This is a genomic window from Nonomuraea monospora (assembly GCF_039531895.1).
Taxonomy (GTDB): Bacteria; Actinomycetota; Actinomycetes; order Streptosporangiales; family Streptosporangiaceae; genus Nonomuraea; species Nonomuraea monospora.
In genome coordinates, this window is record NZ_BAAAQX010000006.1 from 57,672 (window position 1) to 115,342 (window position 57,671).

Consider the following 57,671-nt stretch of genomic DNA (forward strand, 5'->3'; position numbering starts at 1 on the left):
GCCGGCGCGGTCACCCAGTTCGTGACCGTGCCCAAGAAGGCCGGGCGATACAACTCGATGAAGACCCTCGATCACCGCGTCTCCATGGCCTGGGACGACGGCCTGCGACAGCTCGGCATCCGGGTGCACCCCGAGCATGGCCTCGGCGATAAACTGCCTGCCGGGCTGCGGTACGCCGCTGTCTGGCTCGTCAGGAAGAATCGCACGGCACGCAATAGGTGGGCGGCGTACGTCCCGGTCGCCGTACTCGTGACTCCGCGGAAAACGGGCAGTGGCATCGCCTGTGTCCAGGGCTGGGATCCCGAGTCGAACGCGTGGATCCCGTACCCCGCATTGCTGCTGAAGCTGACGCGGCTCGCGGAGGTCGCCGTACCCGGCACCGGGAACGGCGCGCCGGGCGGCTACTACCGCGCCATGGACGAGCAGCGGCGCGACATGGAGGAGTGGCTGCAGAAGATGCTGCGCTCACTGCGCGGCGCTCCCACGCTGCTTCTCGCCCACGGGCAGAACGCCCGCTCGCACTGGACATGGCTGCAGGACGGCCACGTGGAACCGGACCGCATCCGCGACGGCCACGCACCGCCTCGGCGGCTGCACCCGGACCTGCGGCTCGTCCGCGTGCGGACCGTGCAGGGCCGGGAGACCCCTCAGTGGTGGGGCGTCAATCCGAGGGACGAGGCGAACGGACTGCCTTCCCATCTGTGGGTGCCGCAGTGCGACGGGACGAGCCGCGTCTTCTACAGCACCACCCCCAAGCCCGTCCAGTTTCAGACCTCGGCCATCACGGCTGACAAGCTGGCCCCTCGCCGTGGCGGCGAGCACAAAAGTGACACCAGAATCGATACCAACATCCCCGGCTGGAATCCCGGGCTGGTGGAGATCGCCGTTCTCGGATGCCATCAGGACGACGGTGACGATCCGGAATCGCTGGCACTCGCCGTTCATCAGCTGCGTCAGCCGCCCGACTACCCGCAGTCCCTTGCCCTGCCCCTGCCGCTACATCTTGCGGGGCTTGGCCAGGAATACGTTCTGCCGACGCTTGCGGAGGAGGCCGAGGATGAGGTTCTCGCTGTCGAGGACCCACAACCCGCAGATGCCGACGTGACCCCAGATGATGACAGCGCCCCGAGTCCGGACATGGCAGCGGGACTCTTCACGGAGCCGGATCCTGAGGAGGATCGGCAAGCGTCACCTGACGCGTGAGGTACAGGCTGGAAACCTGATCATCGGCGACTTACTTCGGCTGTTTCGCTCACTCGGCGAGGGTCCTTGCCGAGTGAGCTTGCCCACTACCCGCGCGTGGCCGCAGGGCCCTCGAATGAGCTAGGGCCGGTGCCTTACCGTCCCACGAGTGGACCACGGAGCCGTTCACCCTTCCGATGCGGTCGCTGTGGCCCTGAACCAGTCGAGAACCGCAACGACCACGTCAAATACCGCAACGCTCGCCAGCTGGCTGTTCTTAATGGAGGGATGCAGCTCCAGCTTGGCAACGGGGATGTCCACGCCGGGTGCGTCGTTGAGCCGCTGCCGAAGCTCCTCTCGCAGCGCTAAATCGTTGAACGGCTTGCGGTTGCGCAGCAGTCCGAAGGGGATCTCGGCGCTCTTGGCGTAGAAGCGGATGGGGTACAGGGACTGTCCGCCTACCTTGACGATCGGCGCGCAGGAGGCATTGGCGGAGGTGCCGTACTGAAGCTCGCCACCCCGCGAGCGCCAGTGCTCCAGCAGCCGCTGAACCGCGCCGGCCGCCTGCGGCCCGCTCTGATCGTTGAGCTGACGCAGAAAACGCTGTTCCAGTGCCGTCAGCCCCTGCGGCGAGAGGGACTCATCGCCGATGGCCTCGGTCTCGGCAAGATCGGCGGCGATCGGCAGGCCAAGTAGCTCGGCGATGTCACGCACGCTCAGGTGCTGGTCCGCGGAGGCGCGTCCGGCTTCGTCGAAGACAAGTCCTTCCGCGCGCAACACCTCGCGCACGTCTCGATCGTCGTCGGGATCGATCCAGCGAAAACCGTCGGACACCTGTCCCGACCTGGTAAGTACCCGATGCGCGTTGAGGACCGGGACGCTTGCCAGATGCACTCCGACGGGCACCGGATGCGAGCCGATCAGTTCGGCGAGATCTGAGTACGAGGTCCAGGTGGCGGTCGGCAGAGCGGCCAAGGCGCTGTGCAGTTGTGTCCAGTCGCGAGAGGCGGCGTTGCCCCGGCCTGACTCCTCCGGCCCGGGCCAGATGGCTATCGCCCGGTTCGCCAGGCGATCGGCACGAGCCAGAATCTCGGCCTTCCCCCAGCGCTCGCAGGCGGCGATCTCCTGGTTCATCACCAGCCCGCTCTGGCCAAGCTGTTTGCGTTTGGCGGCGAAGGAGTTATTGCTCAGCTCGGAGTTGTAGCCGCTGAGTGTGAGGTTGCCCAGAGTGTGTACGAGCTGGCGATGCAGGAGATCGGCGTCGTCTCCCCCGTCGGAGAGTTCACCCAGCCAATCAGCGGTCAAGGACTGCGGCAGGACGTGCTCGATGGTGATGCGCTTGTCGGCGAGGTCCACCCGTTCCTTGCTGCCCAGCGACTCCTCGATGCGCCGTAGGACGAGTTTCTGCTGCACCGTACGTCCCTGCCAGTAGAAGGCGCGGCTGCGGACCTCCTCCCCCAGCTGCTCATCCGAGGGCCAGTACAGTCGGGCGGGCGACAGCGCGATGCGAACCGCCTGTGGCACCTCCTCTTCAGCCACCAGCTGGACGGCGAGCCGCTGAAAGATGCGGTTGAGGTTGCCTGTGGTGACTCCGGCGATCAGGCGCCGAACGAGGAAGCTCTCGACATAGGCCAGCGCTTCATCCACCTCCTCGTCGCCGATGTAGTCGTCCTCCCGCAACTCCAGCAGGCGCATCACCAGCGGGTAGACGGTCGAGGCCTGCCACTCCTTGAGGAAACGCAGACGCCCGGCGAAAGGCAGGTCGTCGGCGGGGAAGAGGATCTGCTTGAGATGCCGGGCACGCCGGTACAGGTCGCGGGCATACTCCTCGATGCGGTGCTCGTCCCCGGAGAGCGCCAGGAGCAGCTGCTGGTGGCCGCGGTAGACGGCGTTGTACTGGGCGTCGTCGCCTTCCTTCAGCACCAGCACCAGATACATCAGCTGTTCCATGGCCTTGGCGTCCAGCAGGTCCTGGATCGGCTTCCAGTACTCGTCGTAGACGTGCTGACCCCGGGTCGGCAGGCACATGAAGACGTAGTTGCGAATCAGGTCCACCTGGCTGAGCCGCATGCCCGTATTGTTGATCGACTCGAAGATGCGGAACGCGTTGTCGTCCTTCTCCACCAGGATCTGCACGAGGTTGAGCCGGTTCAGCAGCACCGACTCCACGCGCGCGATGTCGTGTGGGTCAGCCGGATCGTCGAACTCCTTCAACATCCCGCGGAAGAACTGGTAGGCGTTTCCGATCAGGCTGTCGGACTTGCCCTCCAACTTGCCGTCCACGCAAGCCTTGAAGGCCGTTCGGTCCGCTTGGGTGGGCAGGAGCCGGTAACGCAGCTCTCCCTGCTCGAACTTGTTGATCAGGTGCAGCTCGTTGATGCGTTCCAGAGCTGTTGGATCCTCGGCCACCAGGTGGTCCCGGATCGCGCAGAGCGCGAGCATCAGGGTGGTGAGGCGTTGTTGTCCATCCACGATGATCCATTGGGATCGACTCGGCGCCAGCTCTGGCCCCGGAGCGAGGACCACCGATCCCAGGAAGTGGCTGGGTGCATCTTGCCGCTGCTCGGCCAGCACGTCGACCTGAGCCGTGATATCGGACCACAGTTGGGTGAGCTGCGGACGTTCCCAGGTGTATTGACGCTGATAGAGGGGAACCAGTAATTGCTGGTCGCCCTGGATGAGCTTGCGAAGGGTGGTTTCGTGTGCCTTCATGCCGTCCCATCATCATTGTCCGAGCAATCGGTGAATTCAAAGACACACAACTTACGACGCGCTGCTTCTGGCCGCAAACCGTAGAGGACCCTTCATAATCTTTGAGGCAGTCGACCCTGCGCAGTAGCTGCTCATTCCATTCGCTATCCATCGCGCCTGACGTGGCGCAGTGGCGGCACTGCGTGAGAAAAATACGCATACTACGCATATCGACACTTGGTAAGGCAATGCGATTGCTCGCATGAACGCGATACCGCGCGGCGAACGGCGGTGTGGGATCAAATCTCACCCGCCACGAGGGGCCGCGGCGTCGTCCGCGCGGCCCCTCGTGCGGTGCGATGGTCAGGCGACGTCGGCCGCCGTCGGGAACCGCTCCCAGACGCGGTGCGCCGCCATCAGCCCCACCACGTCACGCAGAACCTGCTCACCGTCCCCGCCGACGACCACGCCGGGAGCCTGTTCGACCACACCCGCCTGCGCGAGCACCTGCCCCGCCGTGCCCCAGCCGCCGATCGCCTTGGCGTGCCGGTAGACCTCCTGCACCATGAGGGTCACGCGCGGGTCCACGGGCTCGTCCGGCAGGCGGTTGCCGGCCTTGGCGTCGCGCGCCCCGTAGGCGTCCTTGCCCGGCATCGGCGCTCCGGCCAGCAGCAGGGCGTCGAACTCGACCGAGCGGGCGGTGAGGAACGTGCGCTGCACCGGCATCGTGCCGAGCATGCCGCCCTTGGGGGCGATGATCAGCGGCACCATGCCGGCGGACAGCACGGCCTGCCGCACCGCGCCCACCACGCCGAGGTCGCACGACTCGTCGGCGACGATGCCGATGATCCGCCCGTCGGCGGGCCACTCGTGGCCCACCTGCGACAGTGCGGGGCTGGGCGCGGGGTCGGCCAGCGGCTCGGACGGGGCGGGCTCGGGCAGCCCCAGCCCCTGCGCGACCTCACGGCACAACACCGGGTCGATGTTGGCCAGCACCCGGAGCTGCCGCTCCTTGATCGCCTGCTCGTAGCACTTGCCCAGCTCGAAGGTGTAGGCGTCGATGATGTGCTCCCGCTCCGGGGCGGACATGCTCAGCCAGAACAGCCGCGCCTGGCTGAAGTGGTCGGCGTACGAGGCCGGCGCCTCGCGTACCTTCCGTCCCGAGACCTCCAGCGGCACCTCCACGTACGCGCCCTCGCTCGCGCCCGCGTGGAACGGGCAGCCGCCGTCCAGCGAGTTCGGCTTGTACGGCGCCACGCCCCGGTGCACCGCGTCCTGGTGCCAGCCGTCCCGCAGCATGTCGTTGATCGGGGCGTGCGGCCGGTTGATCGGGATCTGCGCGAAGTTCGGCCCGGCCAGCCGGGTGATCTGCGTGTCGAGGTAGGAGAACAGCCGGGCGGCCAGCAGCGGGTCGTCGGTGATGTCGATGCCGGGCACCAGGTGGCCGGTGTGGAAGGCGACCTGCTCGGTCTCGGCGAAGTAGTTGGACGGGTTGCGGTTGAGCTCCATCAGGCCGACCGGCTGGACCGGCGCCAGCTCCTCGGGCACGATCTTCGTCGGGTCCAGCAGGTCGATGCCCTCGAACATCTGCTCAGGGGTGTCAGGGAAGACCTGGATGCCCAGCTCCCACTGCGGGTACGCGCCCGCCTCGATCGCGTCCGCGAGGTCGCGGCGGTGGAAGTCGGGGTCCACGCCGCTGATCATCTGCGCCTCCTCCCACGTGAGGGAGTGGACGCCGAGCTTCGGCTTCCAGTGGAACTTCACCAGCGTCGTCGCGCCCTCGGCGTTGACCAGCCGGAAGGTGTGGACGCCGAAGCCCTCCATCATCCGGAAGGAGCGGGGGATGCCGCGGTCGGACATGTTCCACAGCGTGTGGTGGGTGGCCTCGGTGTGCAGCGAGACGAAGTCCCAGAAGGTGTCGTGGGCGCTCTGCGCCTGCGGGATCTCCCGGTCGGGGTGCGGCTTGCCGGCGTGGATGACGTCGGGGAACTTGATGCCGTCCTGGATGAAGAACACCGGGATGTTGTTGCCGACCAGGTCGTACACGCCTTCCGTGGTGTAGAACTTGGTCGCGAAGCCCCGCGTGTCGCGTACCGTGTCGGCCGAGCCGCGCGAGCCGAGCACGGTGGAGAAGCGCACGAAGACCGGCGTCTCGGCGCCTTCCGCGAGGAAGGCGGCCCTGGTGACGTTCGAGGCGGTGCCGTAGGAGCGGAACACGCCGTGCGCGGCCGCGCCGCGGGCGTGCACCACGCGCTCGGGGATGCGCTCGTGGTCGAAGTGCATCACCTTCTCGCGCAGGTGGAAGTCCTGCAACAGCACCGGGCCGCGCGGGCCGGCCTTGAGCGAGTGGTCGGTGTCGCGCAGCCGTACGCCCTGAGCGCTCGTGAGGAACGCACCCGTCTGCGCCATCGCCGCCTGCGGCGCGCCGGTCGGCTCGCCGGTCGGGGAGCCGGTGTCCGGGCCCGTCTGGTCAGGCTTCGGGGGCAACGGCTCACGCGGCTCGGTCGGCTGCTCCAGCGAGGCCGGCTCGCTGTTCGGCACGCCGGGGATCTCGGCCTTCGGCGCCGGGCCGCCATCGGATACGGCGTCCACGACCTTTCCGACGGCGGACTTGATCGGGTTCGACTCGGTCATTCTCTATCTCCTCAGCACACGCCATGACATCTGCGGTTTCCGTCAGGCGTCGCCCGCTACCCAGGTCATGGGACGCCATTCCGCCGGGTTCTGCCCATTCGAGTGATCTCGTCACTCGACCTTGCGTGATCTTTGCTCGTGGATCGGCGGCTGCTGAACGGCGTGTAAGATGCCCAGCTCGCGGCGGCCCGTCCGGGCAGGTCCGTATCTCAGGAGGTTGCCGATGCGTCTGCATCCGGGCGAGACCATGGCCGTGGGGTGGCGGGTGGTGACCCTGCTCGACGCCGTCCGGCAACTGTGCGACGCGTCACCAGGCGTGGCCGGACGGCCGAGGGTGATCGCGATCGACGGCCGGGGCGGCGCCGGCAAGACAACCCTGGCCGGACGGCTGTGCGAGGTGGTGGCCGGTTCCGCCGTCGTGCACACCGACGACGTCGCCTGGAACCACGCCTACTTCGACTGGGGCGCCCTGCTCGCCGAGAACGTCCTGCGGCCCCTGCACCGGGGGGAGGCGGTGGACTTCCGTCCCGCTGCCTGGATCAGCCACGATCGGCCCGGATCGATCACCGTGCCCGCCGGCGTCGGCTTCGTCTGGGTCGAGGGCACCGGCGTCATCCGCGAGGAACTCGCCCCGTGGCTGGACGCGTCGGTGTGGATGCAGGGTGACCTCGACGAGCAGGAGCGCCTGCTGCTCGTCCGCGACGGCGACTCCCCCGCGCAGCGGGAGCACGTGGCGAACTGGCTGCTGGAGGAGGTGCCGTTCCTGTCGCGCGAACGGCCGTGGGCGCGCGCCACCATGATCGTCGCGGGGCCTCCGCACCTCGAACACGACCCCGGCACGGAGGTGGTCGTCGCGCCGCCGGCCGATCGCTAGACCGGCATCGTTGGTGGTCGCCCCGCCGACCGATCGCTAGACCGGCTTCGGGGCCCCGAGATCGCCGACGATGGCGGGTGCGTCGCCCGGCGAGACTCCCGCGGCGATCAGCGTCGCGATCGCCGCCCCCGATCCCGCGTCCTCCCAGAGACCGGCGTTCACGCTCTCCAGCAGCGACACCATGAGGGCGCCCAAGCCGTGGGCGAGCACGTCCGGGGACAGGTGGCGGTGGAAGACGCCGCCGGCCTGGCCGCGTTCGAGGATGTCGACGCAGTTGCGGTGCACCGGCCCGGTCAGGTCGCGTAGCCACGTGTCGCCGAAGCTCTGGCGGCCGAGCGCGAGCAGGGTGCGGTAGCGGTCGCCGACCCGCCACAGCTCGAGCGTCTGGCGGGCCAGCGCCTGCTCCGGCGTGTCGGCCGGGGCCTTGGCGGCGGTGATGGCCGCTCGCAGGGCGCCCGCGGCCTCGTCGGCGAGGGCCTCCAGGAGGGCGGCGCGGCCGGGGAAGTGCGCGTAGAGCGTGCGCCGGACCACGCCGGCGGCTCGCGCGATCTCGTCGATCGTCGCGTCGGGGTTCGCGCCCAGCTCGTGCCGGGCGACGGCCAGGATTCTCGCCCGGTTCGCCCGAGCATGACTGCGCTGCGCCCCCGGCTCCGCCTTCCGCACCCCCAGCTCCGCCTTCCGCACCCCCAGCTCCGGCTCCTGCGCCCCCGGCTCCGTGTTCCGCGTCACTGCTGTACCTCGCTCATCAAACTTGCACATCGGTGTGCAAGTAAATAGTCTGCCGGTCCGTGTCATCCTTCTTGTACCGTCTCGGCCGCGCCTCCGCACGCGCCCGGATCCTCGTCCTGGGCCTGTGGGTGCTCGGGCTGGCCCTGGCGGGCGGCGCGATGGCCCTGCTGCAGCAGGGCACCGACGACGCCTTCGCCATCCCAGGCTCGGAGTCCCAAGACGCCCTCGACCACCTCAGCCACGTCTTCCCCGAGGTCAGCGGCACGTCCGCACGCATCGTCGTGGTGCTGCCCGCGGGCCGCCGCGCCGACGCCCCGGCGGTCAGGAACGCGGTGGACGACGCCGTACGGGACCTCGAACGTCTCGATCAGGTGGCCCTGGTGACGAGCCCGTTCGCCGAGAACGTCAAGAACGCCGTCTCCGCCGACGGCAGGGCGGCGATCATCGCGGTCCCGCTGGACGTCCCGGTCGCCGAGACCACCGAGCACACCAGGCAGGAGCTCCAGCGCATCGGCGGCGAGCTGGAGAGACGCGCCGACGCGGAGGTGCACGTCGGCGGGGACGCCTTCTCCAACGCGGTGCCCGCGCTCAGCCCCACCGAGGGCGTCGGCCTGCTCATCGCCTTCCTGGTGCTGTTCCTCGTCTTCCGCTCACTGGTGGCGGCGGTGATGCCGCTGGCCACGGCGGTGTTCGGGGTGGGCGTCGCGGTCGCGCTGATCTTCATGGCGACGGTGTTCACGCCGATCTCCTCGACCGCGCCCATGCTGGCGGTGATGCTCGGGCTGGCGGTGGGCATCGACTACGCGCTGTTCATCCTGTCCCGCCACCGCGACCAGCTCGGCGAGGGGCTGGAGGTGGAGGAGTCGATCGCCCGCGCCACCGCCACCGCCGGTTCGGCCGTCGTCTTCGCCGGGCTGACGGTCGTGATCGCGCTGCTCGGGCTGGCCGTGGCGGGCATCCCGTTCCTCACCACGATGGGGGTGGCGGCGGCGTTCGCGGTGTGCGTCGCGGTGGCGGTGGCGGTCACGGCGACGCCCGCGCTGCTGGCCGTCACCGGCGAACGGTTGCGCCCGAAGCTCCCGCGCAAGGGCCGCAGGGAGCGGGTGCCGCTGAGCCGCCGCTGGGTGCGGCTGGCGACCCGTTCCCCGCTCGTCACCATCGCCGTCGTGGTGGCCGCGCTCGGGCTGTGCGCGATCCCGGCCGCCGACCTGCGGCTCGCGCTGCCCGGCAGCGGCACCGAGGAGCGCGGCACCCCGGCCCGCGACACGTTCGACGTCATCGCGGAGCACTTCGGCCCCGGCTACAACGCCCCGCTGATCGTCTCGGTGGACGTCCTGGACACCACCGACCCCGTCGGCGTCACCGAGGACCTCGCCGCCGAGATCGAGCGGCTGGACGGCGTGGCGGCGGTGCCGGTCGCCACCCCCAACCGCAAGGGCGACACCGCCATCATCCAGGTCGTCCCCGGCTCGGCGGGCGACTCGCCCGAGACCGAGGCGCTCGTCCAGCGGCTGCGGGACCAGGCTCCGCACTTCCGGCAGGCGTACGGCGTGACCACCGCCGTGACCGGCTTCACCGCCGTCGGCATCGACGTCTCGGCCCAGCTCGCCGGGGCGCTGGTGCCGTTCGGGCTGGTGGTCGTGGGGTTGTCGCTGGTGCTGCTGGCCATGGTGTTCCGGTCGATCGCGGTGCCGGTCAAGGCGGCGCTCGGCTACCTGCTGTCGGTGGGGGCGGCGTTCGGGGCGACCTCGTTCGTGTTCCAGCAGGGGCACCTGGCGGAGGCGTTCGGCGTCCAGCACACCGGCAGCGTGATCAGCTTCCTGCCGATCATCCTGATGGGCGTGCTGTTCGGGCTGGCCATGGACTACGAGGTGTTCCTGCTGTCGCGGATGCGCGAGGACTACGTGCACCACCGCGACCCGCACCGGGCGATCGAGTCGGGGTTCGTGTCGGCCTCGACGGTGGTGGTGGCCGCGGCGGTCATCATGCTGGGGGTGTTCGCGGCGTTCGTGCCGGAGGGCAGCGCCACCATCAAGCCGATCGCGTTCAGCCTGGCCGTGGGCGTGTTCGTGGACGCGTTCGCGGTGCGCATGACGCTGGTGCCTGCCGTGCTGGCGCTGCTCGGGCACCGCGCGTGGTGGCTGCCCGGGTGGCTGGAGCGCAGGCTGCCGGTCTTCGACGCCGAGGGCGAGGGGCTGACGCACGAGCTGCGGCTGGCCTCCTGGCCGGGCTCTCCCGAGGTGGTCAGCGCAGAGAACCTGGCCGTGCGCGACGACCGCGGCGTCCCCGTCTTCTCCGGCGTCGCCGTCCACCTGCCCGCCGGGCGGGCGCTCCTCGTGCACGGGCCCGCGGCGTCCGCGCTCCTGCACACCCTGGCGGGCCGGGTGGCCGAGGTCGAGGGCGACCTGAAGGTCGGCGGCCATCTCGTGCCGCAGCGCCTCCGGGCCGCGCGCCGCTCGGCCGCCCTGATCCGGTGCCGCTCCTCGCGCGATCCCGCCGCCGAGGCGTCCGCCGCGCTCGCGCAGGGCGCGCGGCTGCTCGTCCTGGAGGATCTCGACGCCGTCGTACGTCCTGAGCAGCGCACCGAGCTGGCCCGGCTGCTGACCGGGCTGGGCGGCGCGGCGGCCGTGGCGTCCTGCCAGGACCCCCGGCTCGTCCACGACCTGCTGCCCGCCGCGATCGATCTGTCCCTCTCCCCCGTCGGAGCTCACTGATGTCCACCTCGCTCTCCCGTGCCGTCGATCGCGCGTTCCAGGGCTCGCCCGTGCGACGGACCTGGGCGGCACTGCTGCTCGTCCCCCTTCTCATCGCCGGCCTGCTGACCTGGGCGTTCTGGTCGCCGCTGAGCGACCACGGCGCGGCAAGGGCCGCCGTGGTCAACCTGGACGAGCCCGTCCAGGTGGGCGGGCAGACCGTGCCGCTCGGCCGCCAGCTCGCCGACAACCTCGTCCACGGCCAGGACAGACGCTACGAGTGGACGCTCACCGACGGCGACGACGCCCGCCAGGGCCTGAAGGACGGCCGGTACGCCGCGGCCGTCACCGTCCCCGGCACGTTCTCCGCGCGGGCCACCTCGTCGGCGACCGGCAAGCCGCTGGAGGCGGCGCAGGCCACCCTGCGGATCGAGACCTCGCCGGGCGCGGCGCTGGCCGACCCGGCCATCAGCAAGGACGTCGCCGACGCCGCCGTGGACGCCCTCAACACGCAGGTCGTCGAGACCTACCTGGACAACGTCTACGGCGGCTTCACCACCCTGCACGAGCAGCTGGGCAAGGCGGCCGAGGGCGCGGACAGCCTGGCGGAGGGCACCGGCGACCTCGCCACCGGCACCCGCCGGCTCTCCGGCGGCACCCGCGACCTGACCGCCGGGCTCGGCGAGCTGCGCACCGGCAGCGCCGAGCTCGCCCAGGGCACCGGCCGCCTCACCCAGGGCACCACCCAGCTCGCGATCTCCGCCAAGCAGCTCGCCACGGGCGCCACGCAGCTCGCCACCGGCACCAAGCGCCTGGCCAGTGGATCACGCCAGCTCTCCCGAGGCCTGTCGGAGGCCGCCCGCGACACCAAACAGCTGCCCGCCCTGACGCGTGAGCTGGCCGACGGCGCCCGCCAGGTGGCCACCGGCAACCGGCAGCTCGCCGACACCGTCACCTCGGCCGCCGACCAGGTCACCGCGGCCATCGACGACGTCCCCTCGGCGAGCGCCGCCACGGGCGAGCTGGCCAGGCTCGCCTCCCGATGCCGCGACGGCGACGCCGGCCAGGGTTTCTGCGACAGCCTCTCGGACGCCGCCGGCCGCCTGGAGTCCATCGCCGGCGACATCGACGGCATGAAGGCCCGTGCCAGAAGCGGCGTGGGCGAGATCAAGCAGTCGCTGGACACCCTCGCCACCGGCGCGGAACAGGTCGCCGACGGCACCGCCCAGCTCGCCACCCGGTCCAAGACCCTCGCGAGCGGCATCTCCTCCGCCGCCACCGCAGCCGGGAAGCTCACCACCGGCCTCGCGACGGTGAACACCGGCGCGGGGAAGCTGTCCACCGGCGCGGGACGGCTCGCGCAGGGCGCCCAATCGCTCGCGTCCGGCGCCACCCGCCTGAACACCGGCGCCCAGCAGGTCGCCGCGGGCACCGCCCAGGCCTACGCCGGCGCCGACGACCTGGCCTCGGGCGCCAAGCGGCTGAGCACCGGCGCGGCCAGGGCGGGCGACGGCGCATCCACCCTGGCCAAGGGGCTCAGCGACGGCCTCGACGACGTCCCCGCCTACACCACCGCCGAGCGCGAGCACCTGTCCAAGGTCGCCGCCACCCCCGTGCTCGCCCCGGCCGTCGGCGACGGCGCCCACCGGGACGTCGCGGCGACGTTCTTCCTGGTGCTGGCGCTGTGGGCGGGGGCGCTGGCCACGTACCTGGTCATCCGGGCGGTCCCGCCGTTCGCCCTCACCTCCCGCCTGCCCACCTGGCGGCTCGTCGGCCAGGCGCTCGTGCCCGGCACGGTGATCGCGCTCTTCACCGGCACGCTCCTCGGGCTCGGCCTGCCCGCGCTCCTGGACCTGGGGCTCGGCGCGCGCGTGGCCTTCCTCGGCGCGACGCTGCTCGCCGCGCTGACGTTCATGACGCTCTGCCAGGGGCTGGCCGGGCTGCTCAGGCGGACGGGGCACCTGGCCGTGCTGGCCGTGCTCGTCCTGACCGTCGCCACCAGCACCGTGTCCTCGATCCCCGCCCCGCTGGCCGCGCTGGAGTCCCTGCTCCCTACGCACGCGGCGCTCACCGTCCTGCGCGCCGCCGCCACCGGCGCGGACCTCGGCTGGCCCGCCGCCGCGGCCCAGCTCGCCGGCTGGCTCCTCGCGGGGCTCGCCATGACGGCCTTCACCACCGAACGGCGCCGCTCGCTCAACCCGCGCGACCTGCGGCTCAACCGGCAGGATCTGCAACCGGTCGGCTGAGTCTGCTCAGGAAGGACTGCGGCTGTGGCGCGGCGAGGGCCCTCGGGGACGGACGGCGAGCCGCCTACCCGTACTGCGGCGGATACGGCGGCTGCTGGTAGTGCACCTGCTGCACCGGAATCGTCCGCGTCACCCGCCAGCCGAGGAAGGACACCGGCACCGCCACCAGCAGCCACAGCCCGAGCGTGAACAGGCACATCCACCAGTGGACGAACACCCACAGCGCCACGTGGACGACCGCTGCGATCGGGTTGAAGCCCAGCTCCCTCACCGTCGTGAACTGCACCGGCCCGTAATGCGGGACCGGCATGTGCGGCTGGCTGTAGGGCTGCGGTGTGTACTGCTGGGGATACTGCGGCCCGGATTGTCCGTAAGGCTGCTGGCCGTACGGGTCCTGCGGCTGCGGGGGGTAGCCCATTGATACTCCTGTGCGGTCGGGCGGCGGCCCGTATGAGACGTTCCCCGTATCCCGCCGGTTGACCTGCGCCACGTGGCCACATCCGGCCACTTCCGCGTCCGCGGGGACGCTCATCAGTCGAACCCTCCACCACCTCGCGATCACAGCCCGCGACCGGGTCCCGGCCCGATCAGGGCTCACCCGTGACCGCCCTGGCGAACCAGCGCGTGATGGTGGTCGGGTGGGTGATGGCCGTGCCGACGACGACGGCGTGCGCGCCGAGCCTCATCGCCTCGGCGGCCTGTTCCGCCAGGTGGTAGCGTCCCTCGGCGATCACCGGGACGGACAGCTCGCCGGCGAGTTCCGCGACCAGGTCGAGGTCCGGGCCGGGATGAGTCTCGCCCGTGGACGAGCGGGGCCAGGGGGTGTCCTCGGGACGGCGGGAGTAGGGGGTGTACCCGGCCAGGGTCGTGCCGATCACGTCCGCGCCCGCCTCCGCCGCCGCGAGCCCCTCCTCGCGGGTGGAGACGTCCGCCATGACCAGCCTGCCGGTGCGCTCGTGCACGGCCTTGACGGTCTGCGCGAGGGTGCGGCCGTCCGGGCGGGGGCGGCGGGTGCCGTCCAGGGCCACGATGTCGGCGCCCGTGGCGGCGACCGCGAGGGCGTGGTCGAGGGTGGGCGTGATGAAGACGTCGCCGTCGCCGTCCTTCCACAGGCCGATGAGCGGCAGGTCCAGCGCCGCCCGGATGCGACGCAGGTCCGCGAGGCCCTGGGCGCGGATGCCCGCGGCGCCGCCCGCCGCGACCGCCTGGGCCACGCGGCACATCGTGTCGGGGTCGCGCATCGGCTCGCCGGGGTAGGCCTGGCAGGAGACCACGAGCCCGCCGCGGATCGCTTCGAGCGCCGGATGGGTGGTCACAGGTCCTCCTTGGTGAGAGCCTCCTGGTGGTCGAGCAGGGTGAAGGCGAGGCGGGCGGCGCCGAGGAGGGCGGCGTCCGCGCCGAGGGTGGCCGGGACGACGGGGACGTCCCGCAGGGCGGGCAGCGTCTCGGCGCGGACGGCGGCGCGCAGCGGTCGCCACCAGGGTTCGCCGCAGCCCGGGACGCCTCCGCCGATCACCACGATCTCCGGGTCGATGACGTTCATCAAGCCGCCGATCGCCTGGCCGGCCGCCGTCCCGCCCTCGGCCAGCACGGCGATGGCGACCGGGTCGCCCGCCGCGGCCAGGCGGGCCACCTCGGCGAGGTGATCCACGTCCGTCCCTGACCGGTTTCGGTACTGCGCGAGCAGGGCCGGGCCCGAGGCGACCGCTTCCACGTGGCCCCGGCCTCCGCAGGGGCAGGCCAGTCCGGCCGCCGAAGCCACCGGGACGTGACCGGCGTGACCGGCCACCGCGTGAGCGCCGTGCCGTACGCGCCCGTCGAGGATCATCGAGGCCCCGATGCCGGTGCCGATGGCGATCAGCAGGACGTCGGCGTAACCGGCGGCGGCGCCGCGCCACTGCTCGCCGAGGGCGTGCGCGTGCACGTCGTTGTCGACGGCGACCGGCAGGGCGAGCCTGCGGGACAGCTCGCCGCGCAGGTCGGTTCCGGCCCATCCGGCGAGGGCCTGGGTGGCCGACACCACCACCCCGCGCCGCTGGTCGACCACCCCTGCGGCGCCGACCCCGACCGCCGCGATCGCCTCATTCCCGCTCAGGGTGCGGAGGAGGTCGGCCGCGGCGGTGAGGATGGCGTCGCGGCCCGCCGTGGCGGGGGTGGGGCGGGTGGCGGTGGCCATGACGGTCCCGGACCGGTCTACCAGGGCGGCGGCCATCTTCGTCCCACCGATGTCCAGGCCCGCGACGAGGTCCGTGGCGGCCCGACCGGCGTCGCGGCTCGCACCGGCCCGACCGGCGGTGAGGCCCGTGGCAGCCTGACCGGCGGCGCGGGTCACAGCAGCCCGGCTTCTTCGAGGTGGGCGGCCACGGTGCGGGTCTCCTCGGGGGTCAGCTCGCGCATGGGCGCGGCCACGGCGGCGCCGGCGATGACGCCGCGCAGGGCCAGCGCGGTCTTGAACGCTCCGACGCCCCGCGTGCTGCCACCGGCGGTGGCCGGGGAGGCGGCCTCGACGATGCGGAACAGCCGGGTCAGACGGTCCTGCTCGGCCTTGGCCTCGGCCCACCGCTGCTCGGCGCAAGCCCGCAGCAGGCGTACGTACCCGTGCGGGTCGACGTTGCCGAGACCGGGCACCGCGCCGTCGGCCCCGGCCAGCATCATCGCGTCCACCACCAGTTCGTGGCCGGTCAGCGCCGAGAACCCGGCGAGCCCCGAGCTGCCCAGCAGCACCTGGCGGAAGCCGGCGTCGTCGCCGCTGGAGTCCTTGAGCCCGTCCACGACGCCGTCGGCGGCCAGCGACAGCACCAGGTCGGGGGCGAGTTTGCTGTGCACCGACACCGGCACGTCGTAGGCCAGCAGCGGCAGGTCGACGGCCGCTCTGATGACGCGGAAGTGGCGGTCGATCTCGACGGGGTGGACGCGGGCATAGAACGGCGCGGTGGCCACGACGGCGTCCGCGCCGAGCTTGGCGGCGATCTCGGCGCGTTCGATCACGCGGCCGGTGGTCGTCTCGATGCACCCGGCGATGACGGGCACCCGGCCGGCGGCCGTCCGGACGGCGACCTCCAGCGCCCGGTCGCGCCGGGCGTCGGTGAGGAAGGCCGCCTCGCCGGAGCTGCCGAGTGCGAACAGGCCGCTCACGCCCGCGTCGATCAGGAAGTCGACCAGCCGCTCCAGCGACGCCGCGTCCACCTCGCCGTCCTGGGTCAGCGGGGTGACGACGGGCGGGATGACGCCGCCGAAGCGGGGCTCGCGGGGACTCAAAGCAGGCTCCTTACGGGGGTTTCCGGGTGGATGCAGTGCCAGGCGTGCCCGCCGCCCGCCTCCGCACGGGTGACGGGCGGGAGGTCTCGGGTGACGGGCGGGAAGTGCTGGGCGCACTCCTCGTCGGCCTTCCAGCAGCGGGTGCGGAACGGGCAGCCGGACGGCGGATGGGTGGCCGACGGGACGGGGCCGGTGAGCACGATCCGGTCGGCGTCGTCGAGCAGGCTGGGCGTGGCCGAGAACAGCGCACGCGTGTACGGGTGGCGCGTGCGGCCGGTCACGTCGTCGGCCGGCCCCTCCTCGACCACCCGCCCGAGGTACATGACCGCGATCCGGTCGGCCAGGTAGCGGACGGTCTGGATGTCGTGGGAGATGAACACGAGCCCGAGCCCCAGCTCCGTACGCAGGTCGAGGAGCAGGTTGAGCACCTGGGCGCGCACGGACACATCCAGCGCGCTGGTCGGCTCGTCGGCGACGATCACGTCGGGCTGGAGTGCCAGCGCCCGCGCCACGGCGACGCGCTGCCGCTGGCCGCCGGACAGCGCGCCGGGCAGCGCGTCGGCGACGTGGCCGGGCAGGCCGACCAGGTCGAGCAGGTCGCGTACGCGCGCGTCCCGCTCCCTGGACGTGCCGCGCCTGTGCACGTCGAGCGGGTCGCGCAGGATGCGCCGCACGGGCAGGCGCGGGTTCAGCGCGGTGGAGGCGTCCTGGAACACCATGGCCACGGCGGCGCCGAAGTCCGCGCGGCGGCGGCGGGGCGGCAGGCTCCACAGGTCCTCGCCGCGGAAGCGCACGGTTCCCGAGGTGGGCGGCTGCAGGCCGACCAGCACCTTGGCGAGGGTGGACTTGCCGCAGCCGGACTCGCCGACGACGCCGAGGATCTCGCCGCGGCCGACGGAGACGGTGGCGTCGGTGAGCGCGTACACCTGGTCGCGGCGGATGAGGCCGCCGCTGCGGGCGGTGTGCACGACGTGGACGTGGTCGAGGCTGACGACGGGTTCTGTCACGGTTGTCCCCCTGGGTGGAAGCAGGCCCGCGCGTGTTCGTGCTGGTTGCCCGCCAGGGCCGGCGGGGCGGTGCGGCAGGTGGGGTCCGCGGCGGCGCAGCGGCCCGCGAAGCGGCAGCCCGGCCCGAAGCCCTGCGGCGCGGGCACCACGCCGGGCACCTGGTGCAGCCGCTTGGCTCCGCTTTCGAGTGAGAGCACCGAGCCGAGCAGGTTGCGCGCGTAGTGGTGCCGGGCGCCGGTGAAGAGCGAGCCGGTGGTGCCGATCTCGGCGAGCTGGCCCGCGTACATGACGGCGATGCGGTGCACGAGCTGTCCGACCAGGCCGAGGTCGTGGGAGACCAGCACCATGGCGAAGCCGAGCTCGTCGCGCAGCCCGGCGAGCAGCTCGACGACCTGGGCCTGCACGGTCACGTCGAGCGCCGTGGTGGGCTCGTCGGCGACCAGCAGGCGCGGGCTCCTGGACAGCGCCATGGCGATCAGCACGCGCTGGCGCTGTCCTCCGGACAGCTCGTGCGGGTAGCTGCGCGGGGTGCGCCGCGGGTCCAGGCCGACGAGTTCGAGCAGTTCCTCCGGTGTACGGGTGCCGCCCCGCCTGGTGAGCTGCCGGAGCTGGGTGCCGACGAGGACCGACGGGTTCAGCGACGACATGGCGTCCTGGTAGACCATGGCGAGCTGCGGCCCGGAGATCGCCCGCCGTTCGCGGGGGGTCAGCCGCAGGAGGTCCCGCCCGTCGTAGACGATGCGGCCGCTCACCTGCGCGGCGCGGGGCAGCAGGCCCATGATCGCCAGGCTGGTGAGGCTCTTGCCGCAGCCGGACTCCCCGACCAGGCCGAGCGTCTCGCCGACGCGCACGTCGAAGGAGAGCCCCTGGACGACGGGCACGTCCCCGTAGCGCTGCGGGAAGCGGATCGAGAGGTCCTCGACGGACAGCAGGGGCGCGGCGTCCGAGGGCAGCGGCGGCACGCGCGGCGGGCGTTCCCGCGTGCGGCGGGCCAGCGTCGCCAGCGCGTCTTCGACCTCGGCGGCGACCGGCGGCGGCGTGAGCGCGGTGTCGGCGGGGGCGGGGCTCCGCCGGGCCGAGCGCGGCGCGGCCAGGGCGTCGGTCAGCCCTTCCGCCAGCAGGTTGAGCGCGAGCACCGTCACCAGGATCGCCAGGCCGGGGAAGAAGGTGGCCCACCAGCCGCCGGACAGGACGATCTGCCTGCCGTAGGCCAGGACGTTGCCCCAGCTCGGCGCGGGGTCCTGGATGCCGGCGCCGATGAAGGAGAGGCTGGCCTCGAAGATGATCGCGTCGGCCACCAGCACGGTGGCGAAGACCATGACGGGCGCGGCGCAGTTGACGGCGACGTGCCTGATGAGGATGTGCGGCCGGGGCGCGCCGATCACCTTCTCGGCGGCGACGTAGTCCTCGCCGTACTGGGCCAGGACGTTGGCCCTGACCACGCGGGTGAGCTGCGGCACGTACAGGAACGCGATCGTCCCGATCAGCACCGGGAGGTGGCGGCCGAAGACCGCCACCAGCACCGCGGCCAGGGCGATGCCGGGGAAGGCCATGACCACGTCGAGGACGCGCATGACGCCTTCGCCGACGGCCTTGCGCGAGGTGGCGGCGAGGCTGCCGAGCACCGCTCCGGCCAGCACGGCGAGAGCGGTGGCGCCCAGGCCGATGAGCAGCGACGAGCGGGCGCCGTACGCGATCCTGGCGAACACGTCGCGTCCGGCGCGGTCGGTGCCGAGCCAGTGCCCGGCTCCTGGCGGCGTGGCGGGCGTGCCGGTCGCGAGCGGGTCCCCCGCGAGGAACGGCGCCAGCACGGCGAAGAGCGCGACCGCCGCGAGCACGGCGAGGGAGACGGCGGTGACCGGGGCGAGCCGGGTGAACCGGATGCCTGGCCGGGACAGGCGGGTGGTGAGTCCTGCTCTGAGCATGCCTCACACCACCCTGATCCGCGGGTTGACGACGAGGTAGAGCAGATCGACGAGGAGATTCACGACGAGGAACGCCAGCGCGATCGTCAGCACCGCGCCCTGCACCAGGGCCACGTCGCCGTTGGTGACGCCTTCGAGGATGAGCTTGCCCATGCCGGGCAGGTCGAAGATCGTCTCGATGACCACGGCGCCGCTCAGCAGGTAGCCGACGCGCAGGCCGAGCACGGTGAGCGGGGTGATGAGCGCGTTGCGCAGCGCGCTGCGGACGACGACGCCGCGGGGCAGGCCGTTGCCCGTGGCGGTCCGTACGTAGTCCTTGTCCAGCTCCTCCACCATGGACGTGCGCACCAGGCGGGACAGCGAGGCCGCCGCGGGGACGGCGATGGCCAGCGCGGGAAGGGCGAGTGACATGAGCCAGCCGGTCGGGGAGTCGGCGGGGTTGACGTAGCCGCCGGTCGGAAAGAGCTCGAGGTTGAGCGCGAACTCCTGGATGAGCAGGATGCCCAGCCAGAACGCCGGCATCGCCACGCCCGCGATGGACAGCACGCGGGTCACCTGGTCGGGCCACCGGTCGCGGTGGAGCGCGCCGGTGACGCCGAGTGCCAGGGCGCCCGCGACGGCCAGCACGAGGCCGAGCGCGGTGAGCTGGACGGTGAGCGGGAAGGCCGTGACGACCCGGTCGATCACCGGGGCCGCGGGAGGCGCGGTGTACCCGAGGTCGCCCTGGACGAGCTGCCCGAGGAAGCGGACGTATCGCACGGGGAGGGGGTCGTCCAGCCCGTGTTCCGCCCGGTAGGCGGCGCGCGCCTCGGGGCTCGCGCCGTCGCCGAGGGCGTTGTAGGCCGGGTCGTTGGGTGAGAACTGCAGGACCACGAAGACGAGCAGGGTGACGCCCAGCAGCATGAGCGGCAGGCTGACCAGCCGTTTCGCGGTCAGCCGGAGGAATGCGAACATGGTGCTTCCGGTCAGAGGCGGGCGACGTCGAGGAAGGACAGGCCCGTGGTGGGGATGGGCTTGAAGCCGGACAGCGCCTGGTCGTTCCAGGCGGTGGGCAGCTTGCGGTGCAGGATCGGGTAGAGCGGGACCTCCTCGGAGATGAGGTCCACCGCCTGCCCCCACAGCTTCTTCTGCTCGGCGGCGTCGCCGGTCCGCACCGCCTCGTCGAGCAGCTTCAGCAGCTCCTTCGCCTCGGACGTCTCGCTCCAGCGGTAGCGCTTGGCCGGCCAGGTGCCGTCGTAGAACCAGCGCAGCAGCAGGTCCAGGTCGTTGCCGAAGACGGAGGGGTCGCCGGGCGCCACCAGGACCTGGAAGGCGCCCGGGTCGATCTTGTTGGTGTACTGGCCGCCCGACTGGCCGATGTCGAGCGTGGTGCTGACGCCGACGGCGTCCCACGACTCCTTGATGACCGGGACGATGTCCTTCACCCAGCCGGTGTCGGTGGTGACCATGCTGACCTGCAGGTTCTCGACTCCGGCGGCCTTGAGCAGGGCCTTGGCCTTGTCGGGGTCGTAGGCGTAGACGGTGGCCGCCCGCCCGTACGCCGGGTGGGTCTCCTGGACGTAGCCCGTGGCCGGGGCGGCGTTGCCGAGCATGCCGGTCCGGATGACCTTGTCCTTGTCGATGGCGTAGTGCAGCGCCTGGCGCACCCGCTTGTCGTCGAAGGGCTTCTTGGCGCAGTTGAACATGAGGAAGAGCAGGCCGAAGGACTGGACGGCCTCCAGCTTGCGCTTCCCGGCGACCTTGGCGACGTCGAGGTAGGGGACGTCCTCGATCGCCGCGACCCGGCCGGACTCCAGCGCGGTGACGCGGGCGGACGGGTCAGACAGCAGCCGCCAGGTCATGCTCTTGGCCTTCGCGGGACGGGAGCCGTTGTACTGGTCCCACCGCTCGAAAACGATCTTGTCTTCCTTGGTGGCCTCGATCAGGCGGTACGGGCCGGAGCCCACGGGCCGGGCGTCGAAGGCGGCCTTGTCCCTCTCCACGACCGCCTTCGGAACGATCTTGACGACCGCGAGCCTCTCCTTGAGCAGGGGGAAGGCGTGCTTGAGCTTGATCTCCACGGTCGCGTCGTCCACGGCGGTCACCCCGGAGACGAACGGGATGAACTGCACCATCAGGGAGGCGTTGGCGGGGTCCAGCACGCGCTGGAAGCTGAAGGCCACGTCGGCGGCCGTCACCGGCGAGCCGTCGTGGAAGGTGGCGCCCTGGCGCAGGGCGACCCTGACGGTGGTGTCGTCCGCCTGCTGCGGCTCTCCCGCGGCGAGGGCCGCGTAGGGCTCGCGCGTGACCGGGTCGAGGTCGAACAGCGCCTCGAACACGTGCATGTTGGCGGCGACGGGCGTGGCGCCGGAAGAGGTCATCGGATCGAACCCGGTGGACAGCGCGTAGGAGATGCCGGCCTCGATGCTGTCGGTGGCGGCCGGCGCCGCGCTGCCGGTGGAGGCGGGGCCGGAGCACGCGGCGAGCGAGCCCGTGAAAGCGGTGGCGGCGCTCACGGCCCCCACGAGCCGCAGGAATCCGCGGCGGTTGACGGACTCGGCGAGGTCGCGCATGGCGTCCCCTCTCATGTGATGTGGCGGTTCTGCGAAGGGCGTACGATGTCTGACGTCCTAAGTGATGTGCGGCAATGTAGACGACCGATGAACGAAAGGGCAAGATGTCAACCGTGATCGACCCCATCTCGCGACCCGCTCGCAGCACGCAGCTACGCCCGCGCGAGGTGGCAGAGCGCATCAAGCAGTACATCCTGCACAACCGACTCAAGCCGGGCGACGCCCTGCCCACCGAGGCGGAGCTGTGCGCCGCCGTGGGCGCGAGCCGCTCCAGCGTGCGCGAGGCGATCAGGATCCTCACCGCGCTCGACATCGTCGAGGTGCGGCACGGGTACGGCACCTACGTCGGCAAGCTGTCGCTCGCCGCGCTGGTCGAGAGCCTCACCTTCCGCGGCCTGCTCAGCCGCGACGACGACTTCCGGGTGCTGGCCGAGCTGATCGAGGTGCGCCAGACGCTGGAGCAGGGGCTGGCGTCCGCCATCACCTCCGCGCTCGACCAGGACCTGCACCGGGAGCTGAGCCGGCTGGCCGACCAGATGGACGAGCGGGCCCGCGCGGGCCAGACGTTCATCGAGCAGGATCGCGAGTTCCACCTGCTGCTCATGCGGCCGCTCGGCAACGAGCTGGTCGCCCAGCTCACGGCCGCCTTCTGGGACGTGCACGCCATCGTCGCGCCCGCGCTGCACACCACGCCCGCCTCGGTGCGCGAGACCGTCGCGGCCCATCACGCGATCGTCGAGGCGCTCTTCACCCGCGATCTCGACAGGTTCACCGAGGCGATCGCCGCGCACTACGCCCCGGTGCGGCGGCACCTGAAGGAGAACCGCGGGCTCTGATCGCGGGGCATTGACGGCATGCGGGCGGGGACCTAACGTTCAGGACGTCTGACGTCCGACACCCCCCCTCTCTTGCCGAAGGAGTGGTTCATGCGCGCCTTGAGGCTCCTGGCCCTCGTCCTGACCCTCGTGACCACAGCCGCCCTCCCCCTCTCCCCCGCCCGCGCGGACGCCTCCGGCGTCTCGGCGGTCGTCGGGTTCGACTGCACCGACAGCCGCCTCCAGCTCATCCTGGAGAACCGCACCACCGCGACGAAGACGTTCACGATCACCTGGCAGGGCCGGACCGGCTCGCCCTGGACCCGGACCGTCGCCTCCGGCGGCAACGCCCTGCTGTACTGGACGGTTCCGGCCGGGACGCCGTACACGCTCCGCACCGTGACGGACGGATTCGACACCACCCGCTCCGGCACCGCCGGCTGCGGCCTGGCCGCCGGCGCCCCGCAGCTCAACTCGACCGCCCTGCTGCGCACCAGCACCACGATCACCGGGCTCAACGGCCCCGGCGGGCCCTACGACGGCACCGCGAGATCGGTGCGCATCCCCGGCATGGCGGTCACCGGCAACGGCACGATCGTCGCCGTCGCCGACGCCCGCGTGGACGGCTCCTACGACCTGGGCGGCGGCACCAACAACATCCAGATCGCGATGCTGCGCAGCACCGACAACGGCCTCACCTGGCAGCCACCGCGCGTCATCCACCACCCGGCCACGACCTCGGAAGGCGCCGGCGACCCCAGCGTGCTCGTCGACCGGACCACCGGAGCCGTCTACGTCTTCTACACCTACTCGCCCCGGCCCGGCATCAGCTTCTGGTCGGCCGCGTCCGGGTCCAACGCCGCCGGCGACCCCGCCAGCCTGCACATCCAGTACGTCAAGAGCACCGACCACGGCCTCACCTGGAGCGCCCCCGTGGAGCTCAACCCGTCCGTGAAGGCCCCCTCCTGGCGCCAGCTCTTCGCCTCCTCCGGGCACGGTATCCAGACCAGCACCGGCCGGCTTGTGCAGCCGATCGTCTACCGCGACGCCGCCGGCACCAGCCACGCCGCCAACATCTACAGCGACGACCACGGGCAGACCTGGCAGCGCGGCTCCTCGGCGTCCGGCAACGTGAACGAGAGCAAGGCCGTGGAGCGCAACACCGGCGCCGTCACGCAGAACATGCGGCACAACTCCGTCCGAGCCCGCCACCTGGCCACCTCCACCGACGGCGGCCGCACCTTCGGCGCCGTCACCGCGAGCCCGGTGCTCACCGACCCGCTGTGCAACGCCGACGAGACGTCCTACCTCACCCCCGCGCAACGCGGCGCGAACGGCGCGCCCGTCCGCACCGCCACTGCCCTCTACAGCGGCAACGCCCACCCGACCGCCCGCAACGACCTGACCGTCCGCCTCTCCACCGACGACGGCGCCACCTGGCCTTCACGAGCCCTCATCAAGCCGGGGGCGGCGGGCTACTCCACCATGGCCGTGCTCGCGAACGGGCAGGTCGGCGTGCTGTACGAGATCGGCGACACCGGCGGCATCGTCTTCGCCCGGTTCACGCTCGACTGGCTGAGAACCGCCTGACCCCGTATCGCCCGCGGCTCGCCAGGCCGCGGGCGATCTGGTCACGGTTCGGTTGCGATCCGAGAAGGGTGAGCTGCGGGTATCGCGGAGGGTGACTTTTCACAAGAAGGCGCGATGGATGCCATTCCACCAGGCCAATAGCTATGCGAACACATGTTCTAATGAAGACAAGGTCACGCATTGTCGATCTTGACCGGGCTCCGGATGGTCTGGCTTGATCAGGGCGTTCCCTCCACCCCCCGAACCCGGAGCTGCCCGTGATCATCCGCCGTTTGACCATCCTGGCCGTGGCGGCCGGTCTCATCGCCACCACCCTCGCGACCCCCGCGTCCGCCACCGGCACCACGACCGACCTCGGCGTCTCGCTCAGTCTCGGCTTGTACACCGGCGACCTCGCCGTCGCCGGCGGCAAGGTCTTCGTCTCCGCCGGCGACCGGATCGTCGTCACGGACGCCCAAGGCGACCCGGCAGGCTCCATCACCGGCCTGTCCAGCGTGTACGGCCTGGCCGCCAGCGCCGACGGCGCCTCCGTCTACGCGGCGCTGGCCGGATCGAACCAGGTGGCCGAGATCGACACCGCCACCCTCGACGTCGAACGCCGGATCGACCTGCCCGGCCACCCGTGCCCGACCTCCCTGGCGCTGACCGGCGAGCGGTTGTGGGTGGGCTACGGCTGCTTCGACGAATTCCAGGGCGGCTTCCTCGCTCTCGACCTGACGGCGGCCTCGCCCGCGCCGGTCGCCGTCGGGCTGGGCCTGCACAGCGCGCCGAAGGTCGTGGCGGCGGGCGGCACGCTCGTGGCAGGTGCGGTGACCGGCGTCCCGGCCGACCTGATCGTCTATGACATCAGCGGCCCCACGCCCACCTGGCGCGGCACGATCGACGGCGTGACGCACGACCAGTCGGAGGTGAAGGACCTCGCGCTGACCTCCGACGGAGCGCGGGTGATCTCGGCGTTCGACACACCGCACAAGTACGACGCCTGGGACACCACGACCCTGTCCCTGGTGCGCCGCTACGGTCAGCGGCACGAGGCGTTCCCCACGGGTGTGGCGATCAGCCCGGACGACGCGTACGTCGCGGGCGGGCATGACTGGAACTACGGCGTCTCCGTCTACGACGCGGCGACGGGCGCGGCGGTCTTCTCGGCGGACAACCCGGCGGGCACGTTCGTCACGGGCGGGATCGCGTTCTCGGGCACCGACCTCTACGCCCTGCTGAGAGGCGACGGGGACCAGTTGTACCTGTGGCGGATCAAGGACGTCGTCCAGCCCTGAATCGACAGGTCCCCGGCAGGCTGCCGGGGACCGCACGATCCTCAGGGCAGCGCGTAGCCGAGAAGCTGCTCGTAGGTCAGCCCCTCGCAGTTCGCCTGGTCGGTGACGACATGGTCGCCGTTGGAGGCGAGCCGGCAGCGGTACAGCGGGACCGACCCGGCCACCTGGCTGGTGTGGACGTGGCCGACCGGCCCCATCGGGAACTGGCCCTCGCACCCGGGGTCACGGCTGAGCATGGTGTGCCCGCCGACCTTGCACTCGTACAGGGCCACGGTGCCGGAGGCCGGGTTGCGCAGCAGTTTCCACGCCCGCTCCTGGGTGAAGCCGGGCGGCAGCAGCCGGGAGCTGGCCACATGCCCTCTGCTGGCGTTGTACCCGCGCCGGAGCTGCGTGTGGGGAAGCAGCTCGAAGCCGCACGACAGTTGCGCGGGCGACAGGTCGTTGCGGTTGGCCAGCGCCCAGGTGGACCAGGCCGGTTTGGCCGAGCCGTCGGTACGGCGCAGCCCCACGCCCAGCCCGGCCGCCGTCTCGTCCGGGTGGTCGCTCATGCGGTGCCAGATGTAGCTCTCGATGCCGGGAGTGCCGAGGACGTTGCGGAAGGTGTTGCAGAGCTGGGACGCCTGCGCCGACTCCGACGAGGGTGAGAGCGAGTTGACGCCGCTCTCGGTGAGCTGCACCTGCCAGGCCGACGGCGTGTTCGGGAACTGCTGCCGCAGCCAGCCCACCAGCACGCCGAGGTTGCCGTAGGTGACGCGGGGGAAGTCGTCGGCGGAGAACTGGGGCGCCAGCAGGTTGGGCGGGTAGGGGTGGTAGGCGACCCGCCAGGCCCGGCTGCCCGCCCGGGCCGCGAGGCCCTTGAGCACGGTCATGCCCGACAGCTTGGCCTCCGCCGTGGCCGGCTGGTCGTAGGCGGTGCCGAAGTAGTGGTCGAGCGAGGTGAGCACCTTGGCGGTGGGCTGCTGGGCGATGACGGCGTCGTAGGCGGCGTTGTAGGTCGCGGCGATGGCGTCCAGCCAGGCTGTGGTGTCGCACGGGGTGCCCTGGCCGCAGCCGATGTCGAACCAGGTGTTGCTGTTGACCTCGTTCATGACGACGAAGTCGGCGATCCGGCCGTTGCCGTGCTGGCCGTCGTAGCGCTGGGCCAGCATGCCGGCGAACCGGCCGTACTCGGCGGGGTCGTTCGGCACGCAGAACAGCTCGAATCCGGCGGCGGCCGGCGTGCAGGTGCGGCCCTGGCGCGCCCAGGCCGGGGTGCCGTAGACGACGGCGGTGACGACGAGGCCTCTGCTGGTCCAGTCTCTGATGGCGGCGTCGACGGCGGTGTTGACGGTGTAGCAGCGTCCGCCGAACTCCTGCGCGCCGGCCGCGCAGGGCGGTGTCTTGACGCTGGGCTCCCAGTCGGCCCAGACGAGGTTCATGGCGACGCCGCCCGCGTTGTTGCCGGCGATCTCGTTCTTGTCGGGCCAGAAGTCGGGCTGCAGGCCCTTGATGCGGTAGTCGGAGCGGGTCGGGTACGGCAGCGCGGCAGCGGCCCCCGACGCGGTGGCCTCGGTGGACGCGGTGGCCGAGGCGGCGGCCGGGAGAGCGGGGAGGACGAGTAAGAGGACGGCGGCGAGACGGACAACCCAACGCATGGGACCTCCTGGGTTTAAACGTCTCAACAATGAGGCCCCGAGCGCCGCCGATCAAGCCCCGATTTCCTGCGGCGCTGCCCGTTGAAACGTACCTAGGTGGTCGTGGACGCTCTGACCATGAGCGATGGCTGGAACACGATCTCCTGATGCCAGTGGTTGGCGTCGCCCCGCGAGTCGGTCAGCAGCAGCTCCGCCGCCGCCTGCCCGAGCTGCTGCTTGGGCTGGCGGATCGAGGTCAGCGAGGGTGACAGCAGCGCCGCGAACTCCACGTCGTCGTAGCCCATGACCGCCATGTCGCGCGGCACGCCGATGCCGCGCGACTCCAGCCCGCGCAGCGCGCCCAGCGCCACCGTGTCGTTGACGCAGAACAGCGCCGTCGGCCCCTTGCGGCCGAGGGACAGCCGCTGCAGCGCGGCCTCGCCCTCGTGGGGGGTGAGGGCGGGCAGGGTGATCTCGGTGATCACCTCGTCGGGGTCGAGCCCGGCGGCGCGAACCGCCTTGTGCAGGCCTTCCCGCCGGTCGGCGCACTGCCGCACGATCGAGGGGCCGTTGAGGAAGGCGATGCGCCGGTGCCCGAGCGACAGCAGGTGGCCGCCCGCCAGCTCGCCGCCCCTGACGTTGTCGACCGCGACCGCGCACAGTTGCGAGTCGGCGCCCGGCCGGTCGAGCAGCACCACGCCGACGCCGCGCCCGCGCAGCTCGACCAGGTGGGAGATGTCGGGCCCGGCGGGCGTGATGAGGATGCCCGGCACCCGGTGCTGCTCCAGGACCTGCAGGTAGTAGGCCTCTTTCTCGAGGGAGTCGCTGGAGCTGCAGAGCATCAGGAGCAGGTGCTCCTGCGACAGCCTGGTCTCGATGCCGGGCAGCACCTCGCTGAAGAACGGATTCCCTATGTCGCGCACCATCACGCCCACCGACCGGGCGGTGCCGCCGCGCAACTGCCGGGCGGGCGCGCTGGGCACGAACCCGAGCGTCTTGATGGAGGCGCGTACCCGGCGCAAGGTGCGCTCGGCGACCAGTTCCGGCCGGTTGAGCGCGTTGGAGACCGTTCCCACGGACACGCCGGCGTGGGCGGCGACGTCGACCATGCTGAGCCGCCGACGCTCGGCCGGCTTGTGGATGTCGGTCACCGACGGAGAGCCCCTTCTCGTCACCTGGCAGAGGCCGTCAGTGTACCTCTTGAAATGTTTCAGTTAGACGACGGTTCCATGTCCCCCATGTGTGGGGGCATTGACGTGACTAGCTCGCGCTGCTTACGGTGCGCTGTACTTAAAAGGTTTCAATTCCTCTTGGGAGCCCTTTCATGCAGCTCGCCGTGACCGACATGCGCGTGGCAGGACTGGCCGAACCTCTCGGCCTCGACGTGGGCGCGCCGGAGTTCTCCTGGCGGATCACCGGCGCCGGGCGGGGGCGGGCGCAGAGCGCGTACCGGATGATCGTGGCGGAGGAGTGCGACCCGGTCGGTGAGGACGCCGCGCTGGTGTGGGACAGCGGCGTGGTGACCTCGCCGGCCACGTTCGACCTGCCGTACGGCGGCGCGGCCCTGCGCCCGAGGACGCGCTACCAGTGGCGGGTCATGGTGGCCGACGAGAGCGGCGCGTGGTCCGGCTGGAGCCCGGCGCACTGGTTCGAGACCGGTCTCGGCGACGCCACCGGATGGACGGCGGGCTGGATCGGCACGCCCGTGGTGCCGGGCTCGGAGCGCCTGCCGTCGCTGGAGAACGTGCCGCGCATCTGGGTCGCCGACCCGCTGGGGCCCTCCCCCGCGCCGGTGGGGGCGTTCCGCACCCGGTTCACGGTGGCGGGCGGCGCCCGGCCGCTGTCGGCCTGGCTGGTGATCGGCGACGGCTCCGACAACACCGACACCAAGGGCAGCGCCGAGGCGTACGTCAACGGGGCGCCGGTCGCGGGGGAACGGCGGGACGGGGCGTTCGTGGCCGACGTGGGCGACCTGGTGGCCTCCGGCGAGAACGTGCTCGCGATCAGGGCGGCGGGGCCGGGGGTGTGCGTGCGGCTGGAGGTCGTGGTCGAGGGACGGCCCGCGCTGCCGCAGCTCGTGCCGGTGGCCGGGGAGAGCGCGGTCACCGTGACCTCCGGCGGCCGGTGGCGGGCCGTCGCCGGCCCTCAGCCGGGGTTCGAGCAGCCCGGCTTCGACGACGCGGCGTGGCCGCTGGCCGAGGAGGCGGGGCTGCACGGCGACCCGCCGCTCGGCCGCGAGCCGATCGGCGACCGGCCCAGCCCGTACCTGCGGCGCGAGTTCGGCGTGCCGTCGCCGGTGCGCAGGGCCCGCCTGTACGCCACCGCGCTCGGCGTCTACGAGCTCCACCTGAACGGCACCCGGGTGGGCGCCGACCATCTGGCGCCCGGCTGGACCGACTACCGGCACCGCATCACGTACCAGACCTACGACGTGACGGCGCTGGTGTCGGAGGGGCGCAACGCGCTCGGCGCGGTGCTGGCCGACGGCTGGTACGCGGGCAACATCAGCTGGTTCGGCTCCTTCCAGTACGGCCGCCGCCTGGCCCTGCGCGCGGAACTGGAGATCCTGCACGACGACGGCACCCTCACCCGGGTGCGCACCGACCCCGAGTGGCGGGCGTCCTCGGGCGCGATCCGCTACGCCGACCTGCAGAACGGCGAGCGGCAGGACCTGGCCGCCGAGCCGCTCGGCTGGAGCGCGGCCGGGTTCGACGACGCGGGCTGGCTGCCCGCCGTGCCCGTGAGCCCGCCCGCCGGCCGGCTGACGGCCGCCGTCGCGCCGCCGATCCGGGTGCACGAGGAGCTGGAGCCGGTGGCGGTGTGGGAGCGGAGCCCCGGCGTGTGGATCGCCGACTTCGGGCAGAACCTGGTGGGCTGGGTCCGGCTCACCGGCCGCGCCGGACGCGAGCGGCCCGTCGTGCTGCGGCACGCGGAGGTCCTGGACCACGAGGGCGGGCTGCACCTGGCCAACCTGCGTTCCGCCCGCGCCACGGACGAGTTCCTGCCGCGCGGCGAGGAGCCGGAGACCTTCGAGCCGAGGTTCACCTTCCACGGCTTCCGCTACGTCGAGGTGTCGGGGCTGCGCGCGGCCCCCGAGGCGATCACCGCCAGGGTGGCGCACGCGGCGATGGCGCCCGCCGGCGAGTTCACCTGCTCCGACGAGCGGCTGAACCGGCTGCAGCGCAACATCGTGTGGGGGCAGCGGGGCAACTTCCTGGCCGTCCCCACCGACTGCCCGCAGCGCGACGAGCGGCTCGGCTGGACGGGCGACATCTGGGCCTTCGCCCCGACCGCGCTGTTCAACTACGACGCCGCCGCGTTCCTGCGGAGCTGGCTGACCGACGTGATCGACGCGCAGGGCGACGACGGCGCGGTCACCCACGTGGTGCCCGACGTGCTGTCCGGGCGCGGCCTGTCGCCCAGCGCCAGGGAGGCGGGCTCGCCCGGCTGGGGCGACGCGCTGGTGCTGCTGCCGTGGGCGCTGCACCGGCTGCGCGGCGACACCGGGGTGGTGGCGGCCTGCTTCGAGCCGATGCTGCGCTGGCTGGCGTACCTGGACAAACGCTCCGACGGCGGGATCTTCCCCGAGGAGGGGTTCGGCGACTGGCTGTCCATCGGCGCGGAGACCCCGAAGCGGCTCGTCGGCACCGCGATCTTCGCGCTGTCCGCCCGGCAGCTCGCGGGGCTCGCCGCCGCGCTGGGCCGCGACGCGGACGAGCGAGCCTGCCTGGAGCTGTACGAGCACGTCAGGCGGGCGTTCCGGGCGGCCTTCGTGGAGGGGCCCGGCGTGCTGGCGAGCGGGACGCAGACCGCGTACGTGCTGGCCATCACCGCCGGGCTGCTGGAGGAGCACGAGCTGCCCAGGGCGGCGGCCCGGCTCGCCGGGGACGTCGAGGCCAGGGGCAACCACCTGTCGACCGGGTTCCTCGGCACGCCGTACCTGCTGGACGCGCTCACCTCGACCGGGCGGCTGGACGTGGCCTACCGGCTGCTGACGCAGGACACCTTCCCGTCGTGGCTCTACCCGGTCGTGCACGGCGACGCGACGACCATGTGGGAGCGCTGGGACTCCTGGAGCCACCACCGGGGGCTGCAGGACCCTGGCATGAACTCCTTCAACCACTACGCCTACGGGGCGGTCGGCGACTGGATGTACCGGACGGTCGGCGGCCTGGCCCCCGGGTCGGCGGGCTACGCCGACGTCGTCGTGCGTCCCCGTCCCGGCGGCGGCATCGGCTGGGCGAGGACCGCGCACCGCACCAGGCACGGCCTGGTGGAGATCTCCTGGCGGCTGGAGGACGGCGGCTTCGCGCTGGACGTCGTCGTGCCGCCCAACACCCGCGCCGAGGTGCACGTGCCCGCCCCGCCTGAGCGGGTGACCGAGGGCGGCGTCCCGGCGGCCGAGGCGCAGTGCGTGAGCTTCGACCGGCTCGACGGCGGGGCCGCGGTCTACCGGGTCGGCTCGGGCTCCTACGCCTTCCGCACCTCCTGAAGGCACCACCTGAAAGGCACTTCCATCGTGACCAGCACCAAGGCGCGCCGCCGGATCCCGTGGAGCGTCTATCTCGTCCTTCTGCCCACCTTCGGGCTGCTCGGGGCGTTCGCGTACTATCCCGCGCTCAACGGCATGGTGCACTCGCTGTTCGAGTGGCGGCCCGGCTTCGACTCGCCGTTCGTCGGGCTGGAGAACTACCTGACGATGCTCGGCGACGACCTGTGGTGGGCCTCCTTCCGCAACATCGGCGTCATCTTCGTCTGGGCCGTCACGCTCATGTGGGTGTTCCCGCTGCTGGCCGCCGAGCTGGTGATGTCGCTGTCCAGCGAGCGGCTGCGCTTCGTGTTCCGCACGCTGCTCATCCTCCCGCTGGCCTTCCCCGCCGTGGTCAACGTGCTGCTGTGGCAGTTCATGTACGACCCGCGCGACGGCGTGGTGAACAGCCTGCTGCGCGCCGTGGGCCTGGACGGGCTGGCGGGCAACTGGATCGGCGACCCCGACACCGCGCTCGTCGCGCTGATGACGATCGGCTTCCCGTGGGTGGCGAGCCTGCCGTTCCTGGTCTTCCTGTCGGCGCTGCAGAACGTGCCTGCGGAGATCTACCAGGCCGCCGAGGTGGACGGCGCGGGCCGGCTGCGCCGCTTCTGGAGCATCGACCTGCCGCTGCTGTTCCGGGACGTCAAGCTGCTGTTCGTGCTGGCCGTGATCTCGGTGCTGCAGTACGGCATGCAGGCGCACATCATGACCAAGGGCGGCCCCGACAACGCCACCCAGGTGCCCGTCCTGCGCATGCTCGACGCGGCCTTCCTGGACACGAGCTGGGGGTACGCGGCGACGCTCGGCACCGTGCTGTTCGCGCTGACCCTGGTGGTGAGCGTGGTCGCGCTGCTGCTCGGCAGGAGGGCGGAGGCATGAGCCGCACCCGCAGGATCGACCTGGTGGCCGGCACGCTGCTGGCGGTGCTGGCCTTCGCCGGGCTGTTCCCGTACCTGTTCATGGTCGCGGCCTCGGTCAAGGACAACGAGCAGTTCTTCACCAGCTACTGGGCGCCCGCCTGGCCGCTGCACCTGGACAACTACGCGGCGGCCTGGGGCCAGGTCAGCCCGTACCTGTTCACCTCGTTCGTGGTGGCGGCGCTGGCCATCGTCGGCACGATGGTGCTGGCCCCGGCGGCGGCGTTCGTGTTCGCCCGTTACCGCTTCCCGGGCCGCACCGCGTTGTTCGGGATGGTCGCGGCGCTGCTGATGGTGCCCTCGATCACCAGCCTGATCCCGCTGTTCGTGCTGATGCGCGACCTCGGCATCCTGGACAGCCGGCTGGTGCTGATCGTGCCGCACGTCACCGCGAACACGGTCTTCGGCATCGTCGTCATGCGCACGTACATGGCGCAGATCCCTGAGGAAATCTTCGAGGCGGCGCGCGTGGACGGGGCGGGCGGCGTCCGGCTGTTCCTGGCCTTCATGCTGCCGCTGGCCCGGCCGGTGATCGGCACCGTGGCGCTGATGACGGTGCTGGGTGTGTGGAACGACTACTTCTGGCCGCTGCTCACGGTGCAGACCGACGAGTTCCGGACGATCCCGGCGGGGCTGGCCTTCTTCGCCAGTCAGAACGCGCAGCAGTGGGGCCCGCTGTTCGCGGGTTACGTGCTGGCCAGCCTGCCGCTGGTGGTGCTGTTCACGTTCCTGTCCAAGTGGTTCCTGGCGGGGATCCAGGGCGGCGTCGTCTCCGGCAAGTGATTGAAACGTATCAACTTGATAGAAGGGAAACCTGCTCTCATGCGAACACCCCCCAAGAGCGGGCTGGCGGCCTGCGCGGCGCTGCTCGCGCTGACCGGTTGCGGCCTGCTGGGCCCTGGCGGCTCGTCCGGGTCCGGGACCGACGGCAAGGTCACGATCACCCTGGCAGGCCCCAACCAGTGGAACGCCAGCGGCAGCAGCTTCGGGCCCGCCTGGGAGTCGCTGATCGACTCCTTCGAGAAGCGCGAGCCGGGCATCGAGGTCAAGACGCAGGTTCTGCCGCTCGACGGCTTCATGCAGACGATCACCACCCAGCTCGCCGCCGGCACCGCGCCCGAGCTGGTCTTCAACCAGCCGCCGCACAAGGCGCACGAGGTGCACGCGCTCGACGCCGAGTTGCAGAAGCCCAACCCGTACGTGCCGGGCAACCAGCGCTGGATCGAGGTGTTCCGCGAGGACTACTTCGGCCCCGGCGTCTCCAAGGCGCTCAGCAAGGAGAGCGGCAAGCTGGAGTACATCCCGTTCAACCTGGTCGCGATCGGCCTGTTCTACAACAAGGACGCCTTCGCCAAGGCGGGCGTCGACCAGCCCCCGGCCACCTGGGAGGACTTCAGGAGCGCCTGCAAGAAGCTGAGGGACGCGGGCTTCGACCCGGTCGCCCTCGACAAGGGCGGCCTGGCCGCGGGCTGGACCTGGGAGGCGGTCAGCACCCAGCTCATCGACAAGTACCACGACGACTGGAACGTCTTCGACGCCACCGGCAAGCCCGGCAAGGCGCCGACCGTGACCGAGAAGTCGATGAGCAAGGTGATCAAGGAGGGCAGGCTCACCACCAAGACGCCCGAGGTGGCCGAGTCGCTCAAGCTGTACAAGGAGTTCTTCGACTGCGGCACGCCCAACTGGACGGGCGTGGCCGACGGCGGCGCGACGGTGGGCTACCGCGACTTCGTCTCCGGCAAGGCCGCCATGTCGTGGGGCACCGACTTCGCCGTCGAGGCGCTGAAGAAGGACGCCAAGTTCGCGCTCGGCACGATGCCGTTCCCGACGATCACCAAGGCCAGCTCGCCGCTGTCGTCCGACGCGCCGGCCCGCTACGGCGCGTCGATCGGCGGCACCAGCTACATGATCCCCTCGACGGTCAAGGACCAGAAGTACGCGGCCGCGATCAAGTTCCTGCAGTACATGAGCTCGCCGGCGGTCAAGCCCTGGCTGGACGCGACCGGCGGCCTGCCCGCGATCAAGGGTGTCGAGCCGTCGGCCGAGACCGCCGGGCTGATGGAGGGCGAGTGGGGCAAGCCGTTCCGGGTGACGGCGCTGCCCGGCGGGCCCGAGGGGACCTCGTTCCGCGACGTGTTCGACGGCTACCTGCTGGGCGAGCGGTCGCTGGAGGAGGAGCTGACCGACCTCGCCAAGTGGTGGGACCGCGGCATCGAGGCGGGGATCAAGAAGAACGCCTGGGGCGACGAGGACTGGGCCAAGTAGGAGGACATGAGAATGCGTTTATTGATCGCCCTGGCGCTGGCGATGCTCTGCGTCAGTGTGCCCGCCCACGCTGCGGTGGAAGGCGGGGTGAGCGGGGTCGAGGTCGGCGAGAGCACGATCACGGTCACCGGCACCGCCCCGGGACCGGCCGAGCTGTACGCGCTGGACACCTGGCAGGACACACACTCAGGGGAGGAGCCCGTCGCCACCGTCCAGGCGGGCGAGTTCCGCGTCGAGGTGCCGCGGATGGACGGCGACCAGGACCGGCTCTACGACAAGTTCCTCGCCGTGGGCTCCGGCGGCCCTCTCGGCGAGGTGCACTACGCCGACAAGCTGAGCTTCGCCGCCGCCAGTCAGGCCCCGTACCCCGAACTGCCGGGCAAGAAGGGTCTGCAGGTGCAGATGACCGACGACGCCGAGGAGATCGGCGTCCAGCACGCCGGCATCAACCTGGCACTCGACTCGGTCATGATGGCCGGGCCCGGCGCGCCGGGCAACACCATCGAGTTCGTCTCCCAGGGCAGGACGTACTACTTCGACCGGGGCGCCGTCGCCGGGCTGGACGCCCAGGTCAAGCCGCTGTCGGACAACGGCGTGCTGGTCAACCTGATCGTGCTGGTCTACAACAGCGGCGCCGCGAACTCGGCCGCCCGCAAGCTCATCCACCCCGACGCCGAGCTGGGCAAGGGGACGGTGTACGCGTTCAACACCAAGACGGCCGAGGGCGAGGCGTACTTCACGGCCGCCATGGAGTTCTTCGCCCAGCGCTACAGCCAGGCGGACGAGCGGTACGGCCGGGCGTGGGGCTGGATCGTCGGCAACGAGATCGACGCCCAGCAGTTCTGGTACAACATGGGCCCGCAGGACCGCGACGTCTTCCTGGAGCAGTACGCCAAGGCGATGCGGCTCACCGCGCAGGCCGTCCGCAAGGCCGACGCCAACGCGCGCGTCTACACGTCGCTGACCCACTTCTGGACGGGCGCCGCCAACGCCGACCCGAAGTACACCTACAAGGGCCGCGACGTGGTGGACGGGCTCAACGCGCTCACCAAGCGGCAGGGCGACTTCGCCTGGAACATCGCCTACCACCCGTACCCGGAGAACCTGTTCAACCCGGCGTTCTGGCACGACAAGACCGCCACGGGCAGCTTCGACACGATGCGGATCACCTTCAAGAACATCGAGCTGCTGCCGCGCTACCTGGCGCAGGAGCACCTGACCTACGGCGGCGAGCGGCGCCGGGTGATCCTGTCCGAGCAGGGGCTGAACTCGCAGGACTACTCCGCCAAGGAGCTGGAGCTGCAGGCCGCGGCCTACGCGTACGCCTACTACAAGGTGGCCTTCGCCGACGGCATCGACTCCTTCATCCTGCACCGGCACGTCGACCACAAGCAGGAGGGCGGGCTGCGACTGGGCCTGTGGACGTGGGACGAGGAGCACAGCGCGGCGTCCAACGCGGGCGAGCGCAAGCCGATCCACGAGGTGTTCGCCGCGATCGACACCGAGCGGTCGCTGGAGGTGACCGAGTTCGCCAAGAAGGTCATCGGGATCTCCGACTGGAAGGACGTCATCCCCGGCTTCGACCCGGCCGCGCTGGCGGTGCGCAAGCCTCCGGCCACGGTCGGGACGCAGCTCGACGCCAAGCCGGTGGCCGAGCGGGTGATCTCCGGCTTCGAGAGCGACACCGGCGGCTGGCGGCCCTCCGACAACGCCGCCGCCGTGGAACGGGTGGCCGTGGACGGCGGGCACGCGCTGCGCGTGCGCTTCGAGCGTGACCTGCCTGGCTGGTCGCAGTACGCCAAGTCGTACAAGGGCGCCGACGTGCTGTTCGCCAAGCCGCTCGACGCCTCCCGCACCACGCAGCTCTCCGTGTCGGTCCGGGTGCCGGAGAGCGCCGACGACGGCTTCAAGCCGGGCAACGTCTTCACCGCCAAGATCCGCGCGTACGGGCGCGACGGCGCGGTGGCGGAGGGCGTCGGCGCGATCGACCCGGCGCTCGGCTGGAACCGGCTCACGCTCGACCTGTCCCGCTGGGCGCCGCGGGACGCGATCTCCCGGGTCAAGGTCTGGGTGCGGGGCTCGGTGGGCTCGGACTGGGCGGGCTCGTACGAGCTCGACCGGCTCAGCCTGGCCGCCGTCGCGCTGCCCGGCAAGGACCGGCGCAACGTCGAGGTCACCGCGGCCACCGGCGAGCGCGGGCGGATCGGCTCCACCGTCACCTTCACCGTCACCAACCGGGACGTCCTGCCGATGGCGGGCAAGGTGAAGCTCACCGCGTGCGACGGGGTGAGCGTCGACCCGGCCGCCCTCGGCGTGACCGGCCTGCGCACCGGCGCCGCCCGCTCGTTCGACACCGCGCTGACCGCGTACGCTCCTGCGAACCAGGACTATCCGGTGGTGTGCGCCGCCTACCTGGGGCACTCCCAGCGGGTGACGTTCCGGCTGCCGCCGGAGGCCGCGTACGTGCCGCCCGCCCCCGACGCCTTCGCCAACCAGGAGCTGAACGACGGCTTCGACCAGGCCGGCGACTACCAGACGCACCGGGTGGAGCCGGAGAACAAGGAGCTGCCGCAGGTGAGCTACGCGGGCGGCGCCCTGTCGGCCGCGCACCCGTCGGCGGGCTGGTTCGGCATGATGTCGTCGGGCGTGGCACCCCGCAACCCGGCGTTCAGCACGGCCATCACCGTCAAGAGGTTCCAGGGCGACTCCGCCGACATGGACACCGTCTACACGGGCCTCGTCAAGGACGGCAAGACGGACGTGGCGGCGTTCTACGTCAACACCCAGAAGTTCGCCGGCTTCGAGGTGCGCGGGCCGCAGGTGCCCGGCGGGCTGGCCGTCTTCGGCGTCAAGCAGGGCGTGAGCATCCCCGACGGCGGGCGCTTCGCGCTGTCGCTGGTGGGGCAGCGGGCGGCCATGTACGCCGACACCGGCTCCGGCTGGGAGCTGATCACCGCCGCCACGCTGGAACACCTGCCCGCGCTGTCGGACCCGGACGTCAGGGCCGGCTACCGCTACGGGTTCGGGGTGCGCGGCGACGCCGGTTCGAGCCCGCTGGTGCTCGACGCGGTGGAGGGACGCAGCATCTCCTGACCCGCACGGCCCACTCGGTCGTCGTGTTCCCGTTCAGGATTTCAGCTCGAGCCTCTTCCTCGACGCGCCCGGGAACACGACGACCAGGTGCTCCTCCCCCACCTCAGCACGAGGGTGTACGCCACTGCCAGGTACAGCAGCCCGCGCAGCGCCTTCGCCCTGCCGTTCAGCGGTCCCGGGGCGGGGGTACGAAGGATCAGCCACAGGAGGGCGCCCTTCACCAGGGCGATCGCGAGCAGCGCCACGATGTTCGCGGTGTCGAGATCGCCTCCCCCGCTGCTGTACGGTGACCATCGCGCGGCCATCCACAGCCAGCGGTCGCCGAGCGCCAGGCCCGCGAATGCCGCGATGACGACCAGGCTTACCAGGCCGGTTCTGGCGATCCGCCATAAACCATTCGGAGACACGGAACGCGATCTTAGCGTTCGGGGCCGTCAGCGCGTCCGGGCCGCGAGCCCGTCGAGAACGACGGCGAGCTGCCGTTCGAACCTCCGGTCGCCGTCGTCGCGCAGGTGCCCGGCGGCCTTGACCAGCTCGGCGCCTTCACCGAGCCACGCGTCACGCTCGGCGACCGAGTAGCGGCCCGGGTCGGCGGCGGCGGACTGGCCGCGTTCCTGCTCCTCGATCACGAAGCCGACCACGAACGCGGTGATCAGATCGACGGCGTCGTCCGCCTCGGCCAGCGAGAACCCGGCGGCGGTCAGCCGTTCGAGCCAGGGGTCCTTCGCCTTCACCACCTCGGGGTCGGAGAACCGCGTACCGCTGAAGATGCGCGCGCCGTCCCGGTGGAGCAGGTACTCCGCGCGCAGAACGCGGGCGTAGGCGGCCATGCCGTCACGCCAGCCCGCGCCGGGGGCGATCCCGGAGAGGGCGGCGATGACGCGGCGCATGACGAAGGTGCTCATCTCGTCGAGCAGCTCCTGCTTGTTGCGGACGTGCCAGTACAGCGCGGGTGCTCCCACCCCCAGCCGGGACGCGAGCGCGCGGACGGTGAGTGCGTCCATGCCCTTGTCGTTGAGCAGTTCGAGTGCCGCCGCCACGATCCGTTCCCGCGTGATGCCCTTCGCCACGGTTGACACCTTAACAAAGTTCAGGCACGGTGGACGACGTCAGAATTGAACTTAGTTCAGGAGCGTGTCATGCGTGCCGCAGTCGTCAACACCCCGGAATCGACCCCCGTCTGCGCGGACTTCCCCGACCCGGAACCCCGGCCCGGCCAGGCGCCCCTCAGGCTCGTGGGCGCCGGTCTGCACCACGTCGTGCGCGGGCTGGCCACCGGCCGCCACTACGGCAGCGGCCAGGCCTACCCGCTCGTGCCGGGCGTGGACGCCGTGGCCAGGACCTCGGACGGGCGGCTGGTGTACACGGGGCTCGCCCGGTCGCCGTGGGGCACGATGGCCGAACGGCTGGTCACGCCGTTCGAGGTGGAGGTGCCCGCCGGGGCCGATCCGCTCGCGGTCGCGGCCGGCATGAACCCCGCCGTGGCGGGCTGGATTCCGCTGGTCGCCCACCGGAAGGAGGTCGGTGAGCTGGGCAGCGTGCTGGTGCTGGGGGCCACCGGCATGTCGGGCAGCCTGGCGGTGCGGGCGGCGCTGGCCCTCGGTGCGCGGCAGGTCGTGGCGGCCGGACGTGATCGGGAGGCGCTGGAACGGCTGCGCGGCCTCGGCGCCGTCACCGTCCCGCTCACGACACCCGACACCACGACGCCCCTCGCCGCCGCGGTCGCCGAGGCGCGGCCCACGCTCGTGCTCGACTTCGTGTGGGGCCCCGTCGCCGAAGCCGCCTTCGCCGCACTGGGCGGCAAGCCCCGCCCGGACGACGACAGCACGATCAGCTACGTACAGATCGGCTCACTCGCCGGAACCGAGGCGGCGCTGCCCGCCGCACTGCTGCGCAGCCGGCGGATCCGGATCAGCGGCAGCGGCGCGGGGTCGGTCTCGAAGGCCGAGATGATCGCCGCGTTCCCGGACATCATCGCCCGGTTCGCCGACGGCACCTTCGACGCGCCGTACACCGCCTACCCGCTCAGCCGCGTCGGCGAGGCCTGGGCGCACCAAGGCCACACCCGCGCCGTCATCGTCCCCGACTGACCGAAACCCACCCGAAAGGAAAGGCGGCATCATGCACAGACGCGCATTGGTCGTCGGGCTCGGCATCGCCGGCATGTCCGCGGCGATCGGGCTGCGGCAGGCCGGTTGGCAGCCGGTCATCGTCGAACGGGCCCCGCAGCGCCGGACGGGCGGCTACTTCGTCGGCCTCATGCCGGAGGGCAGGCAGGCCGCCGCCGACCTCGGCATCGCCTCCCACCTGCACACCCGCAACCCGCCCGGCGGCGGCAAGGCCTGGTCGCTGACCCGGCGCGGCGCCCGTGAGCCGGGCCTGGGCTTCCTCCACCAGCCGGGCGACCCCGCCGCGGTGGTCCGCGGCGACATCGAAGCCGCCCTCTGGCAGGGCCTCCACGAGGACGAGACCGGCATCGACCTCCGGTTCGCCACGAAACCCGTCGAGATCGACGACACCGGCACCGACGTCCGCGTGCTGCTGGAAGACGCCGGCGGGTGGTACCGCGAGAGCTTCGACCTGGTCGTCGGCGCCGACGGGCTGCGATCGAGCGTGCGCCGCACGGTCTTCGGCCCGCACGAGCACTACATGACCGACTGGGCCGCGATGATCTGCGCGTTCCAGCTCCAGGAGCAGGTGCCGTCCTTCGCGCGGGCGGACAGCATCATCAGCGCCCGCGCGGGCCGCGGAGCGCTGGTGTTCGGCTTCGCCGACCGGCCCCCGACCGCCCTGCTGACCTACCGCACCGAGGACGTCGAGAAACAGTTCACCGGATCGAGGCTCGACCGGCTGCGCGCCGCGTTCTCCGGCATGGACGACCCCGTGGTGCGGCACGCCCTGGACGCCCTGGAACAGGCGCCGGAATTCCTGTTCGACTCGGTGCACCAGGTGAAGATGCCCCGGTGGAGCAGGGGCAGGGTCGTGCTGGTGGGCGACGCGGCGTGGTGCCTGAACCTCTACTCGGGCATGGGCGCCACCTTCGCCCTCCTCGGCGGCGCCGAGCTGGGCCGGGCGCTTCGGGACAACCCCGGCGACCTCTCCGCCGCGCTGGCCGCCTGGGAGTCGCGGCTCCGCCCGTCCGTCACCAGGCATCAGCGCCTCGCCCGGGTGAAGCGGCAGTTGTTCGTGCCGTCGAACCGTCCCGCCGAAGCCGTCCGCTCGGTGGTCGTGCGGCTCGCGGCCGCGGCGCGAGAGCGGCGGTCGGCGAAGGGCCGCGCCGCGCAAGCGAGCCCGTCCTGACGGTGAGAGGCTTCCAGTGAACCTTTCGTCAGGACGGGAGGCGGCACATGGCACACGAGCCGTCAACAGAACGCCACGAGCAGGACGACGAGTCGGCGAGCAGGTACAGCCTCTACCCGCTATGCCGTTGGACCACCACGGTGATCCTTCTGCAGTATGGCTTCGCCAAGGTGTTCGGCGCCCAGTTCACCATTCTCGACTCCGAGCTCGACAAGCCCATGGGCACGGTGAGCGGGTTCTGGCTGACCTGGTATTACTTCGGCTACTCGCCGCTCTTCGGCAATCTGATCGCAGCCCTGCAGATCGGCTTCGGTCTGGCGCTCGCCTTCCGCCGCACCACCCTGCTCGGCGCCACCGGGGCCGCGGCGCTGCTCGGCGGAATCACCGTTCTGAACGTCTCGTACGCCATCGCCCTCGACGCGATGCTGATCGCCATGATCGGCGCGGTGTGCTCCGCCTACCTGCTGTGGCAGCACCGCCGGGAACTGGCCGCGGTGTTCTGGCACGACCAGAACCGCATCGCGCCCGGAGCGCGACGCGCACGCCCGCGCCGGGTCCACGCCGGCGTCGTCGTGCTCCTGGTCGCCGGTGCGGCTTCGTGCTCCTACCTCGTCGCCGACCACAACAACCGGCTGCCCACTCCACTGGACGGCACCTGGGACGTGACCGCGGGCGACTTCCAGCCGACGGGATTGCCCGGCCCGGCCGATCGCGTCTATTTCGAGCACAATCGTGCCTACCAGGTGGTTCTGCGCAGCGGGAACACCTGGCAGACCCACCATTTCGAGATCGATCCGGCCACGGCCACGATCCGGATCTGGCGAACGTGGCTCAGCAAAGGCGAGGAGTTACTGTCCGGACGATATGACCTCAGCGCCGGCCGACTGGTGATTCGCGGCACGGATCTGACCACGAGACGGCCGCTGCAGTGGGAGATGCGGTCCGTTCCCTTCGAACGGCTCCGTCCCGGCGCGTGAGCACGTCCGGGCGGCGCCGGCCGGGCCGGAGGGGTGCCCGCGAGAGGAAGAGCGGCTCGCCGCGCAACCGGCGAGCCGCTCCCCCGCTCATCCCCTACGGGCAGCTACTGGCCCAGATGTGCGAGCTGATCTTGTTGTTGGCGTTCTCGCCGGTGTTGAACAGCTCCCACCCGAGGGCGAGGTCGCCCCAGGAGTCCCCGAGCCCCAGGCACATGTTCGGCCCCGCGTAGACGTAGTCCCGGTAGAACCGCACGTCGTCGAAGGTCTCGACGTAACCGTTGTTCCACATGGACGTGGTGCGGTTGTCCATGTTCGGGCAGGTTCCGCCGATGTTGCGGTAGTCCTGCTCGTTGGTGGGCGTCCCGCACCACGATCCGGTGAAGTTGCGCAGGTCGTAGATGTAGACCCGCCCGTCCGGTGCGGCCAGGCGCGCCCCCGGAGCCGCCGGGACCGGCGCGTTGGACGTCCCGCCGACCGATGGCTCGTCGGCGGGGCCGGTCTGCGCCAGCGCCGTGGGCGCGCCGACGAAGATGGCGGCGGCGGGCACCACGGCGAGCAGCGCGGCACGAAGTTTTCTCATGATGATCTCCCCTTGTGTGATTGGTGCGGTACGCGCCGGCGCGGGATCGCCGGGTCAGTGCCCGGCGATGATCGCGGCGGCGCGTGGGAGCGCCGCGAGCTGCAGGTCGCGCTTGGCCCCCAGCGCCGCGCGATACTGCTCCTCGACGGCACGCTTGTACTGGCCTTCGAGCCGGTGCGCCGTGGCGGTGAGCCCCGTGCCTGCGGCGCAGGTCGCCTCGGCCACGGCGACGCGGATCTCCCTGGCCCGCCCGCCCTCCGGCCGGAGTGCGTCGCTCCGGGCCTGCGCCGGGGTGGAGTAGGCGTGGCCGTGCTCGCGCATGCACCCCGACCAGCGCCGCACGGCCTCGCCGAACCGCGCGTCCGCCGTCACCTTGGCGACGCGGAGGCCCGGCAGGCTGCCGGTGATCTTCTCGGCCCGGTACCACGCGTCGAGGTCCCCGTAGAGCCGCCGTTCGGCCTGCGAGGTGCAACTGCTGTCACTTCTGCGGACGACGCCGCCCGTGGGCAGCCGCGTCTGGAGGCCGTCGGCCCGCGCGCCGTTCAGCGCGACGAGGGCGGCGGCCCGCCGGTCGGGAGGCAGGCTCTCGAAGTAGCGCCGGTTCGGGTCGGTGCGGCGCAGTTCCGCGATCCGGTCCCGCAGGTCGCTCCCGTACCCGTGCCGTCGCGCCCAGGCGACGTCGGTGACGGCGTACGGGAACTCCAGGTATTCGGGGACGGGGCTGCGGAACGGGGTGGGCCAGGTCTCGAAGCCGTGCCCCCGCATGCAGTCGCGCAGCAGCAGTTCCTCCGCCCGGTGCAGCCTCTCCTCGTCGTGTGGGGTCGGCTCTTCATGCCGTACGGTGGCGGCGTCCGGAACCGGTCCGGCCGCGGTCGCCGAGCAGCCGCAGACGAGCGCCAAGAAGGCCGCGCAAACGCCGCCCGCCGCACAGTCGCGTAGTTTCATGTCCGCCCGTTCTCCCCGCCAGAACTTCCACCAGCAGAATGCGATCCGCGGCGGGGCCCCGTCTTTCGGGAAAGCGCACAGCCCTTTAGTCGGCGCGCACTGTCGCGTGCTCCCGGCGGAACTGGCTCGGCGTGAGTCCGTACGCGCTGCGGAAGGCCTGGCTGAAATGCGCGGAGCTGGTGAAACCCCACCGGGCGGCGATCGTGCTGATGGAACGGTCGGTCAGCCACGGGTCCGCCAGGTCGTGCCGGCACTGCTGCAGGCGGCGCTCGCGCAGCCAGCCGGTGACGGTGTGCCCTTCGTCGTGGAACAGCTTGTGCAGGTAGCGCAGGGAGATGTGGTGGGCCGTGGCGATCGTGTCCGGGCTCAGGCTCGTGTCGCCCAGGTTCCGCTGGACGAAGGCGTGGATGCGGGCCATCAGCGCCCGCCGCCTGGTGTGCGGCGGCACCGCTCGCCCGGCGTCCAGCGTGTCGGCCAGCGCCACGGTCAGCACGTCCAGCGTGAGGGTGGACAGCCGGGCGAGGTCCGGCGGGCTCAGCTCGTCCATGCGCAGGGCGAGTTGCCGCAGGAACTGCGACGACAGCGCGCCGACGCCGCGGTCACCCGGGATGCGGACCGCGCTCAGCCGCCGCAGCTCCCCGGCGGGCAGGGTGAGCGACGAGCGCGGGAAGCAGAGGAGCAGCAGCCGGCTGGTCCGCTCCTCCGGGACGAGCCCCGCCAGGTAGGGGCGAGAGGTGTCGTACAGGACCAGATCTCCGATGCCGAGATCCGCGTGCCTGCCGTCCTGCTCCATCATGCTTCTGCCGCGTACGACGCAGCTCAGCTTGAACACCTCGGGATCGGCCTGGCGGATGAGCTTGGGCGTACGGCGGACCGAATGCGGCGTCGTCGTCATCAGCATCGCCTTGACGGAGCCGAGGTCGCTGATGTGGAGCCGCGCCTGGAAGCGGCTCCGCAGGGCCGGTTCGCAGCGTAATTCGTAAGGGACCCAGGTGCTGGAGCTCACCTCCTGCCAGAAGGAGATCCGGTCCTTCGCCGGGATTTCGGCGGTGCTGATCACGTCCATGGCTCCCCCGTGCCGTCGATCGTGGACCGGCGTGCGTGGCCGGTGCTTCACCATGGAGGCAGGACAGCATCGGGCGGCTTCGGCCGTGCTTCACATCGGCGTCAGGTCGCCGTCGCGGGCGAGCGGGTCAGGCGTCCAGGGGCTGCCAGGCGGAGCCGGCGCCGTCCCTGCGGACCTGCCCGAAGACGGCGTCGGCGAAGTGGACGCCGAAGCCGATCGTGCCGGGCTCCTCCAGCTCGGCGACGAGCCGGCGGCGGTGCTCGGCGGACCGGGCGCGGTCATGGTCGTAGAGGCAGGACCACTCGGGGTGGTCCACCTGGATCGGGGAGTGCAGGGCGTCGCCGAAGGCGATCAGCCGGGTTCCGCCGCCGGTGATGACGTACTGCGTGTGCCCGGCCGTGTGACCGCCGGTGACCTGGACCCGTACGCCGGGGAAGATCTCCTGCCCGTCCGCCACGGTGCGCACGCGCGGCGTCAGCGCGGCGGCCACCTCCTCGGTGACGCCCTGCGCGGACAGGTCGCGCTGGGCCCATTCCGGTTCGGACACCAGGTACTCGGCCTGGGTGAACACGGGCTGGTCGCCGCCCGGGGCGAGGCGCCAGGCCCAGCCGAGGTGGTCGATGTGCAGGTGGGTGAAGGCCACCGCCTCGATGTTCTCCGGGCCGCGGCCCAGCTCGGCCAGGCTGTCCAGCAGCGCGCCCCCGTGGACGGCGCCGTTCGGGCTTCCGGGCTCGGCCGGCAGCGACACCGGGCCCCACCCGGCGTCGATCAGCAGTGCGCGGTCGCCGTGCTCCACCAGGAGGCCGCCGGTGCTCGCCACGAGGTGGCCGGAGGCGTCGAGGTACTGCGGGTGGGCGGCCCAGGTCTCCTCGGTGGTGTCCGGGAGCCAGCTCAGCGGCCTGCCCTGGATGGCGCCGTCCGGCACGAAGGACACCTTCGTGTCGCCCAGCCGCACCGAGCGGATCCCCGCCGGGCGGCTCAGCCGTTCGTCCTGGTCAACTGTCATGGTCGTGTCTCCTTCTTCCTCGTCAGCGACCAGGCCACCATAAGCATCAAGCTTGAATGAGTCAAGCTTGAATTATGCTGGCTTGATGGATTTGCTAGCATGGGCGCATGACCACGTCCCCGGAACCGCAGGCCGTCGCCGAGCGGGAGCTGTGCGGCCTGGTGAACGGGCTGGCCCAGCAGATCGCCGTTCACGTACGCGAGCGCGCCGCCACCCTGGGCCTCACCGCGGCCCAGGCGACCGCGCTGCGGGAGATGACCGGGCCGATGACCATGCGTGAGCTGGCCGAACGCATGAGCTGCGAGCCGTCCAACGCCACCTTCATCGTGGACAAGCTCGAGAAGCAGGGCTTGATCGAGCGTCGCCCCCACCCCACTGACCGGCGGGCCAGGCAACTCGTCCTCACCCCGGAGGGTGGCGGCCTCCGTGAGCGGCTCCTGATGCTGCTCGTTCAGGACTCGCCGCTGGCCGGCCTCAACGCCGAGCAGCAGCGCACCCTTCAGGACCTGCTCGAACGGGCCATCGTCCGGTCATGAGCCGACGGCCCCGAGCGATCTCGCGGCGGGTGCTGGCGGTGCTCGCACGGGGAGTGCCCCGAAGGTGGGTCAACCGGCGTACGCGTCCCAGCCCAGCTTGATGGATCAGTGGTGAACGGGTCCCGCGAGGACGAGCTCGACCAGGGTGACCCAGAGCGCGCTGCCCGCGTCGGGCTCGTGATGCGCGGCCCGCACCTCGTACCGTCCCGGCGGAAGATCCAGCCGCAGACGGGCGGGAGCCTCCGCACCGGGATAGACCGAGTCGAAGAGCACCAGCGGCTCCGTCACCGGCAGGCCGGCGATCGGCTCCCACCTGGCCGTCCCCGCGATCGAGCCGATCCCCGAGAGGATCTCCTGGTCGGCGGCGAGGGCCAGGCGTTGCACGAGCAGGGAGCGGTCAGGCAGGAACGTCGCGGGTGAGGGGTCGTCGGTCAGGGCCAGGGCGGGGTGACCGGCGTGCTCGAAGACGGCCGCGAGCCCGGACAGCTCGCACACTCTCCCGTAGTCGGTCTCCTCCTCCGGCGGGTCGTCGTCCTCGTCCGGCCCCACCGCGCCCTGCCAGGTCCCGGCGAGGGATTCGGGCAGGGCGACGAGGGGGCCTCCCAGGGAGGTGATCCAGGTGAGGTCGGAGTTCTGCACGCTATGGAGTGTTGACGAATCGCCTGGGGAGGATCAACCCCGACGCGGACTGCCGCCATCCGGAGGGATTTCGCCCGGTGAGCAGCCGCATGGTGAGGTTGCCCTGGCGGTTCTGGCAGGTCTCGCAGTGCGGCAGGCCGACCTGCGGGGTTCCGCGCGGGACGAGCCCGGTGATCTCCATGTGGTCGAGCGTCCAGGCGCCCGACGCCCGGGGGCTGCCCGCGCCGCAGGAGTGGCAGCCGAACTGCTCCCCGACGCGCTGGACGATGCGCCGCTCTCGCGCACTCATCTCGCCGAACGTCGACAGGTTCACCGGCTCGACGGCGTTCGGGCCGGGGAACAGGAGGGACGCCTGGTCGGGGCGGCACGGGTTGGTGTTGTGGACGAGGACCGGCGTGGCGCCCGTCAGCACGTAGTAGGTGTGCAGGTCGGCGACGGTCAGGTTGTGGACGCGCTGCTCGGCCGTCCACGCGGCGACCGCCTCGATCTGGACGTACGTGCCCGCGGAGGTGCGCAGCCACATGCCGGGTTCGAGGTCGCCGGCGTCGACCCAGCGGTCCAGCCGCGGCACCCAAAAGGGGTGCCCGTCGGTCGCGGTGACGTCGGCGGTCCCGCCTGAGCCGAGGTCCACCGTGATCTTGACGAGGTGCTTGTCGCCTTCCCCGGTGATCAGGGCGGTGACGGGCTGGGGTTCGGTGCGGCCGGTCTCCGGGTCGGTGGCGACGACCTGGTCGCCGACCCGTACGTCCTCGATCGGTTTGGCGGTGCCGTCCGCCATCAGGACTTCGGTGTCCGGGGTGAAGCTGTTGAGCGCGCAGCCGCCCGTGGGCGCGTCCGTCCTGCGGAAGCGCTGGGCGATGTCGCCCGCCCGTTCGGACGCCCACTCGACGGCGCGGCGCCCCGCCCCGGTGTTGGCGACGAAGTCGGCGGCGCGTTCGACCACCCTGAGCCGGCCGATCGTGGCCTCGGCGCCCGCCTGGGCCACCGCCAGGCCGGCCTCGGCCGCGCCTTCCTGCCAGGTCTTGCGGCCTTCCGCGATGTCGGTGACGGTGCTGGCGACCGTCCTGGCGCCCTGGTAGGCGCTGTAGGCGGTCATGCCCCACATGACGCCCTTGCCGACGAGGACGGCGGCCGGGACGAGGAAGACCAGGTTGCCGTCGGGGTCGGAGTTCTGGACCGGGTTGTTGTAGCCGTAGGCGTAGAGGTTGAGGTTGCCCGGGTTGTAGACGCCGTCGTTGCCCTCGCCGCCGAGGTAGTCCTCGATGACCGGGTCGGCGGACTTCCACACCTGCATCCGCGGGTCGTAGTAGCGCGAGCCGTGGTAGTAGTACCCGGTCTCGGGGTCGAGCTCCTTGCCGGTGAACTGGTACGGGTTCGGCTGGCCCGGGCCCTCCTCCACCCAGGTCTCGCCGCCGGGGAAGTAGTTGAGGTGCTCGGCCAGCTTGCCGTTGCCGTCGGTGCCGAACGTGGTGGAGCCGACCTGGTCGCCGTGGTAGAAGAACTGGTCCTTCTCCAGCACGCCGGACGGCCTGGCGGTCTTCGTGGCGATCCGGGTGGTGCCGACGAAGACGTGCTTGTACTCGGTCTGGTTGCGGGCCGTGTAGTTCTGGTTCGGGTACAGCGTGGTCTGCGAGCTGTCCTTGACCACCCGCTGGCCCTGGTCGTCGTAGGTGAAGCGGACGGTCGGCGGCTTGCGGTGGTCGTCGCAGGCCGAGGGGTCCTGCGGCTGGGTGTCGTTCTTGGCGGTGTCGTGCACGCAGGCCAGGCGGTTGTCCTCGTCCCAGATGAGCTGGCGGCGGGGCTTGCCGTGCTCGTCGGACTCCTGGTCGATGAGGTTGCCGTTGCCGTCGTAGCGCATCGCGTCCGGGCCGACCCGGGTGGGCGCGTGCGGGCGGGAGCCGAAGCTGTAGACGTGGGAGTAGGTGGTGTCCTGCTGCACCTGCTCGCTGCCGTTGCTGGCGACGACGGCGTGCCGCTGCTGCTTGCCGACGAGGTTGTGGACGGTGTCGTAGGTCAGCCGGAGCGCGTAGACGTCGGTGGTGCCGACGTTCGGCGTGTACTGGCCGGAGGCCTGGGTCAGCCGGTACAGGTTGTCGTAGACGTAGGTCTGCGTGGACGGCCCGCCCAGCTTGGGGGTGGTGGAGCTGTCGGGAATGTTGGTGTCGTTCTGCAGCCGGGTGATGTTGCCGACGTCGTCGTAGCTGTAGCGGTAGCGCTGGAACTCGTAGCCGGTGGGCAGGGTGGAGCTGAGCAGCGCCAGGCTGCGGTCGGCGGCGTCGTAGCTGAACGTGGTGCTGGTGCCGTTGCCCAGGGTGATCTTGGTGCGCTGCTCGAACTTGTCGTACTGCAGGTCGCGCAGGTACGGGTAGGTGTGGCCGCCCTTGACGCCGGTGGCGGTGATCACCTGGCCGCCGGAGTCGTAGCCGTAGGTCAGCACCTCCCCGTCGGGGTAGGTGAGCTGCAGCACCCGGCCGAAGCTGTCGTGGCGGTAGCCGGTGGTGAAGGTCTTCGTGTGGTAGCTCGGGCCCGGTAACGTCTTGCTCTCGGAGACGACCTCGCCGAGCGGCCCGTACTGGCGGGTGGTCACCCCGCCGGCGTCCTCGACCTTGGTGACCCGGCCCGCGCCGTTGTAGGGCGCGCCGGGGCCGCCGTAGGTGTAGCGGACGTCGTTGGCCTGGAACACCGGGTAGTCGATCTTGACGAGCCGGTCGAAGTCGTACTCGTAGGTGATCTTCTTGTCCCGGTCGTCCAGGTTCGCGGTGACCTTGCTGGTCGGGTTGCCGGCCAGGTCGTAGCCGGTGACCGTGCGGCCCGAGTCGGGGCTGGACACCGTGGTGCGGCGGCCGAGGTCGTCGTAGGCGCTGGCCGTCTGGTTGCCCTGGTCGTCGGTGACCTTGGTGAGCTGGCGCAGCGGGTCGTAGACGTAGCTGGTCCACAGCGGCGGGCCGCCGTTGACCGGGTTCGGCTCCCGCACCGCGGTCTTCAGCTCCCGCACGTCGGTGAAGGTCGCCTTGGTGTTGCCCTCGGCGTCGGTCACCGCGGTGGAGAACTGCTTCGCGCCGGAACGGTCGTCGCCGAAGCCGTACGCGGTCGTGCTGCTCGTGCCGTCAGGCAGGACGGTCTGCAGCAGCCGGTCCCGCACGTCGTAGCTGCTCGTGGTCGGGTAGACGCGGTCGAAGGCGGCGTTGAGCCGGACGTTGGCGGCGCCCTTGGCCTCGCTGAGCGGGTAGTACTGCTCGACCGTGCGGCCGAACTCGTCGAAGACCGTCCGGCCCGAAACCGTCATGCCGTCGGCGCCGGCGATCCTGGCGTCCTTCTTGGTCTGCACGACCCTGGCCAGGCCGTCGACGAAGGTGACGGTGTCGATGGTGTCGGCCTTGACGGCGCCGTCCGGGGCCCGGTCGAGGTGGCGGGTGACCGCGTACGGGACCGTCGCCTCGGGGTGGTACTCGAACGCGATGGTCGGCTTGCCCGCGCCCGCGTCGTGCGGCCCTGTCACGGTGGCGACCCGGCCGGCGTCGTCGTAGGTGTGGGCCATCCGCTGGTTGTTGATGTCCACCGAGGTCTCGGTCTCGCCGAACTTGAGGTTGTAGGTGGCCGAGGACCGGTAGCCGTGGCTGTCCAGGATCGAGGTGACGTAGGTGCCGGTCACGTCGTCGTAGCCGTAGGTGCGCTGGAAGCGCTGCCCCTTGTGGTTGGCGGGCGCGGTGAGCGTGGCGACCGTGCCGTTCGGGTGGTAGGTGGCGTCGGTGACGGCGGCCTTGTCGTCGTCCAGCCTGGCCCGGTGCCGGGTGAGGTTGCCGGTGGCGCAGTCGACGTCGGCCTCGCTGCGCCGCATCACCTTGCCGCCGCCGCGCACCTCGGACTTGTTCGCGATGCCGACGATGTAGGCCTCTGCGCAGGCGGTGTAGCCGGTGGTGGTGACCACGTCGTCGGCGCCGCCGCTCTCGCCGTGGTCGGTGTTCCTGATCTGGTTGCCGTACTTGTCGTAGGCCAGCTCCGTGCGGGTCTGCTTGCCGGGCGTGGGCTGGCCCTCGTACCAGCGTTCGTCCGTGCGCACCAGCATGGGGAAGATCGAGGCGGTGGTGCTGCCGCCGTTGCCCGCGCCGCCGGTGGTCACGTCGCGCAGCTCGTACGTCTGGAGCTGCTCGGTGAACGGCCTGCCCTCGCCGTCGGCCATGAGCGTGCGGGTGAGCAGGCCCTTGGTGTAGTGGCCGGTGGTGTCGTAGGTGAAGGCGAGCGTCCGGTAGAGGCCGTCGTTCCTGTCGCGGGCCTGCGCCGTCACCGACGCGTAGCCGCGGAACTCCCGCTCCAGCCGGTCGAACACGCCGCCCGCGTAGGTGTAGGTGGTGCGCTGGACGTCCTCGCCGTCCCCGGCCAGGCCGTCGTGGCTGCTGACCGAGCTGAGCACGAACCGCGAGCCGGGCAGGTCGTAGGTGTTGCCGTCGCGGGTGTAGTCCAGCTCGATCGTCGCACCCAGCGGCCGTTTGACCGTCTTGAGGAGGTTCGTCCGGCCGGTCTGGTTGGCCGCCACGGTGAGCTGGTCGTCCGCGCTGGAGGCCAGGTGGTCGGCGAAGCCGTCGCCGTTGATGTCCCTGATCATCTGCGAGGCGCGCGAGGCGCCGGTGGAGGTGTCGGCGCCCGGGTTGATGATGACGAACCCGCCGAACCCGAACGCGATCGGGATCGAGATCGTGAAGTACGCGCCCGCGCCCAGCCGGGCGTTGACGTCGCCGCTCACCCCGGACAGGCTGCCGGCGAACTCGACCGGCGCGGCGAACCCGCTGCCGGTGTTGATCGCCACCCGGATCGGCGACCCGGCGAACACCCGGTCGGCCAGGTTGTCGCCGTTGACGTCGGCCAGGGTCGCCGAGGTGGTGCTGTCGCCCTGGTTGAGCGACGCGCCGCCGGCGAAGCCGTAGAAGTCGGTGTTGAAGCCGATGTTCACGCCGGAGTTGTCGCTGCTGCCGTCGTTGAGCGGCCCGCCCGGCCACGGCTCCGGCGCGGCGAACCGGTAGCCCAGGTTCAGCGCCGCGCGCCCGTCCGCGAACACCCGGTCGGGCAGCTCGTCGCCGTTGATGTCGAGCAGGTCGGTCTCGGCGTCGGACGTCCCGGAGCCGAGGTTCCCGCCGATGCCCAGCGGCGGCAGGTCGTTGCCGGACGACGACGTGCCGGCCGACCTCGTCCCGCTCGGCGCGGCGTCGCCCCGCCCGGTGGCGATGGTACGGGCCGCGCTGCCCGCGTTGGCGTTGCCTGACCTGTTGTCCGAGGAGCGCACGGCCCCGCCCGGCGTGTCGCCGCGCGTCTGGCCGAGCACCCCTGACGGGTCGGTGTACTGGATGCCGCCCGCGCCCACCACGTCGGGGAAGCCGTCGGCGTTCATGTCGAAGTAGTCCAGCTCGCCGCTGGAGGTGCCGGTGGCGACGCTGCCGCCGACGGTGCCGACCTCGCCGCCGACGCTGCCGGTCACCGAGATCTGCTGCGAGCGCGACATGCGCGGCACGGCCCGCACGCCGGACACGTCCGCCGTCGTGGGCAGCCCGATCGACTGGCCGCCCAGCCGCGAGCTGGTCACCGTCGCGCCGGAGACCGACAGGTCCTCGCCGGAGGCCCAGCGGTCGCGGTCCGGCTCGGGCACGAACAGGATGGCGTTCGGCGGGGTGACCCGCGGGTCCTGCTCGAACTCCGCCAGGTCCCGCTCAGGGTCGACGTCCTGCGGCAGCTCCGACTGCAGGTCCGCCATGCTGTCCAGGTCGTCCTGCCGGATCGGCTGGGTGGCCCGGTCGCCGTTGCCGTTGTAGCCGACGTACGCCCAGCCGCGGTACGGCCGCCCGTAGACGCCCTCAGGGGCGGGGCTGTTGACCGTCGCCGCCGCCTCCACGCCGTCCACCAGCACCGACCCGGCGGTCAGCAGCCCGGTCGCCGTGGTGAACTCGAAGTACAGCTCGTCCTCGGCGGCGGCCTCGACCTGCAGCGGCACCGGCTCGGCACCCAGTGTGACGCTCTGCTTGGCCAGCAGCGCGCCGGGCTTCTTGACCGTGAAGGTCACCTGGCCGGTGGCGCCGTCGGCGGCGACCGGCTGCGGGGTGATCGTCAGCGTCCCGGCCGCCGCGACGGCATGCGGCGACGGCGGGGCGGTCGCGTTCGAGACGGGGTAGGTGTCGATGTCGTACGGCGCGGAGAACTCCTGGCCGAACTCGTCCGGCACCGGCGCGGCCTCCGTGTAGGCGGCCGTCGGCTTCCAGGCCAGGGCGGTCACGTCGATCGGCGAGTCCGTCCTGACCCGCCACGTCAGCTCCTGGCCCTGGGTGACCTGCACCGTCGCGGCCACCGGCACCTCGCCGGTGAACGCGGCGGGCACCTGCCGCTCGAACACCGGCGTCCCCGCGCGGCTGATCACGACGGTCAGGTCGTCGGTGGTGGCGGCGCTCTTGGTCAGCGCGCCGCCCAGGTCGAGGGTGCCGTCGCGGGGCACGGTCACGCTCGCCGCGCGCCCGGCCAGCGTGAAGTCGTCCGCCGCGGTGTACGCGGTCAGCGGCAGGCCGTTGGCGTCGGCCGTCTCCGGCAGCCCGGTGTAGGTGACCTTCGGGTTCCAGGTCACCCGGTCGGCGGCGCCGTCGTGCACCGACCCGACCCGGAAGTACAGGTGCTGGCCCTTGCTCACCTCGATGCCGTCCACGCCCTGCGGCGCGTGCTCGCCCCGGTCGTCCGCCGCGATCCGCGCCGACCACAGCTCGTCGTCCTCGTGCTGGACGGCCACCCGCACCCCGTCGGGGTCGGCGAACGCGGGCAGCTCGCCCTCTGCCTCGTTGAGCCGGGCGGCGCCGGTGACGGCGACCGTGCCGTCGAACGGGGCGGTCCACCGGCGCACGGTGTCCACCAGCGGGAACGACTGCTCGCGCCGCTCCCGGTCCTGCGCGTAGTCGGGCAGCAGGCCCTCGGCGTCCGCCTCGCTGCCGCCGATCGGCACCGGCGTGTCGCCCGCCGCGCCGAACACCGGCACGCCGTCGGCGCCGACCCGGCCGAACAGCACGCTCTCGCCGTTGACCAGGTCGGTGATGCCGTCGGCGTTGACGTCGCTGAAGTACCGGTCGGTGGTGCTGATGGTGTCGACGTAGTCCAGTTGCACCGCGCCCGCGCCCGGGTAGGCCTCGACGCCGACCGTGCGGGAGCTGGAGTCCTGCTCGAAGATGCCCGGCAGGTTGCGCAGCGGCGTCGGCTGCGCGGCGAAGCGCGGCTCGCCGCCCGGCCTGGACAGGTTCTTGCGGAAGACGTAGCCGCCCCCGCCCTCGAACACCTTGTCCGGCAGGCTGTCGCCGTCCACGTCGATCAGGGCCAGCAGCCCCTCGTCGGAGCCGCGGCTGAAGCCGGCCTTCACGCCGACCGAGTTGCGCTTGCTGGGCAGCGGCCCCCAGCCCGTGTAGAGGTGGCCGCCCGCGCTGGTGGAGGTGTTGCCGTTGATCGCGCCGGCCTCGCCCGCGCCGGGACGGACGCCGTTGACCAGCCCGTTGGACAGGCCGTCGTCGGGCGAGGTCCAGTCCACCCGCTCGAACGCCGTGTAGTTCCCGGCCGCGTCGCGGATGTCGTCGAAGTAGCCCAGCTCGTGGCTGTTGAACAGCTTCCCCGCGGCGTCGTACTGCTGGATCTTCGACAGCAGCGTCTTGCCGAACGCGCCCCGCGCGTACACGAAGTCGTAGCGGCGGATCGGCTCCGCGCCCAGCCGCACCTCGATGCGGCGCAGCAGGTCGGACACCACGTGCTTGAACCCGCCCAGCGCGTTGATCGACACGTCGGGGCGGCGCGGCTCGCCGAGCTCGCGGTCGCGCACGAACGTCACCGAGTACGGGCCGTCGGCGTCGCCCAGCCCCGTGTAATTGGCCTTCTTCAGGTAGAGCGCGCGACCGGCGACCGTCCCGCCCGCCACCCCGGCGTCCTCGACGGTCACGTACTGGTAGCGCATCGTGTTGCCGTTCGGGTCGCGCACCTCGCGCAGCGCCCAGGTGAAGACGTTACCCGCGTCGTCGGCCAGCACGGCCCCCTCGCCGCCGTACGTGTACCGGATGCCGGACTTGTCGGTCACCTCCCAGCCGTACGTCCTCGGCGAGTCGCCCTTGCGCACGATCCGCGAGAACTGGCCCTCCACCCGCTGGTGGAACACCTTGTCGGCGATCCGCGCCGGCGGCGTCCCCCGGTGCGCCACCGGGGTGAGCTGCTCCCCGGCGAGCACGTACGTCTCGGTCTCCTTGTCCGCGTCGTAACGCGGCACGCCCCACCGCGTGTCGATCGAGATCGACGGCAGCGACAGATCCCAGCCGACGCCCATCCAGCCGTTCACCGACGCCGAGGAGTAGTTCACGGCCAGCGACGGCTGCATGTCCTCGCGGCCCGCGGGCAGCTCGATCGGGTACGACAGCCGGGCCTCGCCCTGGTTGTTGGCCGACGGCTCACCGATCTGGTTCACCTTCGCCGACGGGTTGCCCGCCTGGATGCCGGTGATCTCCGTCGGGTCGGAGGACACCTGCTCGGGCCCCTCCGGCGCGGTCACCGTGGCGTTCACCATGTCGGTGAAGTGGTCCGTCCTGGAGACGATGAGCTGCTGCTCGGTGTCCACCGCGACCCGCACCAGCGCCCGCCAGCAACTGCTCTCCTCGTCGAAGAAGAACGTCCGCACGTCCTCCGGCGTCAACCCGGCCGCGGCCAGCTTCTCCGTGTCGTACGGCAGGCTGATCGTGATGTCCTGCTCGAACTCGAACGGCGTCGGCGTGAACCGGTAACCGGCCCTCGGCGCGCCGGTCACGTTGTCCATCCCGGCGCCCAGCACCGGCAGCTCCGCCTCGGTCAGCGGCGTGATGCCGATCTCGGTCGGCTCGTCCAGCGCCGTGCTGCCGATGTCCAGCCGCGCCCCGTCGTGCGTGATCGTCTTCGGGCCCTTGGCGTCGGCGGTCGCCTGGTGCGCCGTCCGCTGCACGGCGGCCGGGGCGGGGGCTCCGGGGATGCAGTCGGTGGAGACGGGCTGCTCCGCGGCTGCGCTCTGGGTCGTCGCTGGGACCAGGGCGGTTGTCGTCAGGGTGAGGGATGTGAGCACGCATAAGACGCGTGAACGCATACTGATCACGTTCACCACTCCAAGCTCGGGACTCGTTCGCACTGAGGGGGTGCAGGACTTGGCAGGGGGCTGCGTAGGTGATCAGCGCCGCGCCTCATCGATAACATCGGCGATCAGGGCTGTCCAGGGCCCAGCGTGGTCACGCTCCGGAGTTGTCGCCTGACACAGGCTCGTGGCCAGGCAGATCAACTCGGTATTTGATTACAGACCGTGAGGATAAGGGTTCATTCGGCGCGGCCGAAATCGGCGATTACTGCGGTGCGGCCCGTTCTCGGGCGATCCGCCTGATGCGTTTCGTACTCCCCGAGGCCGCCAGATGTTCGAGCAGCCGCCGCCGAGGGCTCGTCTCGGCCAGGCGTAGCTGCAGCCAGTCCGACCACCCCGCCTCCGCGTAGCTCTCCTCCTCGCCGTCCCCGGCCGGTTCGGCCAACGCGTCGAGCACGGCGAGATCCCGCGCTCGCGCGTCCGCGTAGTCCCTGTCACCAGGCTGCGGCAGTCGCCGGATCCAGGCGGCTCTTTCACCGGCCGGGACCAGCTCCAGCACTCGCAGGACGACGGTGAGCGCCAGTGCGGCGTCGCGCTCGTGCACGACAGCCCGGCCCAGCGGGTCCATGGCGTGCACGCCTCTGTCCTGGAGTGCTCGCCGGTAGACGCGCCAGCGCTCGTGCTCGTCCGTCCAGTCGGCGATCTCTTCGCCGTGCAGCCGGGCCAGCTCGGCCACCGCCTGGTGCAGAAACTCCGTCATCAGTCGCAATCGTTGGTCTCTACGGGGTTGTTCTTGCGGTACTCTTTCATCTTTTTCTTCAGACTCGACCGGATGAGGCTGCGGTATTTCTCGATGATTTTCTCCTGCTCGGCGGTCAGCACCACGTCTCTGCCGACCGGCTTGCCGTTCTGGCCTATCTGAATGTTGAACCCCTTGCCGCGAAGGTGTCCGTGCGCAGGCCCGTGGTCATTGGCGAAAATCACGAATTCGTACTTTCCGGACCGGAAGACGACTCCCGATGCTCCTCTGTCGTTGTGAACGAGGACATCGGAGCCTCCGGCGGCAACATAATACGTGTGCGCGTCGGCGACCTCTATGTTGTGCACGCGCTGGAAGCCGGTCGTCCACACGGCGGTCGCGGTCACCTGGACGGACGTGCCGGCGCTCGTCCGCAGCCAGACGCCTGGCCGAAGTCGCGTGGCCGTCACCCATGCGCGGTCCGCCGGAAGCCAGAAGGATGTTCGGCGGTGGCGACGATGGTCGCGGTCGCCGTCCCTCCGCCGCCGTCGGTGTTCACCGAGATCCGGACGAGATTCTTGGCGCCCTCACCGGTGACGACGCCGATGACGGGCTCGGGACGCGTCTCGCCCGACACAGGGTCCGTCGCGAGCACCTCGTCACCGACCGCGACTTGCTCGATCGGTTTTTCCGAGCCGTCGGCCATGACGACCAGGGTGCCCGCCACGAAGCTGTTCCTGCTTCCGCATACGGAGGCGACCGCCTTGTCGGCGGCTTCTCTCGCCTTCTCCGCCGTCTTCAGCTTGTCCTTGGCCCGCAGCCAGTTCTTGAAGGCGCTGATCGCGTCGCCGGCGTGTTTCCAGATGGCCTTGCCGAGTTCGTAGGCCTTCTTCCACTTCC

40 protein-coding genes (2 of these 40 cut by a window edge) are annotated in these 57,671 nt (G+C 71.4%); 16 read left to right on the plus strand and 24 right to left on the minus strand.

Annotated elements, in window-relative coordinates:
- Positions 1-1,203 carry the 3' portion of an RNaseH domain-containing protein gene (locus ABD331_RS13700; protein ID WP_344474354.1) on the plus strand. Its footprint begins 468 nt before the window's first position, so 1,203 of the gene's 1,671 nt are visible here — the last part of the coding sequence; its start codon lies beyond the left edge, outside the window; the stop codon is at positions 1,201-1,203.
- 165 nt (positions 1,204-1,368) lie between these two features.
- On the opposite strand, the gene ABD331_RS13705 is transcribed toward ABD331_RS13700, so the two are convergent.
- Together ABD331_RS13705 and ABD331_RS13710 are read right to left on the minus strand one after the other, a co-directional pair.
- A complete protein-coding gene (locus tag ABD331_RS13705) occupies positions 1,369-3,894 on the minus strand; it encodes a DUF262 domain-containing protein (RefSeq protein ID WP_344474356.1) in 2,526 nt (841 codons plus the stop codon).
- A gap of 342 nt (positions 3,895-4,236) precedes the next feature.
- Positions 4,237-6,507, minus strand: a complete 2,271-nt coding sequence (locus tag ABD331_RS13710; protein WP_344474358.1) for a catalase — start codon at positions 6,505-6,507, stop codon at positions 4,237-4,239.
- A gap of 223 nt (positions 6,508-6,730) precedes the next feature.
- On the opposite strand from ABD331_RS13710, the gene ABD331_RS13715 reads away from it, so the two are divergent.
- Positions 6,731-7,381: a uridine kinase family protein gene (locus ABD331_RS13715; RefSeq protein ID WP_344474360.1), complete on the plus strand. Its 651-nt coding sequence runs from the start codon at positions 6,731-6,733 to the stop codon at positions 7,379-7,381.
- 36 nt (positions 7,382-7,417) lie between these two features.
- Here ABD331_RS13715 and ABD331_RS13720 read toward each other — a convergent pair whose 3' ends face one another.
- Positions 7,418-8,110: a TetR/AcrR family transcriptional regulator gene (locus ABD331_RS13720; RefSeq protein WP_344474363.1), complete on the minus strand. Its 693-nt coding sequence runs from the start codon at positions 8,108-8,110 to the stop codon at positions 7,418-7,420.
- Between the two features lie 59 nt (positions 8,111-8,169).
- Between ABD331_RS13720 and ABD331_RS13725 the strand changes: the two genes are divergently transcribed.
- The gene (locus ABD331_RS13725; RefSeq protein ID WP_344474365.1) at positions 8,170-10,824 is read left to right on the plus strand and encodes an MMPL family transporter; all 2,655 of its coding nucleotides are present in this window, start codon (positions 8,170-8,172) and stop codon (positions 10,822-10,824) included.
- Positions 10,824-13,049 carry a YhgE/Pip family protein gene (locus ABD331_RS13730; protein ID WP_344474367.1) on the plus strand — a complete coding sequence of 742 codons (2,226 nt, stop codon included), beginning with the start codon at positions 10,824-10,826 and terminating at the stop codon, positions 13,047-13,049. Before ABD331_RS13725 ends, ABD331_RS13730 begins: the two co-directional genes overlap by 1 nt.
- 64 nt (positions 13,050-13,113) lie before the next feature.
- On the opposite strand, the gene ABD331_RS13735 is transcribed toward ABD331_RS13730, so the two are convergent.
- The 8 genes from ABD331_RS13735 to ABD331_RS13770 form a co-directional block, all read right to left on the minus strand.
- Entirely contained in the window at positions 13,114-13,467 is a 354-nt protein-coding gene (locus tag ABD331_RS13735) for a hypothetical protein (RefSeq protein ID WP_344474369.1), read from the minus strand.
- A gap of 169 nt (positions 13,468-13,636) precedes the next feature.
- On the minus strand, positions 13,637-14,365 hold the full coding sequence (locus ABD331_RS13740; protein WP_344474371.1) for an N-acetylmannosamine-6-phosphate 2-epimerase: 729 nt from the start codon (positions 14,363-14,365) through the stop codon (positions 13,637-13,639).
- A complete protein-coding gene (locus ABD331_RS13745) occupies positions 14,362-15,381 on the minus strand; it encodes an ROK family protein (RefSeq protein WP_344474373.1) in 1,020 nt (339 codons plus the stop codon). Before ABD331_RS13745 ends, ABD331_RS13740 begins: the two co-directional genes overlap by 4 nt.
- Positions 15,378-16,307: a dihydrodipicolinate synthase family protein gene (locus ABD331_RS13750; RefSeq protein WP_344474375.1), complete on the minus strand. Its 930-nt coding sequence runs from the start codon at positions 16,305-16,307 to the stop codon at positions 15,378-15,380. The genes ABD331_RS13745 and ABD331_RS13750 overlap by 4 nt, the downstream gene beginning before the upstream one ends.
- The gene (locus tag ABD331_RS13755; protein WP_344474377.1) at positions 16,304-17,314 is read right to left on the minus strand and encodes an oligopeptide/dipeptide ABC transporter ATP-binding protein; all 1,011 of its coding nucleotides are present in this window, start codon (positions 17,312-17,314) and stop codon (positions 16,304-16,306) included. The genes ABD331_RS13750 and ABD331_RS13755 overlap by 4 nt, the downstream gene beginning before the upstream one ends.
- The gene (locus tag ABD331_RS13760) at positions 17,311-19,239 is read right to left on the minus strand and encodes a dipeptide/oligopeptide/nickel ABC transporter permease/ATP-binding protein (RefSeq protein WP_344474379.1); all 1,929 of its coding nucleotides are present in this window, start codon (positions 19,237-19,239) and stop codon (positions 17,311-17,313) included. Before ABD331_RS13760 ends, ABD331_RS13755 begins: the two co-directional genes overlap by 4 nt.
- A 3-nt stretch (positions 19,240-19,242) precedes the next feature.
- Positions 19,243-20,193, minus strand: coding sequence for an ABC transporter permease (locus tag ABD331_RS13765; protein WP_344474381.1), 951 nt, complete (start codon positions 20,191-20,193; stop codon positions 19,243-19,245).
- 11 nt (positions 20,194-20,204) lie between these two features.
- Positions 20,205-21,791 (minus strand): ABC transporter substrate-binding protein, encoded by a 1,587-nt coding sequence (locus ABD331_RS13770; RefSeq protein WP_344474383.1) that lies wholly within the window; start codon positions 21,789-21,791, stop codon positions 20,205-20,207.
- 113 nt (positions 21,792-21,904) lie between these two features.
- Between ABD331_RS13770 and ABD331_RS13775 the strand changes: the two genes are divergently transcribed.
- The 3 genes from ABD331_RS13775 (at position 21,905) to ABD331_RS13785 (ending at position 25,473) form a co-directional block, all read left to right on the plus strand.
- Positions 21,905-22,627 carry a FadR/GntR family transcriptional regulator gene (locus ABD331_RS13775; RefSeq protein WP_344474385.1) on the plus strand — a complete coding sequence of 241 codons (723 nt, stop codon included), beginning with the start codon at positions 21,905-21,907 and terminating at the stop codon, positions 22,625-22,627.
- Between the two features lie 90 nt (positions 22,628-22,717).
- Positions 22,718-24,196 carry a sialidase family protein gene (locus tag ABD331_RS13780; protein ID WP_344474387.1) on the plus strand — a complete coding sequence of 493 codons (1,479 nt, stop codon included), beginning with the start codon at positions 22,718-22,720 and terminating at the stop codon, positions 24,194-24,196.
- 272 nt (positions 24,197-24,468) lie between these two features.
- Positions 24,469-25,473 carry a WD40 repeat domain-containing protein gene (locus ABD331_RS13785; protein WP_344474389.1) on the plus strand — a complete coding sequence of 335 codons (1,005 nt, stop codon included), beginning with the start codon at positions 24,469-24,471 and terminating at the stop codon, positions 25,471-25,473.
- Between the two features lie 41 nt (positions 25,474-25,514).
- On the opposite strand, the gene ABD331_RS13790 is transcribed toward ABD331_RS13785, so the two are convergent.
- Both ABD331_RS13790 and ABD331_RS13795 read right to left on the minus strand, forming a co-directional pair.
- Positions 25,515-27,107, minus strand: coding sequence for a DUF5722 domain-containing protein (locus ABD331_RS13790; RefSeq protein WP_344474391.1), 1,593 nt, complete (start codon positions 27,105-27,107; stop codon positions 25,515-25,517).
- Positions 27,108-27,199: 92 nt separating this feature from the next.
- Positions 27,200-28,237: a LacI family DNA-binding transcriptional regulator gene (locus ABD331_RS13795; protein ID WP_344474393.1), complete on the minus strand. Its 1,038-nt coding sequence runs from the start codon at positions 28,235-28,237 to the stop codon at positions 27,200-27,202.
- Positions 28,238-28,410: 173 nt separating this feature from the next.
- Between ABD331_RS13795 and ABD331_RS13800 the strand changes: the two genes are divergently transcribed.
- Genes ABD331_RS13800 through ABD331_RS13820 form a run of 5 tightly spaced genes read left to right on the plus strand, consistent with a single transcriptional unit; the run spans position 28,411 to position 37,892 of the window.
- Positions 28,411-31,578, plus strand: a complete 3,168-nt coding sequence (locus ABD331_RS13800; RefSeq protein WP_344474395.1) for a family 78 glycoside hydrolase catalytic domain — start codon at positions 28,411-28,413, stop codon at positions 31,576-31,578.
- A gap of 27 nt (positions 31,579-31,605) precedes the next feature.
- The gene (locus tag ABD331_RS13805) at positions 31,606-32,496 is read left to right on the plus strand and encodes a carbohydrate ABC transporter permease (protein WP_344474397.1); all 891 of its coding nucleotides are present in this window, start codon (positions 31,606-31,608) and stop codon (positions 32,494-32,496) included.
- Positions 32,493-33,317: a carbohydrate ABC transporter permease gene (locus ABD331_RS13810; RefSeq protein ID WP_344474399.1), complete on the plus strand. Its 825-nt coding sequence runs from the start codon at positions 32,493-32,495 to the stop codon at positions 33,315-33,317. Before ABD331_RS13805 ends, ABD331_RS13810 begins: the two co-directional genes overlap by 4 nt.
- 39 nt (positions 33,318-33,356) lie before the next feature.
- Positions 33,357-34,799, plus strand: coding sequence for an ABC transporter substrate-binding protein (locus ABD331_RS13815; RefSeq protein ID WP_344474401.1), 1,443 nt, complete (start codon positions 33,357-33,359; stop codon positions 34,797-34,799).
- 6 nt (positions 34,800-34,805) lie between these two features.
- Positions 34,806-37,892 carry a DUF5722 domain-containing protein gene (locus ABD331_RS13820; protein WP_344474403.1) on the plus strand — a complete coding sequence of 1,029 codons (3,087 nt, stop codon included), beginning with the start codon at positions 34,806-34,808 and terminating at the stop codon, positions 37,890-37,892.
- A gap of 41 nt (positions 37,893-37,933) precedes the next feature.
- On the opposite strand, the gene ABD331_RS13825 is transcribed toward ABD331_RS13820, so the two are convergent.
- Both ABD331_RS13825 and ABD331_RS13830 read right to left on the minus strand, forming a co-directional pair.
- Complete coding sequence (locus ABD331_RS13825; protein ID WP_344474405.1) at positions 37,934-38,299, minus strand: hypothetical protein; 366 nt, start codon at positions 38,297-38,299, stop codon at positions 37,934-37,936.
- Positions 38,300-38,326: 27 nt separating this feature from the next.
- Positions 38,327-38,962: a TetR/AcrR family transcriptional regulator C-terminal domain-containing protein gene (locus ABD331_RS13830; protein ID WP_344474407.1), complete on the minus strand. Its 636-nt coding sequence runs from the start codon at positions 38,960-38,962 to the stop codon at positions 38,327-38,329.
- Positions 38,963-39,031: 69 nt separating this feature from the next.
- Here ABD331_RS13830 and ABD331_RS13835 point away from each other — a divergent pair, with 69 nt between their 5' ends.
- The 3 genes from ABD331_RS13835 to ABD331_RS13845 are packed head-to-tail and all read left to right on the plus strand — an operon-like array spanning position 39,032 to position 42,169.
- On the plus strand, positions 39,032-39,982 hold the full coding sequence (locus tag ABD331_RS13835; protein ID WP_344474410.1) for a zinc-binding alcohol dehydrogenase family protein: 951 nt from the start codon (positions 39,032-39,034) through the stop codon (positions 39,980-39,982).
- A gap of 31 nt (positions 39,983-40,013) precedes the next feature.
- Complete coding sequence (locus tag ABD331_RS13840; protein WP_344474412.1) at positions 40,014-41,192, plus strand: FAD-dependent monooxygenase; 1,179 nt, start codon at positions 40,014-40,016, stop codon at positions 41,190-41,192.
- A 47-nt stretch (positions 41,193-41,239) separates the two neighbouring features.
- Entirely contained in the window at positions 41,240-42,169 is a 930-nt protein-coding gene (locus tag ABD331_RS13845) for a hypothetical protein (protein WP_344474414.1), read from the plus strand.
- Between the two features lie 94 nt (positions 42,170-42,263).
- On the opposite strand, the gene ABD331_RS13850 is transcribed toward ABD331_RS13845, so the two are convergent.
- The 4 genes from ABD331_RS13850 to ABD331_RS13865 all read right to left on the minus strand — a co-directional run bounded on the left by ABD331_RS13850 (position 42,264) and on the right by ABD331_RS13865 (position 45,766).
- Positions 42,264-42,749 carry a peptidase inhibitor family I36 protein gene (locus ABD331_RS13850; protein WP_344474417.1) on the minus strand — a complete coding sequence of 162 codons (486 nt, stop codon included), beginning with the start codon at positions 42,747-42,749 and terminating at the stop codon, positions 42,264-42,266.
- A 54-nt stretch (positions 42,750-42,803) separates the two neighbouring features.
- Positions 42,804-43,694 carry a hypothetical protein gene (locus ABD331_RS13855; protein WP_344474419.1) on the minus strand — a complete coding sequence of 297 codons (891 nt, stop codon included), beginning with the start codon at positions 43,692-43,694 and terminating at the stop codon, positions 42,804-42,806.
- An 85-nt stretch (positions 43,695-43,779) separates the two neighbouring features.
- Complete coding sequence (locus tag ABD331_RS13860) at positions 43,780-44,760, minus strand: helix-turn-helix domain-containing protein (RefSeq protein ID WP_344474422.1); 981 nt, start codon at positions 44,758-44,760, stop codon at positions 43,780-43,782.
- 127 nt (positions 44,761-44,887) lie between these two features.
- The gene (locus tag ABD331_RS13865; protein ID WP_344474424.1) at positions 44,888-45,766 is read right to left on the minus strand and encodes an MBL fold metallo-hydrolase; all 879 of its coding nucleotides are present in this window, start codon (positions 45,764-45,766) and stop codon (positions 44,888-44,890) included.
- 107 nt (positions 45,767-45,873) lie between these two features.
- On the opposite strand from ABD331_RS13865, the gene ABD331_RS13870 reads away from it, so the two are divergent.
- Positions 45,874-46,302: a MarR family winged helix-turn-helix transcriptional regulator gene (locus tag ABD331_RS13870; protein ID WP_344474427.1), complete on the plus strand. Its 429-nt coding sequence runs from the start codon at positions 45,874-45,876 to the stop codon at positions 46,300-46,302.
- Positions 46,303-46,407: 105 nt separating this feature from the next.
- On the opposite strand, the gene ABD331_RS13875 is transcribed toward ABD331_RS13870, so the two are convergent.
- From ABD331_RS13875 to ABD331_RS13895, 5 genes are all read right to left on the minus strand, one after another.
- On the minus strand, positions 46,408-46,941 hold the full coding sequence (locus tag ABD331_RS13875; RefSeq protein WP_344474430.1) for an Imm21 family immunity protein: 534 nt from the start codon (positions 46,939-46,941) through the stop codon (positions 46,408-46,410).
- A 1-nt stretch (position 46,942) separates the two neighbouring features.
- Complete coding sequence (locus tag ABD331_RS13880; protein WP_344474433.1) at positions 46,943-56,026, minus strand: SpvB/TcaC N-terminal domain-containing protein; 9,084 nt, start codon at positions 56,024-56,026, stop codon at positions 46,943-46,945.
- Between the two features lie 271 nt (positions 56,027-56,297).
- The gene (locus tag ABD331_RS13885) at positions 56,298-56,792 is read right to left on the minus strand and encodes a hypothetical protein (RefSeq protein WP_344474435.1); all 495 of its coding nucleotides are present in this window, start codon (positions 56,790-56,792) and stop codon (positions 56,298-56,300) included.
- Positions 56,792-57,178 carry a hypothetical protein gene (locus ABD331_RS13890; RefSeq protein ID WP_344474438.1) on the minus strand — a complete coding sequence of 129 codons (387 nt, stop codon included), beginning with the start codon at positions 57,176-57,178 and terminating at the stop codon, positions 56,792-56,794. The genes ABD331_RS13885 and ABD331_RS13890 overlap by 1 nt, the downstream gene beginning before the upstream one ends.
- A gap of 59 nt (positions 57,179-57,237) precedes the next feature.
- On the minus strand, positions 57,238-57,671 hold the final stretch of the coding sequence (locus tag ABD331_RS13895; protein ID WP_344474441.1) for an RHS repeat domain-containing protein. The gene runs 856 nt beyond the window's last position; 434 of the gene's 1,290 nt are visible here — the last part of the coding sequence; its start codon lies beyond the right edge, outside the window — the gene reads right to left on this strand; it ends in the stop codon at positions 57,238-57,240.

Excerpts from the sequence above, each read along its gene's own strand:
- ABD331_RS13705 (WP_344474356.1), bottom strand. The coding sequence starts at position 3,894 with ATGAAGGCACACGAAACCACCCTTCGCAAGCTCATCCAGGGCGACCAG.
- ABD331_RS13710 (WP_344474358.1), bottom strand. The coding sequence starts at position 6,507 with ATGACCGAGTCGAACCCGATCAAGTCCGCCGTCGGAAAGGTCGTGGAC.
- ABD331_RS13715 (WP_344474360.1), top strand. The coding sequence starts at position 6,731 with ATGCGTCTGCATCCGGGCGAGACCATGGCCGTGGGGTGGCGGGTGGTG.
- ABD331_RS13730 (WP_344474367.1), top strand. The coding sequence starts at position 10,824 with ATGTCCACCTCGCTCTCCCGTGCCGTCGATCGCGCGTTCCAGGGCTCG.
- ABD331_RS13735 (WP_344474369.1), bottom strand. The coding sequence starts at position 13,467 with ATGGGCTACCCCCCGCAGCCGCAGGACCCGTACGGCCAGCAGCCTTAC.
- ABD331_RS13760 (WP_344474379.1), bottom strand. The coding sequence starts at position 19,239 with ATGCTCAGAGCAGGACTCACCACCCGCCTGTCCCGGCCAGGCATCCGG.
- ABD331_RS13765 (WP_344474381.1), bottom strand. The coding sequence starts at position 20,193 with ATGTTCGCATTCCTCCGGCTGACCGCGAAACGGCTGGTCAGCCTGCCG.
- ABD331_RS13770 (WP_344474383.1), bottom strand. The coding sequence starts at position 21,791 with ATGCGCGACCTCGCCGAGTCCGTCAACCGCCGCGGATTCCTGCGGCTC.
- ABD331_RS13780 (WP_344474387.1), top strand. The coding sequence starts at position 22,718 with ATGCGCGCCTTGAGGCTCCTGGCCCTCGTCCTGACCCTCGTGACCACA.
- ABD331_RS13790 (WP_344474391.1), bottom strand. The coding sequence starts at position 27,107 with ATGCGTTGGGTTGTCCGTCTCGCCGCCGTCCTCTTACTCGTCCTCCCC.
- ABD331_RS13800 (WP_344474395.1), top strand. The coding sequence starts at position 28,411 with ATGCAGCTCGCCGTGACCGACATGCGCGTGGCAGGACTGGCCGAACCT.
- ABD331_RS13810 (WP_344474399.1), top strand. The coding sequence starts at position 32,493 with ATGAGCCGCACCCGCAGGATCGACCTGGTGGCCGGCACGCTGCTGGCG.
- ABD331_RS13815 (WP_344474401.1), top strand. The coding sequence starts at position 33,357 with ATGCGAACACCCCCCAAGAGCGGGCTGGCGGCCTGCGCGGCGCTGCTC.
- ABD331_RS13820 (WP_344474403.1), top strand. The coding sequence starts at position 34,806 with ATGAGAATGCGTTTATTGATCGCCCTGGCGCTGGCGATGCTCTGCGTC.
- ABD331_RS13835 (WP_344474410.1), top strand. The coding sequence starts at position 39,032 with ATGCGTGCCGCAGTCGTCAACACCCCGGAATCGACCCCCGTCTGCGCG.
- ABD331_RS13840 (WP_344474412.1), top strand. The coding sequence starts at position 40,014 with ATGCACAGACGCGCATTGGTCGTCGGGCTCGGCATCGCCGGCATGTCC.
- ABD331_RS13845 (WP_344474414.1), top strand. The coding sequence starts at position 41,240 with ATGGCACACGAGCCGTCAACAGAACGCCACGAGCAGGACGACGAGTCG.
- ABD331_RS13850 (WP_344474417.1), bottom strand. The coding sequence starts at position 42,749 with ATGAGAAAACTTCGTGCCGCGCTGCTCGCCGTGGTGCCCGCCGCCGCC.
- ABD331_RS13855 (WP_344474419.1), bottom strand. The coding sequence starts at position 43,694 with ATGAAACTACGCGACTGTGCGGCGGGCGGCGTTTGCGCGGCCTTCTTG.
- ABD331_RS13860 (WP_344474422.1), bottom strand. The coding sequence starts at position 44,760 with ATGGACGTGATCAGCACCGCCGAAATCCCGGCGAAGGACCGGATCTCC.
- ABD331_RS13865 (WP_344474424.1), bottom strand. The coding sequence starts at position 45,766 with ATGACAGTTGACCAGGACGAACGGCTGAGCCGCCCGGCGGGGATCCGC.
- ABD331_RS13870 (WP_344474427.1), top strand. The coding sequence starts at position 45,874 with ATGACCACGTCCCCGGAACCGCAGGCCGTCGCCGAGCGGGAGCTGTGC.
- ABD331_RS13885 (WP_344474435.1), bottom strand. The coding sequence starts at position 56,792 with ATGACGGAGTTTCTGCACCAGGCGGTGGCCGAGCTGGCCCGGCTGCAC.